The following is a 55,737-nucleotide window of genomic DNA, read 5'->3' as shown; positions in this document are numbered from 1 at the left end:
GCGACTTCGCGGTGCGGCGCGCCGAGGGCGGTCGCGGCGGTGAAGTAGTACACCACCTGCGCGAGGACACGCCCCCAGTTGATCGAGTTCACCGCCGAGAGGCCAACGGAATCCCGGAAGTCGAAATCGTTGAACATGTCCTTCACGAGCGCCTGGCAATCGTCGAAATGCCCGTCCACCGCGACGGCATGGACGTTCGCCTCGGGCGGCGTCGTCATCTGCCGGCGCTGCACCTCGGAGACGCGACCGTGCGGGTAGAGGATGAAGATGTCGACGTTATCCAGCCCGCGGAACGCCTCGATCGCGGCCGATCCGGTATCGCCCGAGGTGGCGCCGACGATGGTGACCCGTTCGCCGCGCTTCTTCATCGCGATCTGGAAGAGTTGCCCGATGAGCTGCATCGCGAAATCCTTGAACGCGAGCGTCGGACCGTGGAACAGCTCGAGGACGAAATGCTGCGGCGCTACCTGCACGAGCGGCGCGCGCGCCGGGTGGGCAAAGACCGAATAGGCCCGCGCTATGGCGCCCCGCAGCTCGTCCTCGCTGAAATCGTCGCCGATGAAGGGGCGCATGACCTGGAAGGCGACTTCCTCGTAGGGCAGGCCCGCGAGCGCAGCGATCTCATGTGCGTCCATGTGCGGAACGCTTTGCGGAACGTAGAGCCCGCCATCGCGCGCGAGGCCGGTAAGCAGCGCGTCCTCGAAGCCGAGAATGGGGGCTGTCCCCCGCGTCGAGACGTATTGCATGGGTCCTACCCTCTCAATCGGTGCGGCGCCTGATACGCCAGAGCCAGAGCGCTGTCATCCCCAGCCAGACGATACCGAGGCCGAACCACTGGATCGCGTAGCCGAGGTGATTGTTCGGGATGCCCTCCACGCCCACCGGGATCGGACGCGGCGCGCCGCTCCCGGCGGGGTCTCGCAGGACCATGAAGGTCTCTTCCGTCCCGAGCTCGGCGGCCATGGCGGCGACGTCGCGAGCGAACCAGATGCCGCGGCCCTCGTCGGGCTCTGGGGTGAAGCCGTCGGTCTCGTCCGGCCAGTGCAGGTTGCCCGTGAGGGAGACGGTCTCGCCACCGGGACGCGCCGCGCCCTTGTCCTCCTCCGCGATGAAGCCCCGGTCGACGAGGATGCGGCGGCCGTCCCCTGTCTCGAACGGGGCGATGACGCGATACCCGGCGCCCTCGGGCGGCTGCGAGGTCAGAACGTCGAGCTCCTCCTCCCCGAACTGCCCTTCTGCCGTCACGGGCAGGAAGCGGTCCGCCTGCTGATTGGGCTCGGCGGGCAGCGGGACGGGATCGGCGGCGATGCGCGCCTCGATCTCCGCCAGGATCGCGAGCTTCTCGTCCAGTCGCTGGAGCTGCCAGACGCCCAGTCCGAACAAGACCGCGGCGCCGAGGAAACCTATGAGAATGGGAGCGAGATAGCGCACGGGAAGTCATCCGGCTGTCGGAAATAAAAGAGGCCCCGCCGGCGCCCATGGCGCGGGCGGGGCCCTGTCAGGTCATCGCGGTGATCGCGGGACGGCCCCCGATCAGCTGCCCCAGATGTAGATCGCGGCGAAGAGGAAGAGCCACACCACATCGACGAAGTGCCAGTACCAGGCGGCGGCCTCGAAGCCGACATGCTTCTCGGGCGTGAAATCCCCCATCCGCAGGCGAATGTAGCAGACGAAGAGGAAGATCGTCCCGATGATGACGTGCGCACCGTGGAAGCCCGTCGCCATGAAGAAGTTGGCGCCGTAGATGTTGCCGGCGAAGCCGAAGGCGGCGTGGCTGTACTCGTAGAACTGGAAGAACGTGAAGAGGATGCCGAGGCCGACCGCGAGCAGAAGGCCCGACGCCATGTCCTTGCGGTTGTTCTCATGCACCAGCGCATGGTGCGCCCAGGTCGCTGCCGCGCCGGAGCACAGCAGGATGAGGGTGTTGATCAGCGGCAGGTGCCACGGGTCGAACACCTCGATGGACGGGGGCGGCCACTGCCCTTCCGAGAACGTCTGCATCGGGTAAAGGGCGTGCTTGAAGAACGACCAGAACCACGCCGCGAAGAACATCACCTCGGACATGATGAACATGATGAAGCCGTAGCGCAGGCCGATCCGCACGACGGGAGTGTGATCGCCGACCCGGCTTTCGCCGACGACGTCCGACCACCAGCCGAACATGGTGTAGACCGTCAGGATCGCACCGATGGCAAACATCCACGGCATGGAGCCGTGCATCCACAGCACGGCGCCGAACAGCATGATGAACGCGCCCACGGAGCTCAGAAGCGGCCAGATGGACGGCGGGAGAATGTGGTAATCGTGATTCTTTTCGTGGGCCATTGGCGGTCGGTTCCTTACCCGTCTGTCCCTAGTTGGAAGTGGCCAGAGCGGCGTGCTCTTGCGGCAGGTCGGTTTCGTAGAACGTATAGGACAACGTGATGTGCGGCGTCCACTTCGCGTCGCGGTCGTCGCGGATCTCCGGATCGACGTAGAACGTCACCGGCATGTTCACGCGCTGTCCCGGCTGCAGCACCTGCTCGGTGAAGCAGAAACAGTCGATCTTGGTGAAGAACCCGCCCGCGTCGAACGGCGCGACGTTGTAGGTCGCGGTGCCGGCGATGACGCGATCGGTCGGGTTGTAGGCCTCGTAGAAGGCGATGTTCGTCTCGCCGAGGCGGACGGTCATCTGATTCTGAACAGGCTTGAACTCCCACGGCATGTCCTTGGCCCGGCTGCCATCGAACCGGACGGTGATCGTCTCGTCGAGGATCACGTCGGAGCCGGCCTCGGCCGTGGCGGTTGTGCCGCCGTATCCGGTGACGCGGCAGAACAGGTTGTACATGGGCACGGCGGCCCAGGCCATCGAGCCCATGAACACGATGACGCCGACCGCGATCGCGGCGGTCTTCTGCTTGGGATCCATGCGGTGCTTGCTCATCCCGTCAGCCCCCGTTCCCTGCATCCTGATCCGCCGCACGCATCTCGAGTTGCGGACGCGCGACATGGTCGAAGCCTTCGGTGGGCCCGAGATTGGTGATCTTCACCACGGACAGACCGAACACGATGGCCGCGAAGCCGAGAAGAAGCGCGCCGACGCCGAAGTTCCGCCCGCGGCGGCGCTTGTGCAGCTCGTGCTCGGCGCGAATCATAGCCAGCCCCAGGCCGGCAGCACGCCGGCGGAGCGCAGCGACGCGTCGATGAGGAGCGCGCCGAACTGCAGGAAGAGGTAATAGAGCGACAGCTTGAAGAGCCCCTTCTCGGCCGCGAAATGATCCGCCTCCGCATCCGCCGTGCTGCGCCGGCTGACGATCCATGCGCCACGGATGAAGGCCGCGTTCAGCGCAAGGGACGAGACGAGATAGACCGGGCCGCCGATCGGCGTCGCCGCGATGGCGAGCGCCGGGACAGCGAGGATCAGGGCATAGGCGATGATGTGGCGGCGGGTGCTGTCCGGCCCGTGGGTGACGGTCAGCATCGGCACGCCGGCATCGGCATAGTCGCTCTTCACGAAGAGGGCGAGCGCCCAGAAGTGCGGCGGCGTCCAGAGAAAGACCGTCAGGAACAGCAGGATCGGCTCGAGGGACAGCCCCCCCGTGGCCGCGACCCAGCCGACCGCGGGCGGGAAGGCCCCGGCGGCCCCGCCGATGACGATGTTCTGCGGGGTCCAGCGCTTCAGCCACATCGTGTAGATGACGGCATAGAAGAAGATCGTGAAGGCGAGGAAGAGGCCTGCGGCGATGTTGGACGCAAGGCCCAGCATGACGACGGAGATGCCGGACAGGGCAAGTCCGAGGCCCAGCGCCTCCCCGGGCGACACCCGCCCGGACGGGACGGGCCGGCGCGCGGTGCGGCGCATCTTCGCGTCGATATCGGCATCCCACCACATGTTCAGGGCGCCGGCGGCCCCGCCGCCGACCGCGATGAAGAGGATCGAGACCGCCGCCACGAAGGGATGCACCGGAACCGGCGCCACGACGAGCCCGACCAGCGCGGTGAAGACGACGAGCGTCATCACCCGCGGCTTCAGGAGCGCGAAGTAGTCCCGAAGCTCCGGCTCGCCCGCGGCGGCGCCGGAGATCGGGGTGCTATGAAGGGACGCGTCGCTCATGCGCTGCCTGTCACTCCGCGGAAGCGAGGGTGCGGGTCGCGGGGATGCCGGCATATTCCTCGCGGGCGCCCTCGAGCCAGAGTTCGTAGTTCTCGGGGCTCACGACCTTCACGGTGATCGGCATGTAGGCGTGGCTGATCCCGCACAGCTCGGAGCACTGGCCGAAATAGACGCCCTCGACCTCCGGCTCGAACCACAGCTCGGCCAGACGACCGGGCACGGCATCCTGTTTCACGCCGAAGGCCGGGATGGTCCAGGAGTGGATCACGTCCGCGCCGGTGATCTGCATCACCACGGTGGCTCCGGTCGGAACGACGACAGCGGTGTCCGTCGCGAGCTTGAATTCGGCATCAGTATAGCCGGCCTCGGCGAGAGCGGCGCTCGTCTCCTCGGTCAGCATGTTCTGCTGGGCGGAGCCGATCATGTAGCTGTCGAACCCGATTCCCTCGTCGGGGTACTCGTACCCCCAGTACCACTGGTAGCCGGTCACCTTGATGGTGATGTCGGCCTCCGGGATTTCCTGCTGGTTGAACAGGACCGGGAGGGAGAAGGCACCGATGAAGACGAGGATCAGGATCGGAACGAGCGTCCAGCCGATCTCCAGCGGGGTGTTGTGGGTGAACCCGGCCGGCGTGGGGTTGCGGCGGCGGTTGTAGAGGACGAGCACGGCCGCGAGCAGCAGCGTGACGAACACGACGATGCCGCCGATGATCCACAGCAGCATGCCGTCGAGCCAGTGAATGTCCTGCGCAAGCGAGGTCGCGGCGGGCTGGAACCCGATTCCACCTTGCGCCGGTGCGCCGATGATCGGCAGACCCTCGGTGGCCTCGCTCATGGCGTCCTGTGCCCGCGCAAGACCGGGCGCCGCCAGTGCAGTGAAGGAAGCGGCAATAAAGCCGGTGAGGGTCGCTAACTTCATGGCTCTCTCATCCCGTACGTGGCGGCGCTGGCCTCGCGCCGGCCTAGTGCAGCCGTCCCCGGCGCAACAGCGCGGCGGACCGGCCCCTTGGTGTCTCCGGCGCTCTAGACCATATTACGCGAACCGTCTCAAGCGCCGGGTGTGGGACCCGGCGTCGCATGCGGCGGCGCGCCCTGCCCACGTCCGCTCCCGGGACGGCAGGGCAGATCCGACGCCCGACGACCATCACCTCCCGGAAGGACCCGTCCAATGCCCGATGATTTCCGCCCCTTCGACACGCGGCTCGACGAAGGCGCCGCCCTGTCGCTGCTCCGCAGTGCCACCGACGGCGCCGAGGACGGGGAGCTGTTCCTCGAGCGGCGCCGTTCAGAGGTCCTCGCCTTCGACGACGGACGCCTGAGGACCGCCTCCTACGATGCCGCCGAGGGCTTTGGCCTGCGCGCGGTGAAGGGAGAGACCGCGGGCTATGCCCACTCGACCGAGATCTCGGAGGCCGCCTTGAAGCGCGCGGCGGAAACGGCGCGGCTCGCCGTCGGCGATGGCGGCGGCGTCCTGGCGGACAGCCCCCTGCCCACCAACCGGAAACTCTACGGAGACGACGACCCGATCGCCGGGGCGAGTTTCGGCGTGAAAGTGGAGACGCTGCGGGAGATCGACGCCTTCCTGAGGGACCTCGATCCGCGCGTGGTCCAAGTCTCCGCCTCCGTCGCGGCGGGGCTTCAGGAGGTCGAGATCCTGCGCCCGGACGGGCTGCGCGTGGCCGATATCCGCCCCATGAGCCGGATCAACATCTCCGTGATCGTCGAGGAGAACGGCCGGCGCGAGCAGGGCGGCATGGGCGGCGGCGGCCGGGTGGGCCTGACCGGCCTGATTGCGCGGGACAGCTGGGAGCCGGTCGCGCGGGAAGCGCTGCGCATCGCCCGCGTGAACCTCCGTGCGGAGGCCGCTCCCGCCGGCGTGATGGACGTGGTGCTCGGGCCCGGCTGGCCGGGCATCCTGCTGCACGAGGCCATCGGCCACGGCCTCGAAGGCGATGCCAACCGCAAGCGGTCCAGCGCCTTCGCGGGCCTGATGGGGCAGCGTATCGCCGCGCCCGGCGTCACGGTGGTGGATGACGGGACGATCCCGGATCGCCGCGGCTCCATCACGGTGGACGACGAGGGCACGCCTTCGGGGCGTACGGTCCTGATCGAGGACGGTATCCTGAAAGCCTACATGCAGGACCGCCAGAACGGCCGGCTGATGGGAACCGGGAGCACCGGCAACGGACGCCGGGAGAGCTTCGCGCACACGCCCATGCCGCGGATGACGAACACGGTGATGCTGGGCGGCGACAGCGACCCCGCGGACATCCTGGCGAGCCTCGGGGACGGGCTCTATGCCGTGGGCTTCGGCGGCGGTCAGGTGGATATCACCTCCGGCAAGTTCGTCTTTTCCTGCACCGAGGCCTACCGGGTGAAGAACGGCAAGGTCGGCGCGCCGGTGAAGGGCGCGACCCTGATCGGGGACGGCGCGACGGCGCTCAGCCACATTCGCGGAATCGGCAACGACATGTCCCTCGATCCCGGAATCGGCAACTGCGGCAAGGCCGGTCAGTGGGTGCCGGTGGGCGTCGGCCAGCCGACGCTGATGATCGGCGGGCTGACCGTCGGCGGATCGGCGGCGGGCTGAGGGGTGCCGTCTGGGACGCCAGCGGAAAGGGTCTGGAGAAAGACCGGCGGCAGGCAGGAAGCCGGCTGACGTTAACTTGGGATTAACCGGAATCACGCTAGCCCTGTTCCTGCAAGAGACGGGGAGCGCCGGATGGACTTGTTTTCTTCCCCACCCCCCCTCGCACCACCCACCCCGGAAGGAGATAGGCTGGCGCGCCTCCGTCTCTTGCGCTCCCGGCGCGTAGGACCCAAGACCTACCGCCGGCTCCTGCATCAGAGCGGCGGCGATCCCCACGCCGCCCTCGACGCCCTTCCCGGCATCGCCCGGAAGGCCGGAATGGGGGAGTACCGCCCCTGCTCCCGCGGCGAGGCCGAGGCCGAGCTGGAGGCCGGCCGTGCCGCCGGCGCACGGCTGATCCACGAGGGCGATCCGGATTGGCCGCCGGGGCTGGCCGATCTCGCCGAAGCGCCGCCCATGCTCTGGGCCCGCGGTCCCGGACTACCCTGCCTCTTTCGGCGATCCGTAGCCGTTGTCGGCGCGCGGAACGCGTCGTCCCTCGGGCTGCGCATGGCGCGGAAGCTGTGCGGCGAGCTTGCGGCGGAGGGCCTGACCATCGTGTCCGGCCTTGCCCGCGGGATCGACGCCGAGGCCCATCGCTGCGCGTTGCAGACAGGGACCGTTGCGGTCGTCGCCGGCGGGGTGGACGTGGTCTATCCCAAGGAGAATGCGGAGCTGACGGACCAGATCGCGTCCTCCGGCCTCATCCTGTCCGAGATGCCCTGCGGCATGCGGCCCCAGGCTCGGCATTTTCCGCGCCGCAACCGGCTGGTGGCGGCACTCGCTGAGGCGGTTCTCGTGATCGAGGCAGCGGCACGGTCCGGCAGCCTGATCACGGCGCGCAATGCCGGTGAGCTGGGGCGGGACGTCCTGGCCGTTCCCGGCCACCCGCTCGACGGCAGGGCCGAGGGCTGCAACCTGCTCATCCGCGAGGGCGCGACGCTGATCCGGCGGGTGGAGGACGTCATGGAGGCGCTGACCCCGCTCTCCTGCCGGAAGGGCGAGACGGCGCGGGACAAGGGCAAGGCGGAGGCTGGTCCGACAAGGACCGCGCCCCCGGTCGCCCGGCAGACCCCCGATTCCGGCGAGGCCGTGGTCCGGACCCGCATTCTGGCCCTCCTCGGCCCCTCCCCCGTCGCCGAGGATCAGGTGATCCGCGATCTAGGCTTACCTGCGCGGCAGGTCGGCGCCGCGCTGGTGGCGCTGGAGCTCGGCGGCGAGGTGGAGCGTCTCCCGGGCGGCCTACTCGCCCGGCGCAAGGGCTAGCCGGCGCCGGCTTCGGTCATCGCACCCGCGCCGGCGTCAGTCATCGCATTGACAATGAGGCCGCCGCCGCCACATGGTCCGCCGCCATTCGCAAAGCCCCCGCAGGATTGATCCGCAATGCCAGTCGTCGTCGTCGAATCTCCGGCCAAAGCCAAGACAATCAACAGCTATCTCGGCAACGACTACACCGTCCTCGCCTCCTACGGTCACGTCAGGGATCTGCCGCCGAAGGACGGATCGGTCGATCCCGATCACGACTTCGACATGCGATGGGAGGTCGCGACCGACAGCAAGAAGCACGTCAAGGCGATCGCCGACGCGCTCAAGGACGACAACGAACTGATCCTCGCGACCGACCCCGATCGCGAAGGCGAGGCCATCTCCTGGCACCTCCTCGAGGCGCTCACGAGCCGCCGCGCGGTGAAGAAGGACACGCCGGTGGCGCGCGTCGTCTTCAACGCGATCACCAAGAACGCCGTGACGACCGCGATGCAGAACCCGCGGCAGGTCGACATGGAGCTGGTCCATGCCTACCTCGCCCGCCGCGCGCTGGACTACCTCGTCGGCTTCAACCTCTCTCCGGTCCTCTGGCGGAAGCTTCCGGGGGCGAAGTCCGCCGGGCGCGTGCAGTCGGTCTGCCTGCGGCTCATCGTCGAGCGCGAGATGGAGATCGAGGCGTTCCAGCCGCGCGAATACTGGTCCGTCGCCGCGGGCCTGACGACGCCGCGCGGCCAGGAGTTCGAAGCGCGCCTGTCGGTCCTCGGCGGCAAGAAGCTGGACCGGTACGATCTTGGCAACGCGACCGATGCCGAGATGGCGGTGCAGGCCGTCTCCTCCCGCGATCTCAAGGTGGCGAGCGTCGAGGCCAAGCCCGCGACGCGAAATCCCTCGGCGCCGTTCATGACCTCAACGCTGCAGCAGGAGGCCTCCCGCAAGTTCGGCATGGGCGCCCGGGCCGCGATGAGCACGGCGCAGCGCCTCTATGAGGCCGGTCTCATCACCTACATGCGGACGGACGGGATCGACATGGCGCCCGAGGCGGTCATGTCCGCCCGCGACGCGATCAAGGAGATGTACGGAGAGACCTACGTCCCCAAGTCGCCGCGGATGTACAAGAACAAGGCGAAGAACGCGCAGGAGGCGCACGAGTGCATCCGGCCGACGGACATGATGGCGCGGCCCGACAAGGTGCGCATCTCCGAGCCGGACCAGCGCAAGCTCTACGATCTGATCTGGAAGCGCACCATCGCCTGCCAGATGGAAGCGGCGCGGCTCGAGCGCACCACGGTGGAGATTGCGAGCGCGGACAAACAGGTCGGCCTCCGCGCCACGGGCCAGGTGATCCTCTTCGACGGCTTCCTGAAGGTCTACGAGGAAGGACGCGACGAGCCGGTCGAGGGTGACGACAAGCGGCTGCCGCAGCTGACCGAGGGCGACACGCTGGCCCGCGCGAAGGGCGCGCAGGAGGCCGCGTTCGAGAAGGCACGGCCCGAGAGCGGCTCTGGCGACGGGGCCGCGCGGGCCCACGCGGCGGCGGTCCTGTCGGACGATGCCTCCGTCATCGGCCTTCAGCACCACACCCAGCCGCCGGCCCGCTACACCGAGGCGACGCTGGTGAAACGGATGGAGGAGCTCGGGATCGGCCGCCCCTCCACCTACGCCTCCATCGTCACGACGATCCAGGACCGCGAATACGTCCGGAAGGACAAGAACCGGCTCATTCCCGAGGACAAGGGCCGGCTCGTGACCGCCTTCCTCGAGAATTACTTCCGCCGCTACGTTCAGTACGACTTCACCGCCGAACTCGAGGATCAGCTCGACCACGTCTCCGCCGGCGAGGCCGATTACAAGGATGTGCTGACTAACTTCTGGAAGGACTTCCACGCCGCGATCGAGGAGACCTCCGAACTTCGGATCACGGAAGTGCTGGACAAGATCAACGAGGTCCTCGAGCCGCATCTCTTCCCGCCGAACGCGGACGGGACCGACCCGCGCCTCTGCCCCAATTGCGGCGCGGGCAAGCTCTCGATGCGCACGGCGCGCTCCGGCGGCGCCTTCATCGGCTGCTCGAACTACCCGGACTGCCGTTACACCCGACCCTTCGGCCCTCCGGGGACCGAGGAGAGCGGGATCGGTCCGGACGGCAAGTACCTGGGCGACGATCAGGGCGACAAGATCACCCTGAGGGACGGGCGCTTCGGCCCCTACGTCCAGCGCGGCGAGCCGACGGAGGAAGAACCGAAGCCCCCGCGGGCCTCCCTGCCGAAGGGCTGGGCCGTCGAGGACATGGATCTCGGCAAGGCGGTCATGCTGCTGAACCTTCCGCGCGAGGTCGGCCCCCATCCGGAGGACGGCGAGATGGTCGTCGCCGGGATCGGCAGGTATGGGCCCTTCGTCCGCCACGGCAAGCTCTACGCGAACCTGCCGGAGGTGTCGGAGGTCTTCGAGATCGGGATGAACCGGGCCGTCGAAGTGCTGGCACAGAAGGCCGCCGGCCGCGGCGGGCGGGGTCGCGCGGCGGCCAAACCCCTGAAGGAGCTGGGCGATCACCCCGATGGCGGCGCGATCGCAGTGCTTGACGGTCGCTACGGGCCTTACGTGAAGTGGGAAAAGGTCAATGCCACGATCCCCAAGGGCACCGATCCGCAGGACGTGACCATGGAGCAGGCGCTCGAATGGATCGCCGAGAAGGCGGCCAAGAAGGGTACCAAGCGCAAGGCCCCCGCCAAGACGGCAGCCAAGAAGACGCCTGCAAAGAAGGCGCCGGCGAAGAAGCCTGCCGCAAAGTCCGCGGCGAGCAAGTCTACTGCGACCAAGTCGACGGCGGCGAAGAAGCCGGCTGCCAAGAAGCCGGCGGCGAAAAAACCCGCCGCGGAGAAGCCGTCGGACGAGTGAGACCCGGGCGAGGCGGTCCCTGCGGCTTGCATGGGAGCGCCGCCTTGCCGCAGGGTCGGATCGCAATGAGCTGATCGAGGCAACATGGACACTTGGGATCTGGACGGAATCCGGGTCGAGGATCCGCACGGCGCCTTCAGCCCGGCCCTCCGGCGGGCCATGGGCCGGGGCCGCTACGAACGACCGGAACGTCAGGCCGTCGCGGATCTTGTCCGCGCGGGCGACAGGATTCTCGAACTCGGCGCCGGCTGCGGCGTGATCGGCGTCGCTGCCGCACGGATCACCGGGCCGGACCGCGTCACCAGCATCGAGGCGAACCCGTCGATGGAGAGCACGATCCGGCATACGCACCGGATCAACGACTGCCCGGGGATCGACCTGCGCATCGGCGCAGTCGCAGCCGAGGGCGGCGGCACCGCCCCCTTCCACCTCTCGAGGGACTTCTGGGCGTCCTCCTTCGATCCGGAGACCCCGAACCTCACCGAGACCGTCTCCATCCCGCTGATCGGCATCGACGAGCTGGTCCGGGAGAGCGCCGCGAACGTGCTTCTGTGCGACATCGAAGGGGCGGAGCACGCGATCATCCCTGCCATGAACCTCGCGCCGCTCGACCTCGTGATCATGGAACTGCACCCTACTCCCGGAGGCCTTGCACGGATGGGCGCGCTTTTCGCCGCCCTTATCGGCGCGGGCCTCCATCCCGACATCGAGGCGGGGCGCACGCCGCGCGTCGCGATCTTCCGAAGGCCCTCCCGTGACTGACATGCCGCCCCTCGCCGTCGTCACCATGGTGTACGACGACGACGTCTATCTCGATATCTTCCTGCGCCACTGGACCCGTTTCCTGCCGCGGTCCAACATCTTCGTGCTGATGCATGCCAATTACGAGCGCTTCGAGGCGATGGCGGAGGGGTGCAACACGATGCGGATACGCCGCCCCGAGCCGAGTCCGGAGAGCGAGCAGCTGCGCTGGCGCATGGTCTCCCAGATCGTGAGCGGACTAACCTACCAGTTCGGCCGGGCGCTCTACACCGATGTGGACGAGATCATCACCGTCGATCCGGAGGTCGCGGCCTCTCCGGTGGAGTATATCTGCGGGCTGACCGATCCCGTCGTCGCGCCGATGGGGGTGGACCTCGTCCACGTCCCGGACCGGGAGCCCCTGCCCTACGATCCGGCCCGGCCGATCCTCGGGCAGCGGCGCTACTTCGCCTTCACCTCGTGGTACGCCAAGCCCTGCATCGTGTCCGAACCGATCCGGTGGGGGTCCGGCGGACACAATTGCAATCGCAAGTACGTCCTCGATCCCGCGCTCACGCTGTTCCACCTGCGCCTCTTCGACGAGGGCATCTACCGGGAGCGCGCCGACGCGCGGCTGAGCCTCGTGACGGACGATTCGACGGGCGATCTCATCCCCGGCCTCGGCGGTCGGACATGGCGCTCCGAGGGGGACCACCTCTCCCTCTACCGGCGCGATACGATGGACGAGGAACTCGCCAAGATCGAGAAGCCGGGGATGATGCGCAACGCGATGCAGCTCAAGAAGATGCACGACGATCTCTACATCCTGCACCACCGCGACAACAAACGCCTGCGCCGCCTGCCCAGCCGGTACGAGGGCGTTTTCTGACGCGACGGAAGAGCTTCGCGCCCGCGCCGCACGGGGCCATGCCGCCCCGGCGAACAAACGGGGGCCGTCGTTGACTTGGCTTGGCGACGCTGTGAATATGCCGCCCGCGGCAAGCTCAAGGGACGCGGAATGAAAAAAGTCTACGACACCGCCTTCGACGCGCTCGACGGCCTCCTTTTCGACGGGATGCTCATCGCGGCGGGCGGGTTCGGCCTCTGCGGCATTCCGGAACTCCTGATCTCGGCGATCCGCGATGCGGGGACGAAGGACCTGACCGTCGCGTCGAACAATGCCGGCGTGGACGATTTCGGCCTCGGCATCCTCCTCGAGACGCGGCAGGTGAAGAAGATGATGAGCTCCTATGTGGGCGAGAATGCCGAGTTCATGCGGCAATACCTGTCCGGCGAGCTCGAGCTCGAATTCAACCCGCAGGGCACGCTCGCCGAACGGATGCGCGCCGGCGGCGCCGGCATCGCCGGCTTCTACACAAAGACCGGCGTCGGCACCCAGATCGCAGAGGGCAAGGAACACAAGGACTTCGACGGGGAGACCTACATCCTCGAGCGCGGGATCTTCGCTGACCTCGCCATCGTCAAGGCATGGAAGGCCGACGAGACCGGAAACCTCGTCTTCCGCAAGACCGCGCGGAACTTCAATCCGCCGGCCGCGATGTGCGGACGTGTCTGCGTCGCCGAGGTGGAGGAAATCGTGCCGCGCGGCGAGCTGGACGGGGACGAGATCCACCTGCCCGGCGTCTATGTCCATCGCCTGATCCAGGGTGATCACGAGAAGCGTATCGAGAAGCGCACGACCCGCGCGGCGTGATCCGGCGCCGACGGAGCGGTCCATGACGCGACATCGATCCGACGGACATTCGATCAGCGTCGCTGATGCGCCGGACCTTACCGGATCGCTGGACGTCACCGGCGGCGCGAACGGCACCATCGTCACGGTCGACATTCCGCGTGTCGGCCCCATGAAGACAACGTAGCGACTAGGTAGGAGATCCCATGCCCTGGGACCGCGATCAGATGGCCGCCCGCGCCGCGGCCGAACTCGAAGACGGGATGTACGTGAATCTCGGCATCGGCATCCCCACGCTGGTGGCGAACTACATTCCCGACGGCGTCGAGGTGACGTTGCAATCGGAGAACGGAATGCTCGGCATGGGCCCCTTCCCGATCGAGGGCGAGGAGGATCCCGACCTCATCAACGCTGGCAAGCAGACCGTGACGGAGATCGACAAGACCGCCTATTTCGACAGCGCGACCTCCTTCGGGATGATCCGGGGCGGCAAGATCGCGATGGCGATCCTCGGGGCCATGGAAGTCGCCGAGAACGGCGATCTCGCGAACTGGATGATCCCCGGGAAGCTCGTGAAGGGGATGGGCGGCGCGATGGACCTCGTCGCCGGCGTGCGCCGCGTGATCGTGGTGATGGACCATCAGAACAAGGCCGGCGAGAGCAAGCTGCTCAAGTCGTGCACGCTGCCCCTGACCGGCACCGGCGTCGTGAACCGCGTGATCACCAACCTCGGTGTGCTCGATGTGGTCGAGGGCGGGCTGAAGATCGTCGAGATCGCCGACGGCGTGACCGAGGACGACATCCGCGCCGCCACGGAGGCGCATATCATCTGACCCGCCGCACCGCGCCCCGGGCTCCGGACGGCGTGGCCGATTTGCATGTGGTCCGGGCGCGCGCGCCCGCCGACCTTTCGCCGAACGCGCGTTCGCGACATATGGAGCCATGGCCGCTTCCCGGCTACAGATCCGCCCGATGACCACGCCTCCGCAAGATCTCAAGCCCCGCCGACGGGGACGCTTCGGCATCCGCCGCGCCGGAACGACGATCGTCACGATCCTCCTCGTCGGCGCGGTCATCGCGGGATTCGTCGCGATGGCCACGGCGACGGGCTGGGAGGACTCCTTTGCGCAACTCGGAAAGCTGGAGTTCTGGCAGATCGCCGTGCTGCTCGGCCTCACCGTGGCCAACTACATCTTCCGCGGCCTCAGGTGGTACGTCTTCAGCCGCGCGCTCGGGCTGCCGAGGGGCCGCCGCCGCGATGCGCGTCATTTCGCGGGCGGCCTCGCGATGACGGTGACACCCGGCCGTCTCGGCGAGGTGATCCGGCTGCGCTGGCTCGCGCGGGAGACGGGATGGCCGATGGACCGCACAGCGCCGCTCATCCTGGTGGATCGCGCCGCCGACCTTGCCGCGATGGCGCTCATCCTCGCGGGCATGCTGGCGCTGTCCGCCGCCGGGATGGCCGGAGCGGTGCCGGCCGCCATCATCGCCGCGATCGTGGCCGTGGTGCTCACGCGGCCTTCGGTGATCGGCGGGCTCGTCACGTGGAGCTACCGGGTCCTCGCCGTCCGCCCGCGCCTCTTTGCCCGCGCCCGCTCCGCCGCCCGCTCCCTACAGCGCTTCTCCTCCCCCCGCGTGTTCATCCCGGGCGTGCTCTACGGCACGATCGGATGGGCCATCGAGGGGGTAGAGCTCTATCTCATCCTGACCTGGATCGGCGCCGATATCGGCCTGCCCTCCGCCATCGGCATATTCGTCTTCGCGACCTTTGCCGGCGGCCTGACCGGAGCGCCGGGCGGCCTCGGCGGTGCGGAAGCGTCGATGATCGCGCTGATGCGGCTGCAGGGCGTCGCCATGGGGCCGGCGATCGCCGCGACCGCCGTGATCCGCCTGACGACCATGTGGTTCGCCGTCCTGATGGGCCTCGTCGTGCTGCCCTACGCGGAGCGCGTGTCGCGCCGGATCAAGCGGGAGCGCGAGGCAGAGGCTCTTCCGACCCGCTAGCCGCCTGCCGCGGAGACGCGGAAGACGCAGCCATCCGAGATGTATAGCGGCGGTGTCACACACAGGCCCTTGGCCACGCTCCACGCCGCCAGCACCTTCGGCACGTAATCCCGCGTCTCGGCATAGGGCGGCACGCCGTCATGCTCCCTCACCGCGCCTTCGCCCGCATTGTAGCCGGCGAGCGCAAGGAGCGGATCGCGTCCGAACTCCGACAGGAGCCAGTCGAGATAGGCGACGCCGCCACGGATGTTCTGGGCGGCATCACGGGAATCGGTGACGCCGAAGCGCGTCGCGGTGTCCGGCATGAGCTGCATGAGCCCCGTCGCGCCGGCGTGGGAGACGGCATCGGTCCGCCCCGCGCTTTCTACCCCGATCACCGCAAGCGCGAAGGCGGGGGAGACCTGCGTGCCGATGGTGGCGCGCAGGATGTCCGTCCCATGCCGCTCGGCTATGGTCTGGAGATGCTGGAGGCGCGGACGGCGCACGGAAGAGCCTTGCGTGGAATCGAGCGCGGCGAGAGCGGCGTCGAGCCGGCCGGGGCCGATGCCGTCGAACCCGGGGGACAGCTGCGTCCAGAACCACGCATGGGCCGCGGGCTTGGCCGGGCTCGGGACCGCGCCGGGAGCCGGGGCGTCGCCGACCGCCGATTTCTCCGGCAGTGCCGGCCGCGCGGCCAGAAGCGCGCGCTGCTCCTCGGGGTCGATCTGGATGGTGATGCGCCGGCCCGCGACAGGCGTGCCCACGCGCACGCGCTTGAAGGTGAAGTCCTTCGGCGGCGGCGGCGAAGGCAGGGCGGCGGCCTCCGAAACGAGGGGCTGCGGAGCCGTTCCTGCGTCGTCTTGGGCGGCCACGGATCCCGCGCAGAGGATCAGCACGATGGGCCAGGCGGTGTGGAGTGGCGACATGGGCCCCTCCTTTTCTGGGAATCTCGTCGGAGGAAAGGTCGCGCGACTCAGCCCCGCCAGGCCAGCCAAAAGAGGCAACCGGCCCGGATTCGCGACAGAATCTTGCCAATATGCACCGCTCGGTTCGCCGCCTGACGCCGAGAATCGCCCATATATCCATTATAAACAGATGCTTATATGATATTTCAGGTTTTACTCCCGCGGCTAAGAAATGGACGGATAGACGACAAAGTCGCGCCTCAATCCAAAGGCTTATTGGCGTCATGCCGAGACGGACACCGAGGCGGTTGAGAGAGAACCGCTCAGGCACCGACCCCGCCGAGGCACCGTAACATCGAGCAACCACGCGACCGAAAATTGAGGATTACCCAAATGAAACTCGTCAACCTGATCAAGACCTTCCGCGCCGACGAAGATGGTGCCGTCACCGTCGACTGGGTCGTCCTGACCGCCGCCATCGTGGGCATCGGCATTGCCGTTCTGACCGTCGTCTCCACCGGCGTGGACACGCTTGGCGATGGCATCGAAACCGATCTGACGACTGCCGGATCGATCGGCGACGGCGACGGCTGATCAGTCTTGGTAAGTCACCGTGCGGCCCCCGGGGTCGTACGGACAATACAAAGGCCGCTGCGCCGAAACATGCGCGGCGGCCTTCTTTCGTAATATCACGCGCGAAGCCGGTCCGCTCGTAGAGCCCGGATGATGCGGTTCCGGCCGTTGCAAGGAGCAGCCATGAAACTGTGGCTATTGAAAGCGCTGCGAGACGACACCGGCGCAGTGACGGTCGATTGGGTCGTGCTGACCGGAGCCATCATCGTGATGAGCATCGGCGCGGCCATTCTGGTGACCTCCGGCGTGTCCCCCTTCATCACGAAGATCGCCGGGCTTCTCGCCGGCGGCTGACCGCTCTCCCCCGTCTTGGAGACAACTAGAGCCCCCCTGCCACGGGACCTCGACACGTCGCCTCCGATTGCACGCCCCGGCGTCGTAACCACCAAAGGAACAGGATCCATGCGTATCGTCTTCGCTCTCGTCCTTCTCGCGGGGCTCGGCCTTGCCGGGTTCGCGGTGTACCTGTCCCAAGGCTTCATCGCCAACATGAGCGCCGAGCGCGACGCGCTTCTCGCCGCCCAGCGGGAGATGCCGGCGACGGTGAGCGTCATCGTGACGTCCGCCGACAAGAAATACGGCGAGCAACTCACCGAAGAGGACGTGAAGACCGTCGTCTGGCAGAAGGATAGCTTGCCCGAAGGTGCCTTCACGGAGATGGACGCCCTGTTCCCCGAGGGCGAGGCCGCGCGCTACGTCGTCAGTGCGATGCAGGCGTTCGAGCCCGTCCTTGCGGCGCGGATCACCGAGCCGGGCGAGGATGCCGGGATCACGTCCCGTCTCGAGCGTGGCAAGCGCGCCTTCGCGATCAGTGTGGACGTTTCCTCCGGCGTCTCCGGCTTCCTTCGCCCAGGCGACCGGGTGGACATCTACTGGACCGGAACCTCCGGCAACCGCGGCGTGACGAAGCTCATCGAGACTGGCGTGAAGCTCATCGCCGTCGACCAGACATCCGATACCGGCCGCACCTCCCCTGTCATCGCCCGTACCGTGACGGTCGAGGCCTCTCCGCAACAGGTCGCCTCGCTCGCCCAGGCGCAGAGCACGGGCCGTCTCGTCCTCTCCCTCGTCGGCGCCGAGGACACGACTGTCGCAGACGTGATCGAGGTGGATCAGAAGACGCTGCTCGGCATCGTCGAGGAACTGCCTCCCCCGCCGGAGGAGGTCGAGCGGGTCTGCACCACCAAAGTCCGCCGCGGCAACGAGGTCGTGCAACAGCCGATCCCCTGTACTAACTGACGAGAGGGATCGCCCGGGCCGCAGGCGATGGCGGCACGAGGCGAGGCACGTTCGCAGCGCCTCCACGGGGTGTTGCCGCGGGGACATAAACTCCGCCTCCCAACTCCCTGATTGTTGCATGCAAATCGTTTTGCGCGCAGCCTCGGGAGAAAGCAGGCAAAAGACCTGCTCCTTTTTTCGCGTGATCGAGAGGCGGATCACTATGGCTTTCACGAGCATGTACAGGGCGGGCCGTCTCGGCCTCGCCCTCGCCGCCGGCGCACTGGTGATGGCTCCGGGCGCGGCCTCGGCGCAGGCGCTGCAGATCCAGGGCGGCACGCTCCAGCGCGCGCTCAACGTCCCGATCAACCGCGCCGTCGTTGTCGAAAGCCAGCGGCCCTTCGCCGAACTGTCGATCGCCAATCCCGGTATCGCGGACATCTCCACCCTGAGCGAGACGTCGATCTACGTCCTCGGCAAGACGCCGGGGCGGACGACGCTGACCCTCCTCGCCCCCGATGGCACGCTGATCACCAATGTCGAGGTCGTGGTGACGGCGGATGTGTCCGAGTTGAAGGAACGCCTGCGGGAGGTCCTGCCGGGCGAGCCGGTCGAGGTGCGGCCGGCCAATGACGGGCTGGTCCTTTCCGGAACCGTGTCCAGCGCCCAGATCATCGACCGCGCAATCGATCTTGCCAACCGCTACGCGCCGGGCCGCATCTCCAACCTGATGAACGTCGGCGGCACGCAACAGGTGATGATGAAGGTCCGCTTCGCCGAGATGAACCGCTCGGTCTCGAAGAGCCTGTCGGCGAGCCTCGCGGTCAACGGCATCAGTTCGGACGGCAATGTCGGCGTCGCCGGTGGCAATGGCACCTACGTGGCCGGTGACAATTTCGGCAACCTGTTCGACGGCAGCTCCGCCACCGGCACCCAGCTCGGCAGCGGAACGCAGGGCGCGATCTCGATCGGCGTCGGGGCCGGGAACGTGGAATTCGCCGTGCTCCTCGAGGCGCTGGAGAGCAAGGGCTTCGTGCGCACCCTCGCCGAGCCGAATCTCACGGCGCTCTCGGGCCAGGCCGCCAGCTTCCTCGCCGGCGGCGAGTACCCCGTCCCGACGGCCGATGCCGACGGTAACGTGCGGGTCGAGTACAAGCCGTTCGGCATTCAGCTCGAGATGACGCCGCGGGTCACGGGCAGCAACATCAACCTGCGTCTCTCCGCCGAGGTCAGCGGGATCGACCGGTCCATCGGCTATACCGATGCGGGCTTTACCGTGAACGGCTTCCGGACCCGGTCCACCTCGACCACGGTCGAGCTGATGGACGGGGAGAGCTTCGCCATCGCCGGCCTGCTCCAGGACGATTTCCAGGACAGCACCTCCGAAGTGCCGTGGCTGGGGGACATTCCCGTCCTCGGCGCGCTCTTCCGCTCCGCCTCCTACCAGCGCAACCAGTCGGAACTCGTGATCGTCGTCTCGGCTCATCTCGTGACGCCGACGCGGGGCGACACGCTGGCGCTGCCGACCGACCGGGTTCGCCCGCCGACCGAACGCGAGCTGTTCCTGGGCGGCAAGGACGCGGCCACGCGCCGGCCGATCACCGGGGGCGCGGGCGAGGTTGCCCGGCAGGATTTCAGCGGCTCTTACGGCTACGTGATGGAGTGAGCGACATGCGCTATTCCGACTGGACCATCCCGGCACTTCTGTGCGCCGCGGCGCTGTCCTCCGCCTGTGCGCCGGAGGCCCGGCGGGACTTCGACGACGAGGCCGGCGCGTTCCTGGATCAGGGGGATTTCGGCATGGCGACCCGAAACAATCACCTGCAGATGACCTGCCGCCGCGTGACGACCGCCACCATCTCGAAATATGGCCAACCTTTGTCCAGCGGCTGCCCCGGCCGCGTGCAGGACGGCAAGTACGCCCTCTTCGCCTACACGGAATCGATCCGCAGCGCGACGGAGCAGCATGGCCCGGTCCCGTATGACGATTCCGCGCATCTGCCCTCCGGCGGCGGCCGCGGAGGCAAAGGCAGCGGCGGTTGAGGCCATTCGGCCCGCGCGGGTGAGCTTTTAGCCTGCGCTCATCCGGTTGAGCGCAAAAGGGTGCTGCATCGCGCAGGCATGACCGGAAACAATCATCACAATTTCCCCATGACCCTCCGGCGGCTTCGCACAATGACGACAATCCGGCCCCAATTTCGCCGGGTTCAGCCCGGAAAACCGAGGCTGAGGACAGGTGCGACCGCGTGAGCGGCTCAGCGCCAGCCGGAAACGATCCCGGACGATCCGGAAGAAGGGTTTGAGGCCATGACGACGAGCAGTGCAGCCTTGCAGCCGGAACCGGCGCCGATCTCCGCCTGCACCATCAGCAGGGATGTGCAGAACTTCGATCTGCTGATCGAGGACATGGAGACCGAGCTTGGCGAGAACTGGGGGGACCTCTCGCTGGGGGACGGTCTGACCTTTCTCGGGCAACCGGACGCCGGGTCCCTCGAATTCGTCGTCGTTGCCATCGACGATCAGGACGAGGAGAGCGAGACGCTCGTGGGTGACGTGATCCGCGCTGCAGGGCGGCGCGACATCGCCGTGCTTCTCGTGGCGAAGGACGTGCGGCCGACCGCGCTGCACCGCCTCTTGCGCATCGGGGCCCGCGAATTCCTCCCCTACCCGCTTCCCGAGAATGCCCTTCACGAGGCCATCGACCGCATTCGGACGCCGGAGCTGCCGCACGCCGAGCCCGGTGGCCCCGATGCCGCGGCCGCCGCCCCGCGCGCAGGCAAGGGCGACCGGGACGGCGCGATCCTCGCGGTGCATGGCCTCGCGGGGGGCGTAGGCGCGACGACCTTCGCGGTGAACCTCGCATGGGAACTGGCCGGTCAGGGCCGGAAGAAGGAAGAGCCGCCCAAGGTCTGCCTCATCGATCTCGACCTGCAGTACGGCTCCGTCTCCACCGCCCTCGACCTGCAACGGCGGGACGTGGTCTACGAGATGCTGGCCGATACCGGCGCGATGGATGCGGACGTCTTTCACGGCGCGCTTCAGACCCACTCCGAGAAGCTGCATGTCCTGACCGCCCCGCCGGACATCCTTCCGCTGGATCTCGTGGCTCCGGAGGACATCGCCGCCGTTCTGGACATGGCGCGCGCGCATTTCGACTTCGTCGTCGTGGACATGCCGAGCACACTCGTCGCATGGTCCGAAACCGTGCTGCACGCGGCGGACGTCTACTTTGCCCTGATCGAGCTGGACATGCGATCGGCCCAGAACGCGCTGCGCTTCAACCGGCTCCTGAAGGGCGAGGACCTGCCCACGGAGCGCATCCGCTACGGTCTCAACCGCGCGCCCAGGTTTACCGACCTGCAAGGCAAGTCCCGTGCCAGACGCCTCGCCGAAAGCCTCGACATCACGATCGAGCTGCAATTGCCCGATGGCGGGCGGCAGGTGACGCAGTGCAACGACCAGGGGGAGACTCTGGCCGAGGGCGCGAAGAAATCGCCCCTGCGCAAAGAAATCCTGAAACTGGCCACCTCCCTCCACGATATCGCCAGAGTTCGCGCCGAAAGCTGACGCTCCATCCGCCCGGAGGCGACCCGATGTTCTCGAAATACAAGAAGCAGCGCCCCGCCCCCGATACGGTCGCGCCGCAGCGCCCGGAAACCCCGCAGCAGGCGAAAGCGGCAGCGCCCGTTCCTGCCGAGACGCCCCGCCCCCCGCGGCGGGCGATGGAGGCCGCACGCCCCAGGATCGCCGCGCAGGCCGCGCCAGAGGACAGGGAGAAGAAGCGGAAGGAGAAGTTCTCCGAGATCAAGGTGGAGGTGCACAAGCGCCTCCTCGACAGCCTGAACCTCGCCGCGCTCGAAACGGCCACCGAATCGGACCTGCGCGCCGAGATCTCCGCCATCGCGCAGGAGAGCCTCGAGGAGATGTCGATCGTCCTCAACAAGGAGGAGCGGGCGACTCTCCAGAACGACCTCTACAACGAGGTGACCGGTCTCGGCCCTCTCGAGCCCCTGCTGAAGGACGACACCGTCAACGACATCCTCGTCAACGGCCCACGGCAGATCTTCGTGGAGCGCGACGGCAGGCTGGAGCTGACCGAGATCACCTTCAAGGACGAGCGGCACCTGCTGCGGATCATCGACAAGATCGTCTCCGCCGTCGGCCGCCGGGTCGACGAAAGCAACCCTTACGTGGACGCCCGCCTCTCGGATGGCTCCCGTTTCAATGCCATGGTTCCGCCGATCGCGGTGGACGGCTCGCTCGTCTCGATCCGGAAGTTCAAGAAGGAGAAGCTCGGGATCGACGATCTTGTCCGGTTCGGCGCCTTCACGGACGACATCGCCGCCTATCTCGAAGCCGCCGTCGCCTGCCGGCTGAACATCATCGTCTCGGGCGGAACCGGTTCGGGCAAGACGACGACGCTCAATGCGCTCTCCTCCTTCATCGGCAATTCGGAGCGTATCCTGACCATCGAGGACACCGCCGAACTCCAGCTTCAGCAGACCCATGTCGGCCGAATGGAAAGCCGCCCGGCCAACGTCGAGGGGCGGGGCGCCGTCTCCCAGCGGGACTGCCTGAAGAACGCCCTGCGGATGCGGCCCGACCGCATCATCGTCGGCGAGACACGCGGCGAGGAGGTGATCGACATGCTCCAGGCCATGAATACCGGCCATGACGGCTCGATGACCACGATCCACGCCAACTCCGCGCGGGACGGGATCTCCCGCCTCGAGAACATGATCGCGATGGCCGGCATCGAGATGCCGCTCAAGGCCGTCCGCAGCCAGATCGCAAGCGCCGTGAACCTGATCGTCCAGGCCAGCCGCCTGCAGGACGGCTCCCGCCGCATGGTCTCGGTCACCGAGATCACCGGAATGGAGGGGGAGGTCATCTCGATGCAGGAGATCTTCCGCTACGAGCGTCAGGGTCTCGGGCCGGACGGCAAGATCATCGGCCGGTTCAACGCATCCGGCGTGCGGTCCTACTACGCGGATCGCTTCAAGCAATGGGGGTACGACCTGCCCGCCAGCATCTACGATCCGATTGTCGGATAGAACGGGCGCATAATGACCATCTCGGCAGAACCGCTGATCTACGGGCTCATCTTCATCGCCGTGCTGGCGATGGTGGAGGGCATCTATCTCACCGTCTTCGGCAAGTCGATCAGCCTCAACAGCCGGGTGAACCGCAGGCTCGACCTGCTGGAGAAGGGCGGACGCCGCGAAGAGGTGCTCGAACAGCTCCGCAAGGAGATGAGCCAGCACATGAACGCGAGGGGCATCCCACTCTACGCGATTCTGGCGGACAAGGCGCAGAAGGCCAACATCGCCTTCACGCCGATCCAGCTCATCGCGGTGATGGCGCTTCTGAGCGCGATGGCCTTCGTCGGCCTGAGCGTCGCCACCGAGGCGGGGCTCGCCGTGCGCATCGTTGTCGCGATCGCGATGGGGGTAGGCGGGGTCTACACCTGGGTGAACAACAAGGCGAAGAAGCGCCTCGGCCTCATCGAGGAGCAGCTTCCGGACGCGGTCGAGCTGATGGTGCGCTCGCTGCGCGTCGGTCACCCCTTCTCCTCCGCCATCGGCATCGTCGCGAGGGAAGTCGCCGATCCGCTCGGCTCCGAGTTCGGCGTGATCGCTGACGAGGCCGCCTACGGACGGGACATGTCGGAAGCCCTGAAAGCCTTCGCCGAACGGATGGACATGCAGGATCTCCGGTTCCTCGCCGTTGCGGTGACGATCCAGCAGCAATCGGGGGGCAACCTCGCGGAGATCCTCGACGGGCTCGCGAAGGTGATCCGCTCGCGCTTCAAGCTCTTCCGCAGGGTGAAGGCGATCACGGCGGAGGCGAAGTGGTCGGGAATGTTCCTCTCGGTCTTCCCTGTCCTCGCGCTGATCGCCATCAACGTGCTTCAGCCGACCTACTATGACGCGGTCAAGGAAACCTCGCTGTTCATCCCGGCCTGCCTGGTCGTCGGCGCGTTCCTCGTGGTCAACGTGATCTTCATGAAGATCATGGTCAACATCAAGGTCTGAGGGCGCTCATGGACTTTCTCGATACCATCAACGACGCCCTCGTGGATCGCTTCGGCGTTCTCGGGCCGCTCTACGCCATCGGTCTTCTCGGCGTGCTGCTCATCGCGTTGTCGCTCCCCGTCTTCCTCGCCCGCAAGCAGGATCCGCTCGACCGGCTGAAGGAGGAAACCCGCACTCGCAGGACTGCGCCGGACAAGGACGCGCCGAAGGGTGGCAAGGCTCTGAGGCAGGAGCGCAGCCGCGCCACCGAGAAGCTCGACAAGTACGCCACCTTCCTCGAGCCGCAGGACGCTGAAGAGATGTCCTCCGCACGTCTGACCATGATGCGCGCGGGCTATCGTTCGAAGGCCGCGGTGCGCGCGTTCCACGCCGCGCAGTTGATCCTCGGCCTCGGGTTCCTCCTGCTCGGCTGTCTCGCCGCCGTGCTGAAATCGGCCAATGGCGACGCCTCGATGCAGTCGATGATCCTCTACGTCCTGATCCCGGGCGCCATCGGCTACTACCTCCCTAAGTACTGGGTGCAGCGCCGCCTCCAGTCCCGGCAGCAGGAAATCGTTGAGGGGTTTCCGGATTCGCTCGACATGATGCTGGTGTGCGTCGAAGCGGGGCAGTCGCTCGAACAGGCGATCATCCGCGTCAGCAAGGAAACCCGCGCGGGCTACCCTGCCCTCTCCGAGGAGTTCGAGATCGTCAGCCACGAGATGAAGGCCGGCAAGGACAAGGTCTCGGTCCTGAAGGACATGTCCGCCCGCTGCGGTGTGCCGGACGTCTCCTCCTTCATCACCGTGCTGATCCAGTCCGCCTCCTTCGGCACGTCCATCGCCGAAGCGCTGCGGATCTTCGCCGCCGAGATGCGGGACAAGCGCGTGATGCGGGCCGAGGAAAAGGCAAACGTCCTGCCCACCAAGCTGACGCTGGGCACGATGATGTTCACCGTGCCGCCGCTTCTCATCATCCTGATCGGCCCGTCCATCTACGACATCTACGTCATGATGATCCTGAACGGCTGAGTCCCCGGCCCGGGGCCCTCTCGCGAGAACGTGGGCTTGGCGTTCCGCCCGCTTGAGGCGATGGTCAGGGCGATGATGCGCCGCCAGCTTTCTCTTTTCCTCCTCGCCTTCGTGCTCCTCTCCTGCGGGCGGGGGCAGGAGGACATGCGCCTCGGCTCCGAGATCGAGGGGCCGGCCGCCCCGGAGGGCACGCCCGAGGTTCAGGACGCCGTGGACGGGCTCGTCGTCGGGCACAGGCTGATGGCGGCGGGGTATTTCGAGTTGGCGCTCAAGGCCTATTACCGCGCCGCCGCCGAGCAGGGGCTCAACGTGGACACGCTCTCGGCCATCGGTTCGGCCAATCTCAAGCTGGGGCGCCTCGGACAGGCGGAGCGCCTTCTGCGGCGTGCCATCGAGGAGGACGAGACCTTCCCGCCGGCATGGAACAACCTCGGCGTCGTGCTCATGGAACAGGGCGAGACCGGCGAGGCCGCGCGCACCTTCCGCACCGCCTTTGCCCTCGACAGTGGCCAATCTGCCCAGATCCGCGAAAATCTCCGCCGCGCACTCGCCCTGCTGGAGAATCCTGCCTACGCTGAGGAAAACGAGAATTACGACCTGGTGCGCCGGGGGAGCGGACAATACCGCATCCTGGCGACGCCCTGAGGCAGAGCGAGCAAAAAGGACGCAGTTCATGCGCCACCCGATCCTTGCGATCCTGGCCTTCGGCGGGGCGGCCCTTCTGGGTGCCTGCGGCGAGAAGGGCAGCGACGTGGACCGAGCGGTCCAGAGCGTCAACGCCATCGACGAGAACAACCTCTCCGACATCATGCTGTCGGTGGCCGATCCCGCAGAGGCTGTCGCCTACTTCAAGCGCGCAACGGCCGAGAAGCCGGAACGGATCGATCTGCAGCGCAATCTCGGCAAGGCGCTGGTAAAGGCGAACCTGAACGTCGAAGCCGCGGGCGCGTGGTCCAGGGTGACGACCATGGCCGGCGCGTCCGCCGGGGACCAGGTCTCCTACGCCGATGCGCTCATCCGCGCGGGCCAATGGGACAAGGCGGAGGCGGTCCTCGATGCCGTGCCCCCCACCCACGAGACCTACACGCGCTACAAGCTCGAGGCGATGATCGCCGACGGCAACAAGGAATGGGCAAAGGCGGACAGCTTCTACGAAACCGCCGTCGGACTGACCACGCGGCCGTCCGGCGTTCTCAACAACTGGGGCTATTCGAAACTCTCGCGGGGCGAGTATCTCGAGGCCGAACGCCTGTTCGGCGAGGCGATCAAGTACGATCCCGGTCTCTTCACCGCCAAGAACAATCTCGTCCTCGCCCGCGGGGCCCAGCGCCGCTACCAGCTCCCCATCGTCGATGTGAACCAGACCGAGCGGGCACAGCTTCTGCACACGATGGCGCTGACGGCGATCAAGCAGGGTGATGTGGAGATCGGCAAATCCCTCCTTCGCGACGCCATCGACACCCATCCGCAGCATTTCGAGGATGCCGCGCGGGCGCTGACGGCGCTCGAGGGCGCGCGGAGCTGAACCGGTGCTCGCGACGCCGGCCGAGGCCGCGATCGTCTTCCTGATCCCGATGCTGCCGATCTGCATCTGGGTGGCGCTGAGCGACCTGCGGCGCATGAAGATCCCGAATCGCGCCGTGCTGGCCGCCCTCGCGGTCTTTGCCGTTCTGGGGCCGTTCGTGCTCGATTTTGGGGATTATGCCGGGCGATGCCTCCATGTCGCCGTGGTCATCGTGCTCGGGTTCCTGCTGAACCTCGTCAGGCTTGTCGGCGCGGGCGATGCCAAGTTTGCTGCCGCCATGGCGCCGTTCGTCGCGCTGGCGGACCTCTTCGCCTTCATCCAGCTCCTGGCGCTCGTCCTCATCGTCGTCTTCGCCCTCCACCGCGGGCTTCGCTCGATCGGTGCGGTCCGCCGCGCCTTGCCGGGCTGGGAAAGCCTGACGCGAAAGGACTTTCCGATGGGGCTCGCCCTCGGTCCCGCGCTCGCGCTTTACCTCGGGTTTGCCGCGGCCTGGGGCGTTTGAGGCGCCGGCCGGAGAAGCGGCGCGGAAGGTCCATCATTCGGCCATAAATCGGGGCCAAGGATTGGGCCGATCGGCCCCGCGACCGGCGGGGCGCCAAGCGATGGGGCCCAGTTTCGATGAACATGGAGATCGGCAACGTGATCGCGCCGCCGGCACCCCGCCGGCTGGACGACATGCAATTACCGCCGGTGATGATGCGGGAGATCCTGCTCAAGACGATGTTCCGCAAAAATGCGGATCTCGTCAGCGACATCGCCCGCGCGATCTGCCTGCCTGTGCCGGTCACGCAGGAGCTCGTCGATCTCGTCCGCTCGCAGAAGCTGATCGAGGCGACCGGGACGCTCCATGCCAATTCGGGCGGAGAGATGGGCTACCAGTTGACCGATGCCGGCAAGTCCCGCGCGCTCGACGCCCTTGCGCAATCCGAATATTTCGGCGCCATGCCCGTCCCGCTGGACGTCTATCGCGAGCAGGTCGAGCGCCAGTCCATCCGCAACGTGCGCATCAGGCGGGCCGAGCTGACCCGGGCGATGGGTCATCTCATCCTGCCGCCGACGCTCCTCGATCAGCTCGGCCCCGCCGTGACCTCGGGCCGCTCCATCCTGATGTACGGGCCGCCCGGAAACGGGAAGTCCTCCATCTCCAACGGGATCCGCGATGCGATGGGGGACAGGATCTACGTTCCCCGCGCCATCGAGTATGCCGGTCAGGTCATCACCGTCTACGATCCCATCGTGCACTCCGCCGCGGAGACGCAGGAGGACGATCCGACCCAGCTTCGCCGCAGCGGGACCCGCTTCGATTCGCGCTACGTGCGCTGCGAACGGCCGACCGTGATCACCGGCGGCGAGTTGTCCCTCGACATGCTCGATCTCGTCTACAACCCCACGGCGCGGACCTACCAGGCCCCCCTGCAACTCAAGTCCACCGGCGGGATCTTCATCGTCGACGACCTCGGCCGGCAGGCGGAGCCGCCACAGGCGCTGGTGAACCGCTGGATCGTGCCGCTCGAGGAAGGGCGGGACATCCTCGCCCTGCAATCGGGGGAGAAATTCGAGGTGCCGTTCGACACGCTCGTCATCTTCTCGACCAACTTCCACCCGAACGAAATCTTCGACAAGGCGGCGCTCCGGCGGATCTTCTTCAAGATCAAGATCGACGGTCCGGGGCAGGAGGACTTCCTCAAGATCTTCGCACTGGTGGCGAGGAAGAAGGGCATGCCCCTCGACCAGGCCGCCCTCGTCCATCTGCTGAAGTCGAAATACCCCTCAATCGACAACGTCTACGCCAATTACCAGCCGGTCTTCCTGATCGACCAGATGATGGCGATCTGCGATTTCGAGGGCATTCCCTACCAGATGTCTCCGGAGCTGATCGACCGGGCGTGGGCCAACATGTTCGTCAAGGAAGAGGCCATCATGCACTGACGAAGGCTCGGAAGCCCCGCGGCTCATCCCGCCCGGCGCAGAAGGCCCGCTACCCCTCCGGCTCTTCCAGGTAGCGCTGGAGCAGCATGATCTGGGTCCAGAGGAACAGGATCAGCGCGACGGGAAAGGCGAAGGTCTCGATCTTCACCCAAGTCTCGGTGGACATGGTCCGCCAGACCACCTCGTTGGCGATGGCAAGGACGGCGAAGGCCAGCGCGAGGCGGCGGGTCAGCTTCATCCAGCCCTCCTCCGCCATGGGCATGAATTCGTCCAGCACCCAGGCCAGCCAGGACTGACCGCGCAGAAGGCCGATCCCCAGAAGCGCGGCGAAGAGACCGTAGACGATGGTCGTCTTCATCTTGAAGAACGTCTCGTCGTTGAACCACACCGTCAGCCCGCCGAAGATCACGACGAGGAGCGCGGTGACAGCCTGAAGCCGGGACAGCTTGCCCGTCAGCTTCCAGAGGATCGCCATGGACAGAAGCAGCAGCGGAACGAAAAGCGCGGCGGCGACGATGAAGCCGTCATATTCGGTGCCGCCGACGAGGAAGCTGTCGTCCTTGATCCGCAGATAGCCGACGAAGAAGAGCAGCGGTGGTCCAAGCTCGAGCGCCTGCTTGAGCCAGGGATTGATCTTCCGTGCCGCCATTGTCCGTCTCGCCTTTCTCGGGATGTCCGGGAGGACACCACAGGGGGCCCTGTTGTCAACCGTTTGCGCTGTCGCGGATCCCCCCTGGAGGCGTCCTCGACCCGGCCGTTGCCGGGACCTCCACCGAAGCCATGCCACGACGGATAGGAGAGCAGCCTAGCCGTAGATCTCGACCACCACTGCGCCGGCTGCGATCAGCGACATGAGGAAAAGGCGCCTCGGGCCCACCGTCTCGCCCAGAAAGAGGTAGCCGATGGCGGCGGCGAAGACGGTGGAGGTCTCGCGCAGCACGGCAGCCTCCCCCACCTTGTCGAGCCATGTCGCGATCATCACCGAACCGAAAGAGCCCCAGGCGACCACGGCCCCGATAAGGCCGCGAAGGACGAGACCGTCCAGCGGCGGCGGCTTTGCGAGGCGGCGATGGCGGATCAGGGCGATGACCGGAAAGTCGAGCGAGGAGATCAGGAAGAACCACGCCAGATAGGTCATCGGATTGGGTGCGGCGCGCATGCCGAATGCGTCCCACGTCGTGTAGATGGCGACGAGCGCCCCCGTCGCGACGGCCAGAAGGAGCGCGGCGACCAGCGTCTCGCGGGCCAGCGTCACCGTGCGCAGATTGTAGAAAGCGAGACCGAAGATGCCGCAGAGGAGGATGAGGACGCCGACCCACTGGCCGGGCGCTAAGGTCTCGCCGAAGATCAGCCACGCGCCGACGACGGTGAAGAGCGGACCCGTCCCCCGGACGACCGGATAGACCACGGTGAACGCGCCACGGGAGAAGGCGAGTGCGACGCCGACCTTGTACACCAGATGAATGACGAAGGATCCCGCGAGGAGCCACCAGAGATCGCCCTCGGGCCAGGGCACGAGGAAGAGCGCGACGGGCAGGGACAGCAGGACGAGCCAGGCGTCGATGGCACCGCGGGACGTCCACGGATCGAAGCGGCCCTTCTGGAGCGCACCGAAGATCGCATGAAGGATCGCTGCTGCGAGGGCGAACCAGAGCGCCGCGACATGGCCGGCATCCGTGCCCTGGAGGGAGGTCAGCCAGTCGGCCATCGTAGCGCCCTGTTCCTTGAGCGGCCCGTCAGGCCGGGTCGGCCCCGGTCAGGGCGCGGGCGAAATCGTCCGGATCGAAGGGCGCGAGGTCGTCGATCTTCTCCCCCACGCCGATCGCGTGGATCGGAAGGCCGAAGCTGTCCGCCAGCGCGACGAGCACGCCGCCCCGGGCGGTGCCGTCGAGCTTGGTCATCACGAGGCCGGAGACGTCCGACAATTGCTTGAACGTCTTGACCTGCGACAGGGCGTTCTGCCCGGTCGTGGCATCGAGCACGAGGACGGTATTGTGCGGCGCGTCCGGATCCTTGCGGCGGATCACGCGGACGATCTTGGCGAGTTCCTCCATCAGGTCCGCGCGGTTCTGCAGGCGTCCGGCCGTATCGATCATCAGAAGGTCCGCGCCGTCCTCCTGCGCTTTCGTCATGGCGTCGTAGACGAGGGAGGCCGGGTCGGTGCCCTGCGGCGCGGTGAGGACAGGCACGCCCGCGCGGTCGCCCCAGACCTGAAGCTGCTCGACGGCAGCGGCGCGGAAGGTGTCGGCCGCGGCAATGACGACCGACTTGCCGGCATCGCGGAACTGGCTCGCGAGCTTGCCGATGGTGGTGGTCTTGCCGGACCCGTTGACGCCGACGATCAGGACGACCTGCGGACGAGAGGGGTAGAGCGGCAGCGGGCGGGCGACCGGCTCCATGATGCGGGCGATCTCCTCGGCCAGCAGCGTCTTCACCTCGGCTGTGGAGACGCGGCGCCCCAGATGGGCCTCGGCGAGGTTGGCGGTGACGCGCAGCGAGGTCTCGACGCCCATGTCGGACTGGATCAGGACCTCTTCCAGCTCCTCCAGCATCTCGTCGTCGAGCGTGCGCCGGACGACCGGTGCGGCGGCCGGCGCGCCGCGGCCGAAGAGGCGACCGATGAGGCCCGAGGGAGCGGCATCGGCGCGGGTCTCGGGCTGGCGCCCGGGCTGATCGGAACCGGGCGGCGGCGTGTCGGTCAGCGGGCTCGGCGTCGGCGGCGGGGAGCCGACCGGAGGGACTTCGGCGGGCGTGGCGGGACGGATCCCGTCGCCAGGATTCTGCGGGATCTCCTGCGGCGCGGGAGAGGCCGGGACTTCCGAAGGCGGTGCGGCCGGTGGAGCGGGCTGGGACGGTTCCGGGCGGGACGGCTCCTGCGGACGCTCGGGCCGGGGCGTTTCAGGGGATGCGACCTCGGCCGGCTCCTCCGTCCCACCCTCGCGCACGACCGCGTCGAGCCCGTCTCCGAGCTTCGAGGATGTCTTGAAGAGCCGCTCCCTGAGCTTGCCGAAAAGGGCCATGTTCGCATCTCCTTGCCTTCGTTCACCTAACCAGTCGCGGCGCGGGATGGAAGGGCGGCGGCCCCGAGGCCCGGTATGCGCCCTTCGGGTCGTCGATCCTCGGGCGCGGCGGCGGCGCTCTTCCGCCGCCCGCGTCCCCTTCGCACGCAGGCGTGACGGGCGCGGGGGCTTTTGCGAAAGGCACCAAAGTGTCATCGTCCGCCCCGTGACGCCCCCCCCTCGCCCCCGGAGAGACCATGATCGCCGCCCTGCCCCGCCGCCTCGGCCTTGCCGCCCTCGCCGTCCTTGCCGCCCTTCCCGCGCTTGCTCAGACACCGATGAACGGCGAGGAGTTCGACGCCTATACCCGCGGCAAGACGCTCTATTTCTATTCCGGCGGCGTCGCGTACGGCGTCGAGCGCTACAAGCCGGACCGGCGCGTGACGTGGTCCTTCCTCGACGGGGAATGCAAGGACGGAACGTGGTACGAGGACGGCGATCGGATCTGTTTTGTCTACGAGGACCTGGGCCCGGATCAGTGCTGGACCTTCTACCGCGAGGATGGCGGGCTGAGAGCGATGTTCCAGGACGATCCGCAATCGACGACGCTCTACGAGGCTGGCGAAGCGCAGGAGCCGATGTCCTGCCTCGGGCCCGAGGTCGGAGTCTAAGCTAGAGAAGCGATCCCTGGTCGTCGTCCGGTGGCGCCGGCTTTCGGCGCGCGGGCTTTGCCGGACGCAGGGCGGGCGCCGAGGCGGTGGCTCCCGGCCCGCCGACTGGAAGGCGCCCGTCCCGGAATTCGAGCTCGAGGGCCCCCGCTCCGGCGGCGGCCTCCCTTGTGGTGACGACCTTGCCCTCCCCGGTGCGCACGATGGCGAAGCCGCGGGCCAGCGTCTCGCTGGGGCCGAGCGTCAGGCGCGTGCGGTCGAGCGCCGCGAGATGCCGGGCGCGTTCGGCGCGCAAGGCTGCGGCGGCAGCGGCGAGGTGGGACCAGATTCGGTCGAGATCCGCGCGGCGGCGAGTGATGGCGTGCAGGATCGGGTCCGGGCGGAGGCGCCCGGCCTGCTGGCTCAGGGCCCGGCGATGCTCGGCGGCGTTGCGGGCCAGCGCCGGGCGCAGGCGGTCGGCTTGCGTCAGGCGGTCCCGCGCGGCGGTGAGGCGGGCGCTTGCGCCGGCCGGGCGGAGCGCCGCGGCGGCATCGGCAAGTCTCGCACGGCGGTCGGTCACTCCTCTGGACAAAGCCGCCGGCAGGCGGTGCGAGGCGTGGTCGAGCCGCTGGCGGGGTGATTCCACCAGCCGCTCGGGCCGCGGCAACGCGCGGGACAGGTCCCTCACCCGCTCCGACCGCCAGGACAGGTAGCGCGAGAAGCCGCCAATCAGGCGCGCGCCCTGCCCGTCCAGCGTCGCCACGAGATCGAGGCGCACGGGCACGGCCATCTCGGCGGCTGCGGTGGGGGTCGGCGCGCGGCGGTCGGCGGCATGGTCGATCAGCGTGGTATCGGTCTCGTGGCCGACGGCGGAGATCAGCGGGATGGACGAGGCGGCCGCGGCGCGGACGACCGCTTCCTCGTTGAAGCCCCAGAGATCCTCCAGCGAGCCCCCGCCGCGCGCGACGATCAGGACATCGGGCCGGGGCAGCCTTCCGCCCGCCTCCATCCGGTTGAACCCCTCGATCGCGGCGGCCACCTGACCGGCGCAGGCCTGCCCCTGGACCGCGACGGGCCAGACGAGCACCTTGCGCGGGAAGCGGTCCCGCAGGCGATGGAGGATGTCCCGGATCACGGCGCCCGAGGGCGAGGTGACGACGCCGATCACCTCCGGCAGGTAGGGAATCGGCCGCTTGCGATCCTCGTCGAACAGGCCCTCCGCGGCGAGCATCGCGCGGCGCTTCTCGAGCATCGCCATGAGAGCGCCCATGCCGGCCGGCTCGATCCGCTCGATGACGAGCTGATATTTCGACTGTCCGGGAAAGGTGGTCATGCGGCCGGTGGCGACGACCTCCATCCCCTCCTCGGGCTGATGCGCGAGACGGGCGAGCGTTCCCTTCCAGATCACCGAGGCGAGGGTGGAGCGGTCGTCCTTGAGGTCGAGATAGAGATGGCCCGACCGGGGCCGGGAGACCCGGCCGATCTCCCCTCGCACGCGGACATGGCCGAACGTCCCCTCGATGGTCTTCTTCACCGCGCCCGACAGTTCGGAGACGGTGAAATCGTAGGCGTTGGAGGGGCCGCTATCCGGGCCGTCGTCTTCGAAGAGTTCGGACATGGGCGGCAGAGTGCCCCCGGTGACGGGCGGGCGCAAGCCGGGGAGAAGGGCAAGATGGGGCTGCCCCATCGCCGCCGGCGCGGGATACTGCCGGGGCGGCGCTTGAAGCGAGCGCGCGGGGTGACTAGTCAGGCGCGATCCCCGCACGGGCGGGCAACATCAGTTTCTGGAGATGGCGATGAACATCCTGATCCTCGGTGGCGGCGGGCGGGAGCATGCGCTCGCCTGGGCGGTGCTGCAGAACCCCAAATGCGATCGCCTGATCGTGGCGCCCGGCAATGCGGGAACGCGCGCCATCGCCGAGAATTGCGACATCGACATCTGCGATCCCCCTGCCGTCGTGGCGCTCTGCGAAGCGGAGGCGATCGACCTCGTGATCGTCGGGCCCGAAGCGCCGCTTGCGGCCGGCGTCGCCGACGAGCTGATCGCGGCGGGGATCCCCGTCTTCGGGCCGTCCGCGGCCGCGGCTCGGCTGGAGGCGTCCAAGGCGTTCACCAAGGAAATCTGCGACGCCGTGGAGGCTCCGACCGCCGGTTGGGCGCGGTTCACCGAGGCCGGCCCCGCGCGGGATCACGTGAAAGCGCAGGGTGCTCCGATCGTGATCAAGGCGGATGGTCTCGCGGCCGGCAAGGGCGTCGTCGTCGCGATGACGGAGGCGGAGGCGCTGGAGGCGGTGGACGCGATGTTCTCCGGGGCCCACGGCACGGCCGGGACAGAGGTGGTGATCGAGGAGTTCATGGCGGGCGAGGAGGCGTCCTTCTTCGTGCTGGTGGACGGCGAGACGGTGCTTCCCGTCGGCACGGCGCAGGATCACAAGCGCGCTCTCGAGGGCGACGAGGGACCGAATACCGGCGGGATGGGCGCCTACACCCCTGCCCCGGTGATGACGGACGCCGTGACGGAGGCCGCGCTCGAGCGGATCGTGCGGCCGACCATGGCGGAGATGGCACGGCGCGGGACCCCCTATCGCGGTGTTCTTTATGTCGGCCTCATGATCGGACCGGACGGCGCGCCGCGGCTCGTCGAATACAATGTCCGCTTCGGGGACCCCGAATGCCAGGCGATCATGATGCGTCTCGGCGCGCAGGCGCTGGATCTGTGCCAGGCCGTGGCCGAGGGGCGTCTTGCGGACATGACCGTGACCTGGGCCGAGGATCACGCCATGACGGTGGTGCTGGCGGCCGAGGGCTATCCGGGCGAGTACCGGAAGGGCACGCGGATCGGCGGGCTGGAGCATCTGCCCGAAAGTTCGCACCAGATGATGTTCCACGCCGGAACCGCCGTAGATGGCGACGCCGTGGTGGCCGCTGGGGGCCGTGTCCTGAGCGCGACAGGCCGCGGAGCGTCCCTCGCCGAAGCGCGTGACCGGGCCTACGCGCTGGCAGAGGCCGTGGATTGGCCCGAGGGGCGCTACCGGCGCGACATCGGCTGGCGCGCGCTGAAGTGAGACGGCCGCCGTGCCGGCCCTGGGGTAGAGCCGCGACGCTCACCGCCATGACGAGGGACGTGAACGCACCTCTCTTCAGCGGCACTCCATCGCCGTGGGCAGGTCCCCCGCATCCAGCACCTGCGTTCTCAAGGTGCCGCCCACGAGGCGGCTTGCCTGCACCTCGGCCCAGTCGGGGGAGGCGGTGATGATCTCGGGACCAGTGCCGCAATCGCGGATACCACCCGAGATGGTGTCTTCGCCGAAACGGTGATTGGTATGGCCCTCCGCCTCGGCCACGGGGCGCAGGCGGCTTCCCTGAAGGCGGACGATGCGGAGGGTTCGCGCAAGGTGGGGCCGGTCGACATAGGCGATCTCCGCGCGTCCGTCCCCGTCAAGATCGGCGGCGCCGAGGGGGGCGAGCCACCGGAAGCGCGTGCCGATGGCGGAGGTCGCGGCGATGCGGGTGAGCGTACCCCGGCGAAGGCCCCAGATCGCGAGGCGGGCGCCGAGATCCCTGTGGCTTTCAACCACGATCACTTCGGGCGCGCCGTCGCCGTCTAGATCGGCAAGGCGGGGCTCGGTATCCTCGAAGACGCGAATGTCCGGCAGGACGGCCACGAGGTCGGCATAGGGCCAGCTGCAGGGCGGCTGTCCCGCGATCCGGACCTTGAGCCGCCCCCATTCGAGATCGTCGCCGAGCGCACCGTGGGCATAGCGGCCGGTCGGCGCATCGTAGCTCGCATCCACGATGGGACCGATGCAGGCGGCGGGGATATCGGCCCGGGCAGCGGAGGCGGCGGCGAGAAGGCAGGCGGCCAGAGCCGCGAAGCGCCCCGCCCGCCGCCGGGGCATCAGAGCTGCTTCTCGGGCATCTGGACGACGAGGCCGTCCAGGGCATCCGTCACCTTGATCTGGCAGGTGAGGCGGGAGCGGGCCTTGTCGGGTTCGAAGGCGAAGTCCAGCATGTCCTCTTCCATCGGATCCATGGCCGGCAGCTTCTCCGTCCAGTCGGGATGAACGTAGACGTGGCAGGTGGAACAGGCGCAGGCGCCGCCGCAATCGGCTTCGATGCCCGGGATGTCGTTGTCGCGCGCGCCTTCCATCACGGTCATGCCGTTGCGGACCTCGACGACATGCTCCGTGCCGCCATGCTCGATATAAGTGATCTTCGCCATCTGGCGTTCTCCGTCTGGCCGTTGCGCGGGAACTCGATATGTCATGCGGGGCGGCGATGCCAGCGGGGTTGCGCCCGTGCGTATATGTTCTACACTTGTTCTCATGCCCCGCCCCCTGCCCCCGCCAGACGCCCCGCCGAGCAAGGCGGCCATCGGCCATCCCATCCACCGCGAGAAGCCGCTGGGGAACGAGCGCTGGCCGCGCCCGCCGAGCGCCTGCCCGGCACGGCTTCTCGAGATCGTGCCCACCGGCGCACGGATCACCGTGGCGGGACTGGTTCTGGTGCGGCAACGGCCCGGCACGGCCAAGGGGGTGATCTTCATCACGCTCGAGGACGAGACCGGCACCTGCAACGTCGTGGTGTGGGCGAAGATCTACGAACGGTTCCGCCGCGCCGTCATTGCGGGGCGCCTCCTGCGCGTGACGGGACGGGTGCAGCGGCAGACCAACATCGTCCATGTCGTGGCGGAGGAGATCGAGGACATCTCCCCGATGCTGGACCTGCTGCTTTCGCCGGAGCTCACCCCGGACATCTGCCGCGCAGGGGATCAGCCCTGAGGACAGGCGCCGCCGTCAGGGAAGCGCGCCCTTGCGTCCTGTCGCTACGGGGACGATATTTCGGACCTGCGCGTTGCGGCGGCGCCCTCAAGGCCCCTTGGCCGGCGGAAGCGTCCATGGAGAGCGCGGATGGCCCCTGACGGTTACAATGCGTCACGCCTATATGACGAAACGCGACCGGCCTTTGATTTGCGAACCGGCCGCGTTTGTAAAATGGTCCGCTACACGCATCGGCCCCCGTCCCGGGGCCGGGCCACCCGCTTCAGTTACGGCCCGGCCCAAGAGGGGCCGGAGCTCATCCAAGAAGGAGCAAACTTCGTGACCTCCAGATCCATCGCACTGGCACAGATGCCGGCCGCGCCCGCCCGGGCCGCCCAGGCCCTGTCCGCGATCGTCCTCGGCGCCGCCGTGGCCCTCGCCGGCGCGCTGCCCGCCCCCGCTCAGGACGCCGCAGCGCCCATAGAGGCGGAGACCAATCCCAACGACCGCCCGGCAAGCTTCGCCGAACTGGCCGAACAGATCAGTCCCGCCGTGGTGAACATCACCACCTCCACCATGGTCTCCACCGCGACCGACGGGATGCCGCAGGTTCCCGAGGGCTCGCCCTTCGAGGACTTCTTTCGCGACTTCCTCGATCGCAACACCCCCGGCGGCGAGGCCCCGCGTCCGCGCCGCTCCTCCGCCCTCGGCTCGGGCTTCGTGATTTCCGAAGACGGTTACATCGTCACGAACAACCACGTCATCGAGCAGGCCGACGAGATCAACATCGAGTTCTTCTCGGGCAACGAGCTGCCGGCCGAAGTCGTCGGGACCGATCCGAACACGGACCTTGCGCTTCTCAAGGTCGATGCCGAGAGCCTGCCGCACGTCCCCTGGGGCGACAGCGACGATGCGCGCGTCGGGGACTGGGTCCTCGCGATGGGCAACCCGCTCGGTCAGGGCTTCTCCGTCTCCGCCGGCATCGTGTCCGCCCGCGGCCGCGCGCTGTCGGGAAGCTACGATGATTACATCCAGACCGACGCCGCCATCAACCGCGGCAACTCGGGCGGGCCGCTGTTCAACCTCGACGGCGAAGTGATCGGCATCAACACCGCCATCCTGTCGCCCACCGGCGGCTCCATCGGCATCGGCTTCGCGATGTCCTCCCGTGTCGCCACCGGCGTCATCGACCAGCTGATGGAATTCGGCGAGACCCGCCGCGGCTGGCTGGGCGTGCGTATCCAGGACGTGACCGAGGATGTCGCCGACGCGATCGGCCTCGATGATGCCCGCGGCGCCCTCGTCACGGACGTCCCCGAGGGGCCCGCCGAAGAGGCCGGCATGGAAGCCGGCGACGTGATCCTCTCCTTCGACGGCGGCGAAGTCGAAGACACCCGTCAGCTCGTCCGCCGCGTCGGCAACACCGAGGTGGGCAAGGAAGTCGGCGTGACCGTCTACCGCGACGGCGAGATGGAAGAGCTTCAGATCACGCTCGGCCGCCGCGAGGATGCCGAAGGCGCCGTCCCCGCCTCTGCCGCGGGCCCGGATTCGGACGAGGAAGAGCCCTCCCAATCTCAGGTCCTCGGCCTGACGGTGCAGCCCCTGACCTCCGAGATTGCCGAGGAACTCGGTCTGGACCCCGAGGCCAGCGGTCTTGCCGTGACCGACGTGGACGAATCGTCGGAAGCCTTCGAGAAGGGCGTGAATGCCGGTGACGTGATCGTCGAAGCGGGACAGGAGCCGGTCTCCGGCATCTCCGATTTCGAGGCCCGCGTCGAGGAAGCGCGCGAGGCCGGCCGCCGGTCGGTCCTCCTTCTGATCCGCCGCGGCGGCGACCCGCGCTTCGTCGCCCTGCCGCTCGAAGACTGACGCGTCGCGAGAGAAACCTTGTAGCAAGGGGCCCTGCGGGGCCCCTTTTTTTCGTGAGTCTCGCTTCATCCCCCCGGCGCAGACCTCGGAGGAGGCGCTACAGGGGTGGCCACCGCCCTGCCCTCGCCCGGTCGTCCCGCGCTTGCCAGACCTCCGCGATCCTGCGAGCCTTCGCGGCATGAATGATCTCGACAGCACCGTCGCCCTGCTCAGCGACCTCATCGCCTTTCCCACCGTCTCGGCGGACAGCAATCTTGCCATGATCGAGCACCTGGCGGAGCGGCTCGAGGCCGCCGGCGCGCGGACGTCCGTCCTGAAGGATGACAGCGGCCGCAAGGCGAACCTCTTCGCGACACTCGGGCCGGACCGGGCGGAGGGCGGGCTGATCCTGTCGGGGCACAGCGACGTCGTTCCGGTGGAGGGCCAGGACTGGCACCGCCCGCCCTTCGAAATGACCGAAGACGACGCGGGCCGCCTGTACGGGCGCGGCACCTGCGACATGAAGGGCTTCATCGCCGCCGCCGTCCATCTCGCGCCTGAGCTCGCAAGGATCGCGACGCACCGCCCCGTCCATTTCAGCTTCACCTACGACGAGGAGGTCGGCTGCCTCGGCGCCCGCTCCCTCACGTCGGAACTCGCGACACGCGGCCTGAAGCCGGCCATGACGATGATCGGGGAGCCCACGGAGATGCGGGTGATCGACGGTCACAAGGGCGTGTCAGAGTATACCGTCCGCTTTCACGGCCGCGCCGGGCACGGCTCCGACCCCGAGGCAGGCGCCAGCGCACTGGACGCTGCGATTCGCTACGCCGCGCGGCTCCTTGAACTGCGGGAGGAGCTGAAGCGTCGCGCGGCGGATGATCTGCCGTTTCACCCGCCCTGGACCACGGTCAACCTCGGTCGTCTCGCGGGCGGCAATGCTCACAACGTCATCGCGGCGAGCGCCCTGCTCGAATGGGAGATGCGCCCCGCGCAGCCGGGGGACGCGGAGTTCGTCAGGGAGGCGCTGTCGAAGCATGTCGAGGAGGTTCTGCTGCCGCAGCTTCGGCGGACCAAGCCGGACGCACGGATCGAGACGGAGGTGATCGGCGACGTCGTCGGGCTGGACCCCGAGAACGAGAATGCCCTGCGCGATCTGCTACTCGCACTGACGGGGACGGCGGATGCCGGCACGGTGGCCTTCGGCACGGAGGCCGGGCTCTTCCGGGAACTGGGGGGTGATGTGGTCGTCTGCGGTCCGGGCTCGATCTCGCAGGCGCATTTGCCCGACGAGTTCGTCACACGGGACCAGCTGGACCACTGTCTTCGCACGATCCGGGGCCTGACGCAGCGCGTGGCGGGGACGGCGTAGGAACGCTAAGGGGGTGGGTCCGCCGCCTGGGAGGAAACGGCGGACCCTGTCTATCCCTGGAGGTCAGGGATCAGTCTTCGCGAGCGTTCTTCAGGATGACCAGCTCGTTGAGCGAGTGGTCGGCCGAGGAGACGCCGAGCTGGGAGGCGAGTTGCGCCTTGGCACCGGCACCGTAGGCCTGCGCGTCGCGGAAGCTGTAGGTGCGGTCGTTCTTGATGTTGCCATCGAGAATGTACTTCACGGTCTGCTGATCGTTGTCGTCGAGCGCCTGCTTGAGGATCGTCAGCTCCGAGAGGGAGTAGACGCCGGGCTCGACGCCGACGGAGGCGGCCAGCTGATCGTTGTCCGCGAGGGCCGGGGTTGCGACGGCAAGAACGGCGGCGGCGATGATGGAGATACGGGTCATGTGTCTGTCCTACTTAAATTTTCTGGGGCGGGGTATGTCCCGTCCCTCGGATGAGACAGATTTATGACGCTGTGCACGAAACCGGTATTGGCGAAAGTTATCTCTCACTCTGCGCATATTTGCACAGTGTAATTTGAAACTTCGAGACGGGTAATGAGTACCGCCGCGCCGGTCAGGCTGGCGCGGCCTTCGGCGCAAGTCCCAGCTCCTGCGCCGCGACGAGCGACAGGACGGAGGAGTTCAGACCGAGCGGCGCCTGAAAGGCACGGATCGCTGCGCGGGTGCCGGCATTGGCCTCTCCGTCAGCCGGCCCCTGATAGAGCCCCCGCGCGGCCAGGGCCCGCTGGATCGAGGCGATGAAGTCGGGCGGCATCGCGCCTTCACAGACCGTCTCGAACCAGACCTCCCGCCGCTCGACGACGATGCGCTGGATCTGGCGGCCGGTCTCCTCGGTCACGGTCTCGATGACGGCGGGGGTTTCGTCCCGGCTCCAGCAGGTTCCGGGGGGCGCCTGGGGAGGGCCGTCCGCGGCGCCGATGCTGGCCTCGCCCAGGCGCGTCACATCCGGCCGTCCAAGGCCGCACCCGGCAACCAGCAAGAGGCAGCAGATCAGGGGTCCGTGTCGCATCATCCTCGCCTCACTCCCGGGCCGCGCGTGGCCGCGGGAACGCTACCCTCGCCGCCGCCTGCCGAAAAGGGGCGCCGGGACGGCCCTCTTCCGTCCGGCCCCGCCGCATGTCAGGTTGCGCGGAAACCGGCTGGCCGGATATCGGCGCGGCGGGCAGATTTCCCGAGGGGGCATCATGGACCACTTCACCGCCGATGACGGCGCCCGGATCGCCTATCTCGACGAGGGCGCCGGGCTGCCGCTCCTCTGCCTGTCGGGCCTGACCCGGACCCATGGCGATTTTCGTTACCTGATGCCGCATCTCGACCTGACCGCGACGCGCGTCATCCGGATGGACTACCGCGGCCGCGGCGGATCGGACTGGACGGGAGCGGAGAGCTACACGGCCTCCCGCGAAGGCCAGGACGCGATCCAGCTTCTGGATCACCTCGGCCTCGAGAAGGCCGCGATCCTCGGGACCTCGCGCGGCGGGCTGATCGGGATGCTGCTCGCGGCTACGGCGAAGGAGCGTCTGCTCGGCCTCGCGCTCAACGATGTCGGTCCCGTCCTCGAGGAAAAGGGCCTCTCCGCCATCGACGGCTATATCGGCCGGCGGCCCGCGGCGAAGACCCATGCCGAGGCCGCGGCCGCCATGGAGCGCACCCTCACAGGCTTCGCCGAGCTGCCCGAGGGCCGCTGGATGGAGGAAGCGGAACTCCATTATCGCGCAGGCCCGGACGGGCTGGAGCTGACCTACGATCCGGCGCTGAGGGACAGTTTCCTCGCCGCGTTCAAGGGCGGGACAAAGCCCGCATGGGCGCTCTTCGATGCGGCAGAGGGCCTGCCGCTGGCACTTCTGCGGGGCGAGAACTCGGACTTGCTGTCGCAGGAAACCGCGGACGAGATGCGCCGTCGCCGGCCGGACATGTTCTACAGCGCGGTGCCGGGCCGGGCGCATATTCCGTTTCTCGACGAGCCCCAGGCGCTCGCCGTTCTGAAGGACTGGATGGAGGCGATGCGATGAGCGATGCGATTGGAATCAAGGAGATCGAGGCGGCGGCCGAGCGGCTGGCGGGCCATGCACGGCGCACGCCGCTTCTGTCGTCGCCGCTCCTGGACGAGATCGCCGGGCGGCGCGTCTTCGTGAAGGCCGAGTGCCTGCAACATACCGGCAGCTTCAAGTTTCGCGGCGCCTGGTCGGCCATCTCGAATCTTCCGAAGAAGACCAAGGGCGTCATTGCCTTCTCCTCCGGCAACCATGCGCAGGGTGTCGCGCTCGCGGCGCAGCGGCACGGGCTGCCGGCCGTCATCGTCATGCCGCAGGATGCGCCGCAACTGAAGCTGGCGAACACCGCCGCGCTCGGAGCCGAAGTCGTGCTCTACGTGCGCGGCAAGGAGAACAGGGACGAGATCGGCGAACGGCTGGCCGAAGAGCGCGGGCTCGCGCTGATCCGGCCCTTCGACGATCCCGACGTGATTGCTGGCCAGGGCACGGCCGGCCTCGAGATCGCCGAGCAGATGGAGGGGGAGGATGTGGGCGCGCTCGACGTCATTTCCTGCTGCGGTGGTGGCGGTCTGACCTCCGGCATCGCGCTGGCGCTCGCGGATCGCCGCCCGGACTGGACCGTGCGCACCGCCGAGCCCGAGAATTTCGATGATGTGGCGCGCTCCCTCGAGACCGGCGAGGTGCAGGAGAACCCGCGCGAGGACGGTTCGATCTGCGATGCGATCGTCACGCCCCGGCCCGGGAAGCTGACCTTCCCGATCATGAAGCGACTCTGCGGCCCCGGCCTCGTCGCGACGGACGAGGAATGCCTGCAGGCCATGGCGATTGCCTTCCTGCGGCTCAAGATCGTCCTGGAGCCCGGCGGGGCGGCTGCCCTTGCGGCAGCGCTCTTTCGCAAGGATGAGATCAAGGGCGAGTCGGTGGTGGTCGTCGCCTCCGGCGGAAATGTCGATCCCGGCCTCTTTGCTTCCGCGCTTCAGCAGTACGGGCGGTAGCCGCCACCACGATGGCTGGAAGCGCCCGGCTTGAGCCGGGCGCCCCATTTCATCTCAATCTCTCGCGGGCGGTCAGCTCGGCGACAATCCCCGGAGCCGTTCCGAGCGGCGGCGCAGGAATTCGAGGGTCGCGAGAAGCGTGATGGAAATGCAGACGAGGATCGTCGCGACGGCGAGGATCGTCGGGCTGATCTGCTCCCTGAGGCCGATGAACATCTGCCACGGCAGCGTTTTCTGCGACGCGGATCCGACGAAGAGCACGATCACCACCTCGTCGAAGGAGGTGATGAAGGCGAAGAGCCCGCCCGAAATGACGCCCGGCAGGATCAGCGGCATCTGAACCCGGAAGAACGTCTTCACCGGCCCCGCCCCCATGTTCGCCGCGGCGCGGGTGAGCGATCGGTCGAACCCGACGAGCGTGGCCGTCACCGTGATGATGACGAAGGGAATGCCGAGGGCGGCATGGGCGAGCACGACGCCGAAGTAGGTCCCCTGAAGCCCGATACGGCTGTAGAAGAAGTACATCCCGGCGGCCGAGATGATCAGCGGCACGATCATCGGGGAGATCAGGATCGCCATGATCGCGCGCCGGAATGGCACGTGCGGCTGGCTGAGGCCGATCGCGGCGAGGGTCCCGAAGATCACCGACAGCAGCGTCGCCATCGGCGCGATGGTCACCGAGTTCCAGAGCGCGTTCTGCCAGTCGCTGCTGTTGAAGAAGTCGCGGTAGTGCCGGAGGGAGTAACCCTCGGGATCGAACCGCAGCATCTCGGGCGTGAAGGTGAAGAAGTTCTCCGCGTTGAACGACAGCGGCATGACCACGATGATCGGCGTGATCAGGAACACAAAGATCGCGCCGCAGATCACCCGGAAGGCATGGTGCCACAGGACCTGCCCCGGCGTGGAATAAGGCGGCATGGGATCCCGGTAGCGGTTCATCGCGAGCCACCAGGTGAACCAGCCCACGAACCAGCCGAAGAGGAAGCCGATCACAAGTCCGGTGATCCCGGTCAGCAGCAGGCCGACGAGGCCGGCGAGGATCGCAAGCCCCCAGCGGCCCTCTTTCTCCCGCCCCAGGGCAAGGAGCCCGAATCCGGCACAGGCGGCAAGGAGCGCGCCGGCGACGATGCCGAGAAGGCCGGAGCCGAGCGCGGTGCCGACGAACAGCCCCATGAGGGCGCCGAATGCGGCGACGATTCCGAGGACGAAGGGGAGCGGACGCTTGATATCGGTCATGGCCTCAGCCCCCCAGCTTCACGTTGTCGATGCCGACGATGCGGTCGTAGAGATAGTAGAGCACCAGGACCACGGCGAGCAGGATGGTGCCGAGCGCGGCCGCGAGGCCCCAGTTTAGCGAACTCGAGATGTGATAGGCGATCCGGTTCGAGATGAACGTGCCTGACGTGCCGCCGACGATCTCGGGCGTGATATAGTAGCCGATCGACAGGATGAAGACGAGGATCGAGCCTGCACCGATGCCGGGCACGCTCTGCGGGAAGTAGACCCGCCAGAACGCCGTCGAGTTGGTCGCCCCGAGGGATTTCGCGGCGCGCAGGTAGGACGGCGGGATCGTCGACATCACCGAGTAGAGCGGCAGGATCATGAACGGCAGCAGGATATGGGTCATCGCGACGATGGTGCCGAACTGGTTGTTGATCATCACGAGACGGTTCGCGTCGGAGACGATCCCGAGCCAGACCAGCACATCGTTGATCACGCCCTGCTGCTGCAGCATCACTTTCCACGCGCTCGTGCGCACCAGAAGCGAGGTCCAGAACGGCAAGAGGACAAGGATCATCAGAAGGTTGGCGCGCCGCGCGGGCACGTTCGACAGCAGCCACGCCACCGGATAGCCGAGCAGGATGCAGGAGATGGTGATGACGGCGGACATGAAGAAGGTCCGCTTGAAGAGAAGGCCGTAGATCCTCTCGCCCTCGGGCTGCGGCTCCACGCCCTCCGGCGTCAGCTTCAGGTCCACGGCGTTGAGGAAGTAGCCCGCGGTATAGGGCGCCGAGAAGGCGGCGAAGGTGCCCCAGACGTCGGTGCTGCCCCAATCCTCGTCGATCTCGAGGAACTGCGCCTTGTATGTGGGGATGTCCCAGCTCTGGGCGGCCTCGGCGGCGGCCCCGAGACGGTCCGCGCCAGGCCCCTCATAGAGCGAAACGGCGCCCTCGTTCTGCGTCAGGTCAGTGTAGAGCGCCTGATAGGCGGGGGTCCAGACGTCCTCGTCAGCGGGGTCGTCCTCGTCCTCGCCTTGCGTGAAACGCGCGAAATCGAGGTAGATGGAAGCGGTCTTCGGCAGCACCTCCTCGATGCCGTCCCGGAGTTCGAACCGGGGGAAGTCCTCAGGGTCCGCGCCACCCGCGATCGCCTCCTCGCGCTCTGCCAGCCAGTCGTCCGAGCCCATGATGGCAGCCCAGGTCGCGGGCTCCTCCCAGGCTTCGTCCAGCGCCACGAACTCGTCCATCGCGACCTCGCCCACATCGTCGACGGCGCGGCCGGTCTGACGGAAGAGCGAGGAGATCCCGGTTGTCTCGTAATTCAGCCTCGAGCCGACGCGGGTATGGTTGCGTCGCTCGGCGGCATCGATGAGGTCGAAGGCCAGCGCCTCGTAGACCGCCTCATCAGGCTCGCCGCTCTCGTAGCCGTCGAGGGCGACCACGGTGCGGGGCATGTTCTCGGAGATGATCTGGTTCTCGACCGAGCGGAACAGCATGTCCACGATCGGGGCGATGAAGGCGACGAGAACGAAGATCAAAAGGGGCGCGATCAGAAGGAGCGCCCGCATCTTCTCACGGCGCAGGGCGCGCGCGAGGCTCTTTTTCAGGGGCGTGCCGTCGGCCGCGACCATCGGCTCCGCGACGCCCTTCTCCTTGGCATCGGCGATGCGCAGCGCATCGTCCGGCGTGGGGGCTCGGCGCCCGGTTGTCGCATCGGTTACGTCGGCCATGGTCTTGTCCCCGCTGGTCCGTTCTGCACCGGCTCTGCGGCCGGCTTTCCCTGCGGGGAAGGGCCGCGAACGGCCCCTCCCCTGTCATGTCGGACGGATCCGGTTACTGCGCGAGCCAGGACTGGAACTTGGCGTCCAGATCGTCGCGGTAGTCGGCCCACCACTCGTAGTTCTGCACGAAGGCATTGGACGAGTTGTCGGGGTTGGTCGGCATGTGCGGCGCCATGTCGATACCGAGCGTGGCGTGCTCACCGACGAGCGGCGCCGAGGAGGACCGGGCCGGACCGTAGGAGATGTACTTCGCCTGATCGGCGAGGCGCTGCGTGTCCGTGGCGAACCACAGGAAGTCCTTCACGCGGTTCAGGGCTTCCTCGTCATCCTCGAGGCCGGCGGGAATGATCCAGCCGTCGAGGTCGTAGGACTGGGTGTCCCACATCATTTCGACGGGCTGATCCTGCTCGACGATGAGGCTGAAGAGGCGACCGTTGTAGGTCGAACCGAAGACGATCTCGCCATCCGCGAGAAGCTGCGGCGTGTCGGCGCCGGCGGTCCACCAGACGGTCTCGTCCTTGATCGTGTCGAGCTTGTCGAAAGCGCGCTGCTGGCCTTCTTCGGTCTCGAGCATGTCGTAGACGTCGTCCTGGGCGACGCCGTCACAGATCAGCGCCCATTCCATGTTGTTGTGCGGACGACGCTCGAGGGAGCGCTGGCCCGGGAACGTTTCCAGGTCGAAGACGTCGCAGATCTCGCTCGGCGTCTCGCCGTTCCACGCGTCGACATCCGTGCGGTAGCCGAAGGTGTAGGAATAGGCGATCTGCGGGATGAAGCAGTCGCTGACGAGCATGTCCTCGCCGAAGTCCTCGGAGGCGGGGGTGCCGTCGGGCGCCGGGGCCGTGATCTCGTCGATGTCGACTTCCATCGCGAGGCCTTCGTCGCAAAGACGCATCGCGTCGGCGGCGGTGACGTCCACGAGATCCCAGGTGATGTTGTTCGCCTCGGACTGCGCGCGCATGCCGGCCACGGCCTCGCCTGAGCTTTCGTCCCAGACCACGTCGAGGTCGGGGTTCATCTCGAGATAGGGCTCGACATAGGCCATCCGCTGGCTGTCCTGGTAGGCGCCGCCCCAGGACACGATGGTCATGTTGTCAGCCATCGGCTCGCCCGCGACGGGGCTCTCCGTCATCGAATCGTCGCTCTGCGCCCAAGCCATGCCGGCGACGGCCGTCATCACCGTGGAGGCGAGAAGTGTCTTGGTCAGTCGCATTTGGTGCTCCCTGTTTCGCCCGTTTGAAGAGTATGGGCCGGCGCCACGGACGATGCGCCTCAGCCCTTCGAGGTCGCGCATCCCTCCGCTCCGGCAGTCGGAGCGGGGCGGGATGGCGACCATGCGTCCTGCATTCAGGCGTCGAGCGCCCGGCAATCTTCCGGCTGCCATCCGATTTCGATCGTCGTCCCGGGATCGAGACGGATCTGGCCGGGGGCGTTCCGGGTCTTGACGATGAAGTTGTCGTTCCCGGCGACCCGGAGCCGCGTCCGGAAGATGTCGCCCATGTAGATGAACTCAAGCACTTCGGCGTCGAGGGTGTGCGCATCGTCGGTCAGGCGATCCCGGCCGAACTCGACGCGCTCCGGGCGGATGGAGATCCGCGTGCGCTGGCCCGACTCGGTGACGTTGACCGGCATGGCGTCGATCACGCTGCCATTGTCGAGGCGCACGGTGCAGCGCTCGCCGGAAATGGTCTCGACCACGCCTTCGAGCGTGTTGTTCTCGCCGATGAACTGCGCAACGAAACTGTTCTTCGGAGCCTCGTAGAGCTCGTCCGGCGGAGCAAGCTGCTGGATGCGCCCGTCATCGAACACAGCGACGCGGTCGGACATCGTCAGCGCCTCGGTCTGGTCATGCGTGACGTAGACGACCGTGATGCCGAGATTGTCGGAGATATGCTTGATCTCGAACTGCATATGCTCGCGCAGCTGCTTGTCGAGCGCGCCGAGAGGTTCGTCCATCAACACGAGCTCCGGCTCGAACACCAGCGCCCGCGCCAGCGCGATCCGCTGCTGCTGGCCGCCCGAAAGCTGCGCCGGGCGGCGACCGCCGAAGCTGCCCATCTGGACCATGTCGAGCGCGCGGCGCACTTTCGCCTCCCGCTCGGACTTGCCCATCTTCCGCACTTCCAGCGGAAAGGCGAGGTTCTCGGCCACGCTCATGTGCGGAAAGAGGGCGTAGTTCTGGAAGACCATGCCAATCCCGCGCTTGTGCGGCGGGATGTTGTTGATCGAGTTGCCGGCCAGCTTGATCTCGCCATGGGTGGCGCTCTCGAAGCCCGCCAGCATCATCAGGCAGGTGGTCTTTCCGGATCCCGAGGGGCCGAGCATCGTGAGAAACTCGCCCTTCGGCATGTCGAGGTTGAGATCTTTGACGACGAGCGTCTCGCCGTCATAGCTCTTCTGCACGCGTTCGAATGCGACGAACGGCTCGTTGGATACGGCGTCCAGCAAGGGCGCTCCCTGTGTTGCGGGTGCCGGACATTCTGACGATCCGGCTTTGTTTGTGTGGACTCAGTTAAGCAAGACCTCGCTCACATTGCAATCGAAACGGCGCATACCCTCAGAACACAATGTTATGGACAGGCGGGCGCCCGGATCTCAGGCGGACCTGCGCAACGCTTCGGCAGCTCGCGCATCGGCGCCTCCACGCCCGTTCCCGCACGCCGTAGGGCTCAAGGGCACCGACAGATCTTGCAAACCTCTCGCGGCGATGCACCTCTGCCTGATGACAATGACACTCACACAGCGGCCAGCCGTCACGAACAGCGCCCCTCACGGGATCCGCGAGGTTCTGGCGCGTCTGGACGGGCTCACCGGGATGGACACCGTCTCGGTGCGCGATATTGTCGCGGCGTTCGGCCGGGACGCGTTCCTTCCGCTGATGATGATCCCTGCCCTCGTGGTCGTCTCGCCGCTGTCGGGCGTGCCTCTCCTGCCCACCTTCTGCGGCCTGATCGTCGCCCTCATCGCGCTCCAGCACCTCGTCGGCCGGCACAGCCTGTGGTTGCCCGGCTTCATCACCCGGCGGCAAGTCGCCGGCGCGCGGCTTCATCGGGCGCTGGTGCGGCTCGAGAGGTCGGCCTCATGGGTGGACCGGCACAGCCGCGACCGCCTGCAGACCCTTGTGCGCCCGCCCGGCGCGACGATCGCCGTCGCCCTCGCGGCGCTGTCCGGGGCGACGATGCCGTTTCTCGAACTGATTCCGTTCTCGTCCTCGCTCCTTGGAGTGGCGATCGTCCTGATCGCGGCGGGACTTCTGGCGCGAGACGGTCTATTCGTTCTTCTCGCCTTCCCGTTCATAGCGATGGCCGGGTCGATCCCGATCGCGGTCCTCGCCGGAGTATTGAGTACGCTTTGACAGATACGACCGATCCGAACCTCGCCCTCGAACGCCGCGCCGGTCTCCCCGACGCTCTCCGGGTCCTGCTCGAGGAATATCCTCGCGCGGGGTGGGAGGACGATCCGGGATATCAGGGCCTGATCGCCTTCTGGCTCGATCGGCACATGATGTTCCGCCGCCTGACCGAAGCGATGCGCGAGGCCTCCGAAGCCCGGCTCGACGGAACATCCGAGCCGGAGCGCTACGCGGCGGCCATGTCCCGCTACGGCTCCATGCTGGTCAGCCAGCTCCATGGCCACCACCAGATCGAGGACATGCACTATTTCCCGGTCCTGTCCGGAAAGGATGCCCGCATCGCATCGGGGTTCGAGCTTCTGGACAAAGATCACCACGCCCTCGACGGGCATATCGCGCGCTTCACGGACACCGCGAATGCGGCGATCCGCGCCAGCGACGGACAGACGTTGCCCGGCCTCGCGAAGGACGCAACGGGCGCCTTCCACGAGGAAATCGCGCGCTTCGAGACCTTCCTCGACCGCCACCTCCTCGACGAGGAGGAGCTCGTGGTTCCGGTCATCCTCAAATACGGCGCGTCGGGTCTCTAAAGACCGGACGCCGGAGCGCAGGGCCGGCGAAGCGAACGTCAGGAGATGTCACCGTGAGCAGAGTTTCGGACGATACCTACATCCTGACGGCCTCGGAGATCGCAAGTACGGAAGGGCTCGCAAAGACGCACTTCCTGAACACGGACGCCCGCCGCGTGAACAAGAGCCTGGGTGATTTGGCCGGACTGACCGGCTTCGGGTTTCACATCATCGAGGTAGAACCGGGCCACGAAACGACCGAACACCACGTCCACCATCACGAGGACGAATGCGTCTACGTTCTCGACGGAACAGCGACGGCGGTGATCGGAGAGGAAGAGTATCCGGTAGGTCCCGGGGACTTCATCGGCTACCGCAAGGGCGGGCACGCGCATTCGATCCGCAACACGGGCGACCGAACCTTGCGGTGCATCGTCGTCGGCGAGCGTCTGGCGCACGATGTCGTTGACTACCCACGCCTGGGGAAGCGCCTCTATCGCAACCGAGGTCTGGCCTGGAACGTTGTTGATCACGACGCGATCGATGAACCGAAGGCAGGCGCCAAAGAGTAGAGACGTTCCGCTTGGAACGGCGTGGGCGGATATTCGATGAGGACTGGCGTTTGCCGGGACTGCGTCGAAAGCCAAAATGTCCGTTCACCAGGCCTCACGCCCCGCAACACGCGATGCGGACAGTTCGGGTAGAGCCTGGGGGAGTGGTGCGTCCTACCGCAAAGGCAAGCGGAGTGGCCAACCTTCGACACTCAAGCGCGCTAAGGACGAGAATTTCCGGGGGAGGCTAGATGGGGGACCTGCCGCTCGAAGGCGAGTGATCCCCCAATCCTAGGGTCGGTCTGGTGCGGTTGAGAAGACTCGAACTTCCACGGGAGTTACCCCACAGCGACCTCAACGCTGCGCGTCTACCAATTCCGCCACAACCGCACTGTGACCGACAGGCGCGGTGTCTAGCGAAGGCGTCCGGGATTGGAAAGAGGTTTTTTCGCCTTCCCCGGATCACGCCACGGCAAGCTTCGACGGGGCAGCGCGGGACGTCTGGCGAAGCCGCGCGGGGAGGGCTAGGACAGCCTTGTCGGCAAGGGACATTCCCCATGGTGGACTGGATCACCTCGAACGATTTGCAGCCCTACGAGGCCGCGCTGTCCACCATGGAGGCGCGCGCTGCGGCGATTCGCGAGGGCAGAGCGGCCGAGGCCGTGTGGCTCGTCGAGCATCCGCCTCTCTACACCGCCGGCACCTCCGCCAAGCTCGCGGACCTCAAGGAGCCGGACCGGTTCGACGTGCACTGGACGCGGCGGGGCGGGCAGTTCACCTATCATGGGCCCGGTCAGCGCGTCGTCTATGTCATGCTCGACGTGGCCGCGCGGGGACGGGACGTGCGCGCCTTCGTCGCCGCGCTCGAAGGATGGGTGATCGACACCCTCGCGGAGTTCGGCATTCGCGGCGAGATCCGGGACGGCCGCGTCGGCGTATGGGTGACGCGGCCCGAGAAGCCCCCCCTCGCCGACGGGAGCCCGCGCGAGGACAAGATCGCCGCCATCGGCGTGCGGCTGAAGAAGTGGGTCTCCTTCCACGGCCTCTCGATCAACGTGGAGCCGGACCTGTCCCATTTCGGCGGTATCGTGCCCTGCGGCATCACCGGTCACGGCGTCACCAGCCTCGTCGATCTCGGCCTTCCGGTCACCATGCCCGATCTCGACGACGCGCTTCGGCGGACCTTCACGGGACGTTTTCCGCCCCTCGGGTGAGCCTCACGTGATCGCCGCGATCATGGCCCCGAGCGCCTCGCGCGGCAGGAGGAGCAGCATCCCGGGCGCATCGAAGGCGAGCCGCACCGGCCCGGTGACGCGGTTCGATGTGCCGATGCGCCCATCGGGGGAGAAGCCGATGCCTGCGATGGGCCATTCCAGCCCCTCCGAGAAGCCGCTGACCGGGGCGAGCGGGTAGAGCGACAGGCGGCTGCCCACCGGAAGGTCCAAGGCCATCTCCGGCCGCGCGGCGCAGATCACGTCATCGCTGCCGATCAGGATGCAGGGCCGATCGGCTCTCCGGACAAGGATCGTGCAATTGGCGAGGGCATGATCCATCCGCCCGCCGAGAAATCCGGCCGCCAGGATCAAGGGCGCGCTGACATGGCGCAGGGTCTTGTCGAAATCGGTGCTGTCCTGCTCCTCCACGCGCCGCAGGACCCCTTCCGGAAGCCGGGCAGCGACATCCTCGGGCAGGGAATCGAGGTCCCCGAACACCGCGTCCGGCTCGTACCCGAGTTCGAGCGCGCGCACGGCGCCGCCATCCGCACAGATCAGGCGGGGCGCCAGGGACAGCGCCTCGACCAGATCCCCGGCGCGGGCTTCGCCGCCACCGAGGAGCGTGATATTCTCGCTTGAGTGGACGATTTGGTCCGTCATGTCTGCGCTGTCCCCATTCCTGCCGGAATCAAATCAAGGTTTCGCCCCGGAATGATACTCGAAATGACCCACCCACGCGGTCATCTCCGGGAAAGGCGCCAGTCCTGACGGACCATTGCGCCGTGTTATCAGAAGGTGAGCACGTCGATGGTTGCAACGAGCAAGATTCTCACGGTTTCCTACGGGACCTTCTCGTGCACGCTGGAGGGCTTCGATGATTCCTTCGGGACGATGAAGGCCATTTCCGAGTATTTCCGGGACCTTGCCGCGGACGACCGGTACTTCGGCGCGGAGCCGCCAACCCCCGACGCGGAGATGCTCCAGCGCATCGTCGAGAAGGAAATCCACAGCCGCGTCGAGGCGCGGATGAGCGAACGGGGCCTGCTCCTGCGCCCCTCGGACGCTCCGGAAGACGATTCGGAGGAGGAGGCCCCGGAAACCGCGTCTGAGGAAAGTGCGACGAGCGGTGAACCTGTGTCCGATCCGGTCGCCGCGTCCTCGACCGATCCCGAGCCCGAGCCCGAGCCCGAGTCTGAGACGGAACCGCTGCCCGAGCTGAGCGAGCAGCCCGCGGACGCGCCTCGAATGGTCAGACGTGACGCGCCCCTGCCTCATTCGCAAGACCGCCGGGACACGATCCCCGAAAGCGTCGCCGCGAAGCTTGCTCGCATTCGCTCCGTCGTCGGCACCTCCCGCCCGATGACGGCCGGGCCGATCGTGGACACGGCGTCCTACGAAGACGAAGGCCCCGATCAGCCGCTTCCCACCGAGCCCGGCCAGTCCCCGGCCGCCATCGCGGCGATGCCGGGCGGCTGGACCATCGCGGAAACGGCTGACGAGGCTGCGGAAGAGCCGGAGAACGAAGCCTGGGGCGACCCTGTCGAGGAAGCGGAGGAGACCGAACCGTCCTCCACCGCCGCCGAGCAGATGGGATCCTCCCCCGACGCGGCCGATCCGGAAGATGCCTGGACGATATATGGCGAAGACGACCCCACCGGGGAGACCCCTGCGTACGATGCGGATGAACCGTCTGCAGAGGCTGTTGCCGAAACCGAGCCGACCGCTGCGGAGAGCGCCGAGCCCCACGAGGACGAGCTCCCGACGGCGGACCACGAGGCATCGACGGCTGGTGAGACAGAGGATCTTGCAGACGCCGTCGAGGCGGCCTCCCCCGAAGCAGGTGCCCCGATCGAGGCGGACTCCGAGCACGACGCCGCCCGGACCGAGGATGCGGATGCCGCCGAAGGGCCTGTGATCCCGCGGCGTCCGCGACTGATCCGCATGAAACGCCGAGCGCGGGAAGCCTCTCTCGCCGCGTTGCAGGAAGCCGCGAAGATCGTCGAAGAGGAAAAGGCGCTGGACGCGCCGAAAGAGGCGGATCCGCAAGCCAGCGCCCCCGCCGAACCGCCCGCATCCGAGCCGCCCGCCGCGCCTGAGCCGGCGAAGCCCGCGACCGGCGGCCTCAGCGACGAGGAGGAGGCCGAACTGCTCCGCGAACTCGCAGCGCTCGAATTCGATGACGAGGCCCCCTCCCCCGAGGATCAGGCAACGAAGAACGAAGGATCCGCGGCGTTTGAAAGTACCGCCGACGATGCAGACGACGCGTCCGATGAGGATGCCGAGAGGGCTCTCGCCATCGCTCTCGGAGACTGGGTGGAGGAAGACGAAACGGAAGCGGAGCCGTCCGCTGCGTCCCCCGAGCCCGCCGCCGTGGAAGAGGGCGAGGACGAGGATCGGTCCGATGCGGAGCTTGCGCGTATGCTGGCCGGCATCGGCGTTTCGACGACCGCGACGGAGTCTGTCGGGGACAGCGAGCCCGCACGCGCTGTAGATGCCCGCGCCGAGACCGATGCCACCGCCGAGGACAGCGAGGAGGAGGAGGTCGAGGCTGCCGATCCCGCAAGCGGCGAGGAGAGCGGCGCAGAGGACGACGAGGACGACGCCCCGGATACGAGGAAAGAGGCCGCGGCCGAACGCCGGGCGCGCGCGCTTCCCGATGCCGAGGACGAGGGCCGCGTCTCCCGCCTGATGGACGACGCCGATTCCCGCCTCGCCGGTCCGGAGCTTCGTCGCCGTCGCGACGCCATCGCGCATCTCAAGGCCGCCGTGGCCGCCGCGCGGGCGGATGAGCTTGGGCCGCGAGAGAACGAAGCCGAGGTCGCCCGCCCCTATCGAGACGACCTGGCCGACATCGTTCGCACGCGGAGTGGCCATGGAGACGAGTCAGGCCAGCAGGAAACGGACGACGCGGCACCGGAGCTTGGTGGATCCAGCGACGGCGATGACCTGACCACGGACTCAAGGGACGGGCCTGCCACCGGCGGCCCCGTTCGCCCCCGCCGCCCCGCGCGCGGCGGCCGTCAGGCCCACCGCACGGCGCGGGAGGCTGCGCCCGGCCCCTCGCCGCTGATCCTCGTCTCCGAGCAGCGCGTGGACCGACCGAGCGAACCCGTTCGCCCCCGCCGCGTGGCCGGCCAACTCGATATCGCGCCCGAAGAGACGTCGGAAAGCGTTGGAGGGGCCGAGGTCGAGGCGAGCTTCGTCGAGTTCGCGGAGCGAATGGAGACCCGCGGGCTGGAGGATCTGCTCGAATGTGCGGCCGCCTATTGCAGCACGGTGGAGGGCCGGCAGCATATCTCGCATCCCGAGGTCATGAAGCGCGTGCGCTCACTGGCCGGACACGAAGACCTGTCCCGCGAGGAGAGCCTGCGGTCCTTCGGTCTGCTGCTGCGGCAGGGACGCCTCGTGAAGCTCGGTCCGGGCCGCTTCGCCGTGGACCAGTCGTCGCGCTATGCGCGGGTGTCGCACTCGATGGCGGGGCAGTAACGGGGGACGGCGTCTTGCGGCAGAGGTGCCGGCCGGACCACCGCGCGACCCGCGACCCTTTCGTGATGATGACCCAAGACGGGCCGGGGCTGCTCCCCGGCCCGTTTTCGTTCAGCGCCCGGTCAGGAGCGAGTTGGGGCGGCGTTCGATGGCGCGGGCAAGGGAGCTGACCGCGGCCGCCGCCTGGGACACCTCGCGCAGCGCGGCGCGGGCATCGCGGTTGAGGTTGCCGTTCTCGCCATAGACGGAGAGCGTGCCCTCGGCCTGCGCCAGAAGCGATCCGATGCGGTTCACGAGCGCCGGAAGCTGGTCCGCCGCGCCGGCGATGCTGTTCGCGGCGCCGCGCGCCGAGGCGAGAGTCGCGTTCAC

The 55,737-nt window shown here is 67.6% G+C and carries 56 protein-coding genes and 1 tRNA gene (2 of these 57 running past the window's edge); 34 read left to right on the top strand and 23 right to left on the bottom strand.

The annotated features are described in order from the left end of the window. From thrC to coxB, 7 genes are all read right to left on the bottom strand, one after another. Positions 1–746: the 5' portion of a threonine synthase gene (thrC, locus tag DQG15_RS16505; RefSeq protein ID WP_116087160.1), read on the bottom strand. 643 nt of this gene lie to the left of the window's left edge; 746 of the gene's 1,389 nt are visible here — the first part of the coding sequence; its start codon is at positions 744–746; the stop codon falls past the left edge of the window. Positions 747–759: 13 nt separating this feature from the next. Then, on the bottom strand, positions 760–1,431 hold the full coding sequence (locus DQG15_RS16500; protein ID WP_116087157.1) for an SURF1 family protein: 672 nt from the start codon (positions 1,429–1,431) through the stop codon (positions 760–762). A gap of 102 nt (positions 1,432–1,533) precedes the next feature. Continuing rightward, positions 1,534–2,325: a cytochrome c oxidase subunit 3 gene (locus DQG15_RS16495; RefSeq protein WP_116087155.1), complete on the bottom strand. Its 792-nt coding sequence runs from the start codon at positions 2,323–2,325 to the stop codon at positions 1,534–1,536. Between the two features lie 28 nt (positions 2,326–2,353). Then, entirely contained in the window at positions 2,354–2,923 is a 570-nt protein-coding gene (locus tag DQG15_RS16490) for a cytochrome c oxidase assembly protein (RefSeq protein WP_232830897.1), read from the bottom strand. Between the two features lie 4 nt (positions 2,924–2,927). Continuing rightward, positions 2,928–3,134, bottom strand: coding sequence for a hypothetical protein (locus tag DQG15_RS16485; protein WP_116087153.1), 207 nt, complete (start codon positions 3,132–3,134; stop codon positions 2,928–2,930). Then, positions 3,131–4,093 (bottom strand): heme o synthase, encoded by a 963-nt coding sequence (cyoE, locus tag DQG15_RS16480; protein ID WP_116087151.1) that lies wholly within the window; start codon positions 4,091–4,093, stop codon positions 3,131–3,133. The genes DQG15_RS16485 and cyoE overlap by 4 nt, the downstream gene beginning before the upstream one ends. 10 nt (positions 4,094–4,103) lie before the next feature. Then, on the bottom strand, positions 4,104–5,012 hold the full coding sequence (gene coxB, locus DQG15_RS16475) for a cytochrome c oxidase subunit II (RefSeq protein WP_116087149.1): 909 nt from the start codon (positions 5,010–5,012) through the stop codon (positions 4,104–4,106). 249 nt (positions 5,013–5,261) lie between these two features. Here coxB and DQG15_RS16470 point away from each other — a divergent pair, with 249 nt between their 5' ends. From DQG15_RS16470 to DQG15_RS16435, 9 genes are all read left to right on the top strand, one after another. Beyond that, the gene (locus tag DQG15_RS16470; protein WP_116087147.1) at positions 5,262–6,683 is read left to right on the top strand and encodes a TldD/PmbA family protein; all 1,422 of its coding nucleotides are present in this window, start codon (positions 5,262–5,264) and stop codon (positions 6,681–6,683) included. Between the two features lie 132 nt (positions 6,684–6,815). Continuing rightward, positions 6,816–7,988 (top strand): DNA-processing protein DprA, encoded by a 1,173-nt coding sequence (gene dprA, locus DQG15_RS16465; RefSeq protein ID WP_116087145.1) that lies wholly within the window; start codon positions 6,816–6,818, stop codon positions 7,986–7,988. A gap of 117 nt (positions 7,989–8,105) precedes the next feature. Then, positions 8,106–10,883, top strand: a complete 2,778-nt coding sequence (gene topA, locus DQG15_RS16460; RefSeq protein ID WP_116087143.1) for a type I DNA topoisomerase — start codon at positions 8,106–8,108, stop codon at positions 10,881–10,883. Between the two features lie 84 nt (positions 10,884–10,967). Further along, complete coding sequence (locus DQG15_RS16455; protein WP_116087141.1) at positions 10,968–11,645, top strand: FkbM family methyltransferase; 678 nt, start codon at positions 10,968–10,970, stop codon at positions 11,643–11,645. After that, entirely contained in the window at positions 11,638–12,513 is an 876-nt protein-coding gene (locus tag DQG15_RS16450; protein WP_157969028.1) for a hypothetical protein, read from the top strand. The genes DQG15_RS16455 and DQG15_RS16450 overlap by 8 nt, the downstream gene beginning before the upstream one ends. A gap of 129 nt (positions 12,514–12,642) precedes the next feature. Beyond that, positions 12,643–13,338: a CoA transferase subunit A gene (locus DQG15_RS16445; protein WP_116087137.1), complete on the top strand. Its 696-nt coding sequence runs from the start codon at positions 12,643–12,645 to the stop codon at positions 13,336–13,338. Positions 13,339–13,360: 22 nt separating this feature from the next. Beyond that, positions 13,361–13,504: a hypothetical protein gene (locus DQG15_RS18270; protein ID WP_157969027.1), complete on the top strand. Its 144-nt coding sequence runs from the start codon at positions 13,361–13,363 to the stop codon at positions 13,502–13,504. Between the two features lie 19 nt (positions 13,505–13,523). Next, entirely contained in the window at positions 13,524–14,150 is a 627-nt protein-coding gene (locus DQG15_RS16440; RefSeq protein WP_116087135.1) for a CoA transferase subunit B, read from the top strand. Positions 14,151–14,289: 139 nt separating this feature from the next. Beyond that, on the top strand, positions 14,290–15,321 hold the full coding sequence (locus DQG15_RS16435) for a lysylphosphatidylglycerol synthase transmembrane domain-containing protein (RefSeq protein ID WP_157969026.1): 1,032 nt from the start codon (positions 14,290–14,292) through the stop codon (positions 15,319–15,321). Here DQG15_RS16435 and DQG15_RS16430 read toward each other — a convergent pair. Further along, positions 15,318–16,226 (bottom strand): lytic transglycosylase domain-containing protein, encoded by a 909-nt coding sequence (locus tag DQG15_RS16430; protein WP_116087130.1) that lies wholly within the window; start codon positions 16,224–16,226, stop codon positions 15,318–15,320. The two genes, DQG15_RS16435 and DQG15_RS16430, sit on opposite strands and share 4 nt — an antisense overlap. Positions 16,227–16,598: 372 nt before the next feature. Between DQG15_RS16430 and DQG15_RS16425 the strand changes: the two genes are divergently transcribed. The 13 genes from DQG15_RS16425 (at position 16,599) to DQG15_RS16370 (ending at position 28,555) form a co-directional block, all read left to right on the top strand. Beyond that, on the top strand, positions 16,599–16,799 hold the full coding sequence (locus DQG15_RS16425) for a Flp family type IVb pilin (protein WP_116087128.1): 201 nt from the start codon (positions 16,599–16,601) through the stop codon (positions 16,797–16,799). Positions 16,800–16,961: 162 nt separating this feature from the next. Next, the gene (locus DQG15_RS18440; protein ID WP_198665177.1) at positions 16,962–17,132 is read left to right on the top strand and encodes a hypothetical protein; all 171 of its coding nucleotides are present in this window, start codon (positions 16,962–16,964) and stop codon (positions 17,130–17,132) included. A 108-nt stretch (positions 17,133–17,240) separates the two neighbouring features. Continuing rightward, positions 17,241–18,077 (top strand): Flp pilus assembly protein CpaB, encoded by an 837-nt coding sequence (gene cpaB / locus DQG15_RS16420; protein ID WP_116087125.1) that lies wholly within the window; start codon positions 17,241–17,243, stop codon positions 18,075–18,077. 202 nt (positions 18,078–18,279) lie between these two features. After that, entirely contained in the window at positions 18,280–19,722 is a 1,443-nt protein-coding gene (locus DQG15_RS16415; RefSeq protein WP_116087123.1) for a type II and III secretion system protein family protein, read from the top strand. A 5-nt stretch (positions 19,723–19,727) separates the two neighbouring features. After that, positions 19,728–20,099: a hypothetical protein gene (locus DQG15_RS16410; protein WP_116087121.1), complete on the top strand. Its 372-nt coding sequence runs from the start codon at positions 19,728–19,730 to the stop codon at positions 20,097–20,099. Between the two features lie 264 nt (positions 20,100–20,363). Then, the gene (locus DQG15_RS16405) at positions 20,364–21,623 is read left to right on the top strand and encodes an AAA family ATPase (RefSeq protein ID WP_116087117.1); all 1,260 of its coding nucleotides are present in this window, start codon (positions 20,364–20,366) and stop codon (positions 21,621–21,623) included. 26 nt (positions 21,624–21,649) lie between these two features. Next, entirely contained in the window at positions 21,650–23,110 is a 1,461-nt protein-coding gene (locus tag DQG15_RS16400; protein ID WP_116087115.1) for an ATPase, T2SS/T4P/T4SS family, read from the top strand. A gap of 12 nt (positions 23,111–23,122) precedes the next feature. Beyond that, on the top strand, positions 23,123–24,091 hold the full coding sequence (locus DQG15_RS16395) for a type II secretion system F family protein (protein ID WP_116087112.1): 969 nt from the start codon (positions 23,123–23,125) through the stop codon (positions 24,089–24,091). A gap of 8 nt (positions 24,092–24,099) precedes the next feature. Next, positions 24,100–25,101: a type II secretion system F family protein gene (locus DQG15_RS16390; protein WP_116087110.1), complete on the top strand. Its 1,002-nt coding sequence runs from the start codon at positions 24,100–24,102 to the stop codon at positions 25,099–25,101. A 75-nt stretch (positions 25,102–25,176) separates the two neighbouring features. After that, the gene (locus DQG15_RS16385) at positions 25,177–25,746 is read left to right on the top strand and encodes a tetratricopeptide repeat protein (protein WP_370454196.1); all 570 of its coding nucleotides are present in this window, start codon (positions 25,177–25,179) and stop codon (positions 25,744–25,746) included. 28 nt (positions 25,747–25,774) lie between these two features. After that, positions 25,775–26,626, top strand: coding sequence for a lipopolysaccharide assembly protein LapB (locus tag DQG15_RS16380; RefSeq protein ID WP_116087108.1), 852 nt, complete (start codon positions 25,775–25,777; stop codon positions 26,624–26,626). Between the two features lie 49 nt (positions 26,627–26,675). Continuing rightward, positions 26,676–27,128, top strand: coding sequence for a prepilin peptidase (locus tag DQG15_RS16375; RefSeq protein WP_116087285.1), 453 nt, complete (start codon positions 26,676–26,678; stop codon positions 27,126–27,128). 116 nt (positions 27,129–27,244) lie between these two features. Next, entirely contained in the window at positions 27,245–28,555 is a 1,311-nt protein-coding gene (locus DQG15_RS16370) for an ATPase (protein ID WP_116087106.1), read from the top strand. 49 nt (positions 28,556–28,604) lie between these two features. On the opposite strand, the gene DQG15_RS16365 is transcribed toward DQG15_RS16370, so the two are convergent. From DQG15_RS16365 to ftsY, 3 genes are all read right to left on the bottom strand, one after another. Then, a complete protein-coding gene (locus tag DQG15_RS16365; RefSeq protein ID WP_116087104.1) occupies positions 28,605–29,204 on the bottom strand; it encodes an inner membrane-spanning protein YciB in 600 nt (199 codons plus the stop codon). A gap of 156 nt (positions 29,205–29,360) precedes the next feature. Beyond that, positions 29,361–30,263, bottom strand: coding sequence for an EamA family transporter (locus tag DQG15_RS16360; protein ID WP_116087102.1), 903 nt, complete (start codon positions 30,261–30,263; stop codon positions 29,361–29,363). A 28-nt stretch (positions 30,264–30,291) separates the two neighbouring features. Then, on the bottom strand, positions 30,292–31,575 hold the full coding sequence (gene ftsY / locus DQG15_RS16355) for a signal recognition particle-docking protein FtsY (RefSeq protein ID WP_116087100.1): 1,284 nt from the start codon (positions 31,573–31,575) through the stop codon (positions 30,292–30,294). Positions 31,576–31,811: 236 nt separating this feature from the next. Between ftsY and DQG15_RS16350 the strand changes: the two genes are divergently transcribed. Then, positions 31,812–32,225: a hypothetical protein gene (locus DQG15_RS16350; protein WP_116087098.1), complete on the top strand. Its 414-nt coding sequence runs from the start codon at positions 31,812–31,814 to the stop codon at positions 32,223–32,225. Position 32,226: 1 nt separating this feature from the next. Here DQG15_RS16350 and xseA read toward each other — a convergent pair whose 3' ends face one another. Next, positions 32,227–33,819: an exodeoxyribonuclease VII large subunit gene (xseA, locus tag DQG15_RS16345; RefSeq protein WP_116087283.1), complete on the bottom strand. Its 1,593-nt coding sequence runs from the start codon at positions 33,817–33,819 to the stop codon at positions 32,227–32,229. Between the two features lie 178 nt (positions 33,820–33,997). On the opposite strand from xseA, the gene purD reads away from it, so the two are divergent. Then, positions 33,998–35,266, top strand: a complete 1,269-nt coding sequence (gene purD / locus DQG15_RS16340) for a phosphoribosylamine--glycine ligase (protein WP_116087096.1) — start codon at positions 33,998–34,000, stop codon at positions 35,264–35,266. 75 nt (positions 35,267–35,341) lie between these two features. On the opposite strand, the gene DQG15_RS16335 is transcribed toward purD, so the two are convergent. Beyond that, entirely contained in the window at positions 35,342–36,100 is a 759-nt protein-coding gene (locus tag DQG15_RS16335; RefSeq protein ID WP_116087094.1) for a VCBS repeat-containing protein, read from the bottom strand. Next, positions 36,100–36,423, bottom strand: coding sequence for a 2Fe-2S iron-sulfur cluster-binding protein (locus DQG15_RS16330; protein WP_116087092.1), 324 nt, complete (start codon positions 36,421–36,423; stop codon positions 36,100–36,102). Before DQG15_RS16330 ends, DQG15_RS16335 begins: the two co-directional genes overlap by 1 nt. Positions 36,424–36,526: 103 nt before the next feature. On the opposite strand from DQG15_RS16330, the gene DQG15_RS16325 reads away from it, so the two are divergent. The 3 genes from DQG15_RS16325 to argE all read left to right on the top strand — a co-directional run bounded on the left by DQG15_RS16325 (position 36,527) and on the right by argE (position 40,181). After that, positions 36,527–36,982, top strand: a complete 456-nt coding sequence (locus tag DQG15_RS16325) for an OB-fold nucleic acid binding domain-containing protein (RefSeq protein WP_116087090.1) — start codon at positions 36,527–36,529, stop codon at positions 36,980–36,982. 348 nt (positions 36,983–37,330) lie between these two features. Continuing rightward, entirely contained in the window at positions 37,331–38,830 is a 1,500-nt protein-coding gene (locus tag DQG15_RS16320; RefSeq protein WP_116087281.1) for a DegQ family serine endoprotease, read from the top strand. 178 nt (positions 38,831–39,008) lie between these two features. Further along, entirely contained in the window at positions 39,009–40,181 is a 1,173-nt protein-coding gene (gene argE, locus DQG15_RS16315) for an acetylornithine deacetylase (protein ID WP_116087088.1), read from the top strand. A 70-nt stretch (positions 40,182–40,251) separates the two neighbouring features. Here the strand turns inward: argE and DQG15_RS16310 are convergent, their stop codons facing one another. Together DQG15_RS16310 and DQG15_RS16305 are read right to left on the bottom strand one after the other, a co-directional pair. Next, positions 40,252–40,587, bottom strand: coding sequence for a hypothetical protein (locus tag DQG15_RS16310; protein WP_116087086.1), 336 nt, complete (start codon positions 40,585–40,587; stop codon positions 40,252–40,254). 172 nt (positions 40,588–40,759) lie between these two features. After that, the gene (locus DQG15_RS16305) at positions 40,760–41,215 is read right to left on the bottom strand and encodes a peptidoglycan-binding protein (RefSeq protein ID WP_116087279.1); all 456 of its coding nucleotides are present in this window, start codon (positions 41,213–41,215) and stop codon (positions 40,760–40,762) included. 172 nt (positions 41,216–41,387) lie between these two features. On the opposite strand from DQG15_RS16305, the gene DQG15_RS16300 reads away from it, so the two are divergent. Together DQG15_RS16300 and DQG15_RS16295 are read left to right on the top strand one after the other, a co-directional pair. After that, the gene (locus DQG15_RS16300; protein WP_116087275.1) at positions 41,388–42,218 is read left to right on the top strand and encodes an alpha/beta fold hydrolase; all 831 of its coding nucleotides are present in this window, start codon (positions 41,388–41,390) and stop codon (positions 42,216–42,218) included. Next, positions 42,215–43,195 carry a threonine/serine dehydratase gene (locus DQG15_RS16295; RefSeq protein ID WP_116087084.1) on the top strand — a complete coding sequence of 327 codons (981 nt, stop codon included), beginning with the start codon at positions 42,215–42,217 and terminating at the stop codon, positions 43,193–43,195. Before DQG15_RS16300 ends, DQG15_RS16295 begins: the two co-directional genes overlap by 4 nt. Before the next feature lie 72 nt (positions 43,196–43,267). Here DQG15_RS16295 and DQG15_RS16290 read toward each other — a convergent pair whose 3' ends face one another. From DQG15_RS16290 to DQG15_RS16275, 4 genes are all read right to left on the bottom strand, one after another. Further along, entirely contained in the window at positions 43,268–44,431 is a 1,164-nt protein-coding gene (locus DQG15_RS16290) for an ABC transporter permease (RefSeq protein ID WP_116087082.1), read from the bottom strand. A 4-nt stretch (positions 44,432–44,435) separates the two neighbouring features. Further along, the gene (locus DQG15_RS16285) at positions 44,436–46,145 is read right to left on the bottom strand and encodes an ABC transporter permease (protein ID WP_116087080.1); all 1,710 of its coding nucleotides are present in this window, start codon (positions 46,143–46,145) and stop codon (positions 44,436–44,438) included. Between the two features lie 103 nt (positions 46,146–46,248). After that, on the bottom strand, positions 46,249–47,409 hold the full coding sequence (locus DQG15_RS16280; RefSeq protein ID WP_116087078.1) for an extracellular solute-binding protein: 1,161 nt from the start codon (positions 47,407–47,409) through the stop codon (positions 46,249–46,251). Positions 47,410–47,543: 134 nt separating this feature from the next. Then, on the bottom strand, positions 47,544–48,599 hold the full coding sequence (locus tag DQG15_RS16275; RefSeq protein ID WP_370454195.1) for an ABC transporter ATP-binding protein: 1,056 nt from the start codon (positions 48,597–48,599) through the stop codon (positions 47,544–47,546). A gap of 319 nt (positions 48,600–48,918) precedes the next feature. On the opposite strand from DQG15_RS16275, the gene DQG15_RS16270 reads away from it, so the two are divergent. Genes DQG15_RS16270 through DQG15_RS16260 form a run of 3 tightly spaced genes read left to right on the top strand, consistent with a single transcriptional unit; the run spans position 48,919 to position 50,689 of the window. Next, positions 48,919–49,551 carry an exopolysaccharide biosynthesis protein gene (locus DQG15_RS16270; protein WP_232830895.1) on the top strand — a complete coding sequence of 211 codons (633 nt, stop codon included), beginning with the start codon at positions 48,919–48,921 and terminating at the stop codon, positions 49,549–49,551. Beyond that, on the top strand, positions 49,548–50,138 hold the full coding sequence (locus tag DQG15_RS16265) for a hemerythrin domain-containing protein (RefSeq protein ID WP_116087074.1): 591 nt from the start codon (positions 49,548–49,550) through the stop codon (positions 50,136–50,138). The genes DQG15_RS16270 and DQG15_RS16265 overlap by 4 nt, the downstream gene beginning before the upstream one ends. 53 nt (positions 50,139–50,191) lie before the next feature. Further along, the gene (locus DQG15_RS16260) at positions 50,192–50,689 is read left to right on the top strand and encodes a cupin domain-containing protein (RefSeq protein WP_116087072.1); all 498 of its coding nucleotides are present in this window, start codon (positions 50,192–50,194) and stop codon (positions 50,687–50,689) included. Positions 50,690–50,971: 282 nt separating this feature from the next. Here DQG15_RS16260 and DQG15_RS16255 read toward each other — a convergent pair. Further along, positions 50,972–51,058: transfer RNA gene (locus DQG15_RS16255), tRNA-Leu, on the bottom strand. 167 nt (positions 51,059–51,225) lie between these two features. Here DQG15_RS16255 and lipB point away from each other — a divergent pair. Further along, entirely contained in the window at positions 51,226–51,882 is a 657-nt protein-coding gene (lipB, locus tag DQG15_RS16250; RefSeq protein WP_116087070.1) for a lipoyl(octanoyl) transferase LipB, read from the top strand. Positions 51,883–51,885: 3 nt separating this feature from the next. Here the strand turns inward: lipB and DQG15_RS16245 are convergent, their stop codons facing one another. Then, complete coding sequence (locus DQG15_RS16245) at positions 51,886–52,542, bottom strand: thiamine diphosphokinase (RefSeq protein WP_116087068.1); 657 nt, start codon at positions 52,540–52,542, stop codon at positions 51,886–51,888. A gap of 147 nt (positions 52,543–52,689) precedes the next feature. Here DQG15_RS16245 and DQG15_RS16240 point away from each other — a divergent pair, with 147 nt between their 5' ends. Continuing rightward, on the top strand, positions 52,690–55,368 hold the full coding sequence (locus DQG15_RS16240) for a hypothetical protein (protein ID WP_116087066.1): 2,679 nt from the start codon (positions 52,690–52,692) through the stop codon (positions 55,366–55,368). A 111-nt stretch (positions 55,369–55,479) separates the two neighbouring features. On the opposite strand, the gene DQG15_RS16235 is transcribed toward DQG15_RS16240, so the two are convergent. Next, positions 55,480–55,737: the 3' portion of an MlaD family protein gene (locus tag DQG15_RS16235; RefSeq protein WP_198665176.1), read on the bottom strand. 2,469 nt of this gene lie beyond the right edge of the window; only the last 258 of its 2,727 coding nucleotides appear in the window; its start codon lies off the right edge, out of view; the stop codon is at positions 55,480–55,482.

The organism is Tropicimonas sp. IMCC34011 (genome assembly GCF_003390865.1).
GTDB lineage: Bacteria > Pseudomonadota > Alphaproteobacteria > Rhodobacterales > Rhodobacteraceae > Tropicimonas_B.
Note: the sequence above shows the minus strand (reverse complement) of the source record. Positions and strands in the feature narration are given on the sequence as shown.

What these genes read in the sequence shown, in the direction of transcription:
- DQG15_RS16295 (WP_116087084.1), top strand. Translation starts at nt 42,215, where the DNA reads ATGAGCGATGCGATTGGAATCAAGGAGATCGAGGCGGCGGCCGAGCGG.
- DQG15_RS16325 (WP_116087090.1), top strand. Translation starts at nt 36,527, where the DNA reads ATGCCCCGCCCCCTGCCCCCGCCAGACGCCCCGCCGAGCAAGGCGGCC.
- DQG15_RS16440 (WP_116087135.1), top strand. Translation starts at nt 13,524, where the DNA reads ATGCCCTGGGACCGCGATCAGATGGCCGCCCGCGCCGCGGCCGAACTC.
- DQG15_RS16410 (WP_116087121.1), top strand. Translation starts at nt 19,728, where the DNA reads ATGCGCTATTCCGACTGGACCATCCCGGCACTTCTGTGCGCCGCGGCG.
- DQG15_RS16305 (WP_116087279.1), bottom strand. Translation starts at nt 41,215, where the DNA reads ATGCGACACGGACCCCTGATCTGCTGCCTCTTGCTGGTTGCCGGGTGC.
- DQG15_RS16400 (WP_116087115.1), top strand. Translation starts at nt 21,650, where the DNA reads ATGTTCTCGAAATACAAGAAGCAGCGCCCCGCCCCCGATACGGTCGCG.
- DQG15_RS16405 (WP_116087117.1), top strand. Translation starts at nt 20,364, where the DNA reads ATGACGACGAGCAGTGCAGCCTTGCAGCCGGAACCGGCGCCGATCTCC.
- DQG15_RS16310 (WP_116087086.1), bottom strand. Translation starts at nt 40,587, where the DNA reads ATGACCCGTATCTCCATCATCGCCGCCGCCGTTCTTGCCGTCGCAACC.
- DQG15_RS16335 (WP_116087094.1), bottom strand. Translation starts at nt 36,100, where the DNA reads ATGCCCCGGCGGCGGGCGGGGCGCTTCGCGGCTCTGGCCGCCTGCCTT.
- DQG15_RS16245 (WP_116087068.1), bottom strand. Translation starts at nt 52,542, where the DNA reads ATGACGGACCAAATCGTCCACTCAAGCGAGAATATCACGCTCCTCGGT.
- DQG15_RS16285 (WP_116087080.1), bottom strand. Translation starts at nt 46,145, where the DNA reads ATGGCCGACGTAACCGATGCGACAACCGGGCGCCGAGCCCCCACGCCG.
- DQG15_RS18440 (WP_198665177.1), top strand. Translation starts at nt 16,962, where the DNA reads ATGAAACTGTGGCTATTGAAAGCGCTGCGAGACGACACCGGCGCAGTG.
- DQG15_RS16240 (WP_116087066.1), top strand. Translation starts at nt 52,690, where the DNA reads ATGGTTGCAACGAGCAAGATTCTCACGGTTTCCTACGGGACCTTCTCG.
- DQG15_RS16380 (WP_116087108.1), top strand. Translation starts at nt 25,775, where the DNA reads ATGCGCCACCCGATCCTTGCGATCCTGGCCTTCGGCGGGGCGGCCCTT.
- DQG15_RS16415 (WP_116087123.1), top strand. Translation starts at nt 18,280, where the DNA reads ATGGCTTTCACGAGCATGTACAGGGCGGGCCGTCTCGGCCTCGCCCTC.
- DQG15_RS16370 (WP_116087106.1), top strand. Translation starts at nt 27,245, where the DNA reads ATGAACATGGAGATCGGCAACGTGATCGCGCCGCCGGCACCCCGCCGG.
- cpaB (WP_116087125.1), top strand. Translation starts at nt 17,241, where the DNA reads ATGCGTATCGTCTTCGCTCTCGTCCTTCTCGCGGGGCTCGGCCTTGCC.
- DQG15_RS16430 (WP_116087130.1), bottom strand. Translation starts at nt 16,226, where the DNA reads ATGTCGCCACTCCACACCGCCTGGCCCATCGTGCTGATCCTCTGCGCG.
- xseA (WP_116087283.1), bottom strand. Translation starts at nt 33,819, where the DNA reads ATGTCCGAACTCTTCGAAGACGACGGCCCGGATAGCGGCCCCTCCAAC.
- DQG15_RS16490 (WP_232830897.1), bottom strand. Translation starts at nt 2,923, where the DNA reads ATGAGCAAGCACCGCATGGATCCCAAGCAGAAGACCGCCGCGATCGCG.
- lipB (WP_116087070.1), top strand. Translation starts at nt 51,226, where the DNA reads ATGGTGGACTGGATCACCTCGAACGATTTGCAGCCCTACGAGGCCGCG.
- DQG15_RS16365 (WP_116087104.1), bottom strand. Translation starts at nt 29,204, where the DNA reads ATGGCGGCACGGAAGATCAATCCCTGGCTCAAGCAGGCGCTCGAGCTT.
- cyoE (WP_116087151.1), bottom strand. Translation starts at nt 4,093, where the DNA reads ATGAGCGACGCGTCCCTTCATAGCACCCCGATCTCCGGCGCCGCCGCG.
- purD (WP_116087096.1), top strand. Translation starts at nt 33,998, where the DNA reads ATGAACATCCTGATCCTCGGTGGCGGCGGGCGGGAGCATGCGCTCGCC.
- DQG15_RS16350 (WP_116087098.1), top strand. Translation starts at nt 31,812, where the DNA reads ATGATCGCCGCCCTGCCCCGCCGCCTCGGCCTTGCCGCCCTCGCCGTC.
- DQG15_RS16360 (WP_116087102.1), bottom strand. Translation starts at nt 30,263, where the DNA reads ATGGCCGACTGGCTGACCTCCCTCCAGGGCACGGATGCCGGCCATGTC.
- DQG15_RS16320 (WP_116087281.1), top strand. Translation starts at nt 37,331, where the DNA reads ATGCCGGCCGCGCCCGCCCGGGCCGCCCAGGCCCTGTCCGCGATCGTC.
- DQG15_RS16290 (WP_116087082.1), bottom strand. Translation starts at nt 44,431, where the DNA reads ATGACCGATATCAAGCGTCCGCTCCCCTTCGTCCTCGGAATCGTCGCC.
- DQG15_RS16280 (WP_116087078.1), bottom strand. Translation starts at nt 47,409, where the DNA reads ATGCGACTGACCAAGACACTTCTCGCCTCCACGGTGATGACGGCCGTC.
- DQG15_RS16495 (WP_116087155.1), bottom strand. Translation starts at nt 2,325, where the DNA reads ATGGCCCACGAAAAGAATCACGATTACCACATTCTCCCGCCGTCCATC.
- DQG15_RS16270 (WP_232830895.1), top strand. Translation starts at nt 48,919, where the DNA reads ATGACAATGACACTCACACAGCGGCCAGCCGTCACGAACAGCGCCCCT.
- argE (WP_116087088.1), top strand. Translation starts at nt 39,009, where the DNA reads ATGAATGATCTCGACAGCACCGTCGCCCTGCTCAGCGACCTCATCGCC.
- DQG15_RS18270 (WP_157969027.1), top strand. Translation starts at nt 13,361, where the DNA reads ATGACGCGACATCGATCCGACGGACATTCGATCAGCGTCGCTGATGCG.
- DQG15_RS16330 (WP_116087092.1), bottom strand. Translation starts at nt 36,423, where the DNA reads ATGGCGAAGATCACTTATATCGAGCATGGCGGCACGGAGCATGTCGTC.
- DQG15_RS16470 (WP_116087147.1), top strand. Translation starts at nt 5,262, where the DNA reads ATGCCCGATGATTTCCGCCCCTTCGACACGCGGCTCGACGAAGGCGCC.
- DQG15_RS16455 (WP_116087141.1), top strand. Translation starts at nt 10,968, where the DNA reads ATGGACACTTGGGATCTGGACGGAATCCGGGTCGAGGATCCGCACGGC.
- ftsY (WP_116087100.1), bottom strand. Translation starts at nt 31,575, where the DNA reads ATGGCCCTTTTCGGCAAGCTCAGGGAGCGGCTCTTCAAGACATCCTCG.
- DQG15_RS16385 (WP_370454196.1), top strand. Translation starts at nt 25,177, where the DNA reads ATGCGCCGCCAGCTTTCTCTTTTCCTCCTCGCCTTCGTGCTCCTCTCC.
- DQG15_RS16435 (WP_157969026.1), top strand. Translation starts at nt 14,290, where the DNA reads ATGACCACGCCTCCGCAAGATCTCAAGCCCCGCCGACGGGGACGCTTC.
- DQG15_RS16375 (WP_116087285.1), top strand. Translation starts at nt 26,676, where the DNA reads ATGCTGCCGATCTGCATCTGGGTGGCGCTGAGCGACCTGCGGCGCATG.
- topA (WP_116087143.1), top strand. Translation starts at nt 8,106, where the DNA reads ATGCCAGTCGTCGTCGTCGAATCTCCGGCCAAAGCCAAGACAATCAAC.
- DQG15_RS16390 (WP_116087110.1), top strand. Translation starts at nt 24,100, where the DNA reads ATGGACTTTCTCGATACCATCAACGACGCCCTCGTGGATCGCTTCGGC.
- DQG15_RS16395 (WP_116087112.1), top strand. Translation starts at nt 23,123, where the DNA reads ATGACCATCTCGGCAGAACCGCTGATCTACGGGCTCATCTTCATCGCC.
- DQG15_RS16485 (WP_116087153.1), bottom strand. Translation starts at nt 3,134, where the DNA reads ATGATTCGCGCCGAGCACGAGCTGCACAAGCGCCGCCGCGGGCGGAAC.
- dprA (WP_116087145.1), top strand. Translation starts at nt 6,816, where the DNA reads ATGGACTTGTTTTCTTCCCCACCCCCCCTCGCACCACCCACCCCGGAA.
- DQG15_RS16445 (WP_116087137.1), top strand. Translation starts at nt 12,643, where the DNA reads ATGAAAAAAGTCTACGACACCGCCTTCGACGCGCTCGACGGCCTCCTT.
- DQG15_RS16425 (WP_116087128.1), top strand. Translation starts at nt 16,599, where the DNA reads ATGAAACTCGTCAACCTGATCAAGACCTTCCGCGCCGACGAAGATGGT.
- coxB (WP_116087149.1), bottom strand. Translation starts at nt 5,012, where the DNA reads ATGAAGTTAGCGACCCTCACCGGCTTTATTGCCGCTTCCTTCACTGCA.